The organism is Qipengyuania huizhouensis, assembly GCF_019711635.1.
Taxonomy (GTDB): Bacteria; Pseudomonadota; Alphaproteobacteria; order Sphingomonadales; family Sphingomonadaceae; genus Qipengyuania; species Qipengyuania huizhouensis.
On sequence record NZ_JAIGNT010000003.1, the window covers coordinates 1 to 54734 of the forward strand.

At 61.1% G+C, this 54734-nt stretch carries 62 protein-coding genes (1 of these 62 running past the window's edge); 33 read left to right on the forward strand and 29 right to left on the reverse strand.

Features of this window, described 5'->3' with window-relative positions; genetic code table 11:
* The first annotated feature begins 201 nt into the window (after positions 1-201).
* Positions 202-450 carry a hypothetical protein gene (locus K3180_RS04085; protein ID WP_221538408.1) on the forward strand — a complete coding sequence of 83 codons (249 nt, stop codon included), beginning with the start codon at positions 202-204 and terminating at the stop codon, positions 448-450.
* Positions 451-597: 147 nt separating this feature from the next.
* On the opposite strand, the gene K3180_RS04090 is transcribed toward K3180_RS04085, so the two are convergent.
* Positions 598-882 carry a GIY-YIG nuclease family protein gene (locus K3180_RS04090; protein ID WP_221538409.1) on the reverse strand — a complete coding sequence of 95 codons (285 nt, stop codon included), beginning with the start codon at positions 880-882 and terminating at the stop codon, positions 598-600.
* A 218-nt stretch (positions 883-1100) separates the two neighbouring features.
* Between K3180_RS04090 and K3180_RS04095 the strand changes: the two genes are divergently transcribed.
* From K3180_RS04095 to arsB, 4 genes are read left to right on the forward strand one after another with little or no spacing between them, the layout of a single operon-like run.
* Positions 1101-1439: an ArsR/SmtB family transcription factor gene (locus K3180_RS04095; RefSeq protein ID WP_221538410.1), complete on the forward strand. Its 339-nt coding sequence runs from the start codon at positions 1101-1103 to the stop codon at positions 1437-1439.
* Positions 1439-1909: an ArsI/CadI family heavy metal resistance metalloenzyme gene (locus K3180_RS04100; protein ID WP_221538411.1), complete on the forward strand. Its 471-nt coding sequence runs from the start codon at positions 1439-1441 to the stop codon at positions 1907-1909. The genes K3180_RS04095 and K3180_RS04100 overlap by 1 nt, the downstream gene beginning before the upstream one ends.
* A gap of 8 nt (positions 1910-1917) precedes the next feature.
* Entirely contained in the window at positions 1918-2415 is a 498-nt protein-coding gene (locus K3180_RS04105) for an arsenate reductase ArsC (RefSeq protein ID WP_221538412.1), read from the forward strand.
* Positions 2415-3485: an ACR3 family arsenite efflux transporter gene (gene arsB / locus K3180_RS04110; protein WP_221538413.1), complete on the forward strand. Its 1071-nt coding sequence runs from the start codon at positions 2415-2417 to the stop codon at positions 3483-3485. The genes K3180_RS04105 and arsB overlap by 1 nt, the downstream gene beginning before the upstream one ends.
* 34 nt (positions 3486-3519) lie before the next feature.
* Here the strand turns inward: arsB and yihA are convergent, their stop codons facing one another.
* The 5 genes from yihA to rpmH form a co-directional block, all read right to left on the reverse strand.
* Positions 3520-4173: a ribosome biogenesis GTP-binding protein YihA/YsxC gene (gene yihA / locus K3180_RS04115; protein ID WP_221538414.1), complete on the reverse strand. Its 654-nt coding sequence runs from the start codon at positions 4171-4173 to the stop codon at positions 3520-3522.
* Complete coding sequence (yidC, locus tag K3180_RS04120; RefSeq protein WP_221538415.1) at positions 4173-5915, reverse strand: membrane protein insertase YidC; 1743 nt, start codon at positions 5913-5915, stop codon at positions 4173-4175. Before yidC ends, yihA begins: the two co-directional genes overlap by 1 nt.
* A gap of 81 nt (positions 5916-5996) precedes the next feature.
* Entirely contained in the window at positions 5997-6206 is a 210-nt protein-coding gene (gene yidD, locus K3180_RS04125; RefSeq protein WP_221538416.1) for a membrane protein insertion efficiency factor YidD, read from the reverse strand.
* Positions 6203-6586 carry a ribonuclease P protein component gene (gene rnpA / locus K3180_RS04130; RefSeq protein WP_221538417.1) on the reverse strand — a complete coding sequence of 128 codons (384 nt, stop codon included), beginning with the start codon at positions 6584-6586 and terminating at the stop codon, positions 6203-6205. The genes yidD and rnpA overlap by 4 nt, the downstream gene beginning before the upstream one ends.
* Before the next feature lie 88 nt (positions 6587-6674).
* Complete coding sequence (gene rpmH, locus K3180_RS04135) at positions 6675-6809, reverse strand: 50S ribosomal protein L34 (RefSeq protein WP_090478272.1); 135 nt, start codon at positions 6807-6809, stop codon at positions 6675-6677.
* A 221-nt stretch (positions 6810-7030) separates the two neighbouring features.
* Between rpmH and K3180_RS04140 the strand changes: the two genes are divergently transcribed.
* Positions 7031-8539 (forward strand): YifB family Mg chelatase-like AAA ATPase, encoded by a 1509-nt coding sequence (locus K3180_RS04140; RefSeq protein ID WP_221538418.1) that lies wholly within the window; start codon positions 7031-7033, stop codon positions 8537-8539.
* 13 nt (positions 8540-8552) lie between these two features.
* Here K3180_RS04140 and K3180_RS04145 read toward each other — a convergent pair whose 3' ends face one another.
* The 3 genes from K3180_RS04145 to K3180_RS04155 form a co-directional block, all read right to left on the reverse strand.
* Complete coding sequence (locus K3180_RS04145; protein WP_221538419.1) at positions 8553-9848, reverse strand: alpha/beta hydrolase family protein; 1296 nt, start codon at positions 9846-9848, stop codon at positions 8553-8555.
* Between the two features lie 102 nt (positions 9849-9950).
* Positions 9951-10301 (reverse strand): hypothetical protein, encoded by a 351-nt coding sequence (locus tag K3180_RS12865; RefSeq protein WP_345719423.1) that lies wholly within the window; start codon positions 10299-10301, stop codon positions 9951-9953.
* Between the two features lie 192 nt (positions 10302-10493).
* Positions 10494-11048, reverse strand: coding sequence for a winged helix-turn-helix transcriptional regulator (locus K3180_RS04155; RefSeq protein WP_221538420.1), 555 nt, complete (start codon positions 11046-11048; stop codon positions 10494-10496).
* Between the two features lie 186 nt (positions 11049-11234).
* Between K3180_RS04155 and K3180_RS04160 the strand changes: the two genes are divergently transcribed.
* Complete coding sequence (locus tag K3180_RS04160) at positions 11235-11582, forward strand: DUF8200 family protein (protein ID WP_221538421.1); 348 nt, start codon at positions 11235-11237, stop codon at positions 11580-11582.
* A gap of 77 nt (positions 11583-11659) precedes the next feature.
* Here K3180_RS04160 and K3180_RS04165 read toward each other — a convergent pair whose 3' ends face one another.
* A complete protein-coding gene (locus tag K3180_RS04165; RefSeq protein ID WP_221538422.1) occupies positions 11660-12274 on the reverse strand; it encodes an HAD family hydrolase in 615 nt (204 codons plus the stop codon).
* 95 nt (positions 12275-12369) lie between these two features.
* A complete protein-coding gene (ykgO, locus tag K3180_RS04170) occupies positions 12370-12495 on the reverse strand; it encodes a type B 50S ribosomal protein L36 (RefSeq protein WP_006833921.1) in 126 nt (41 codons plus the stop codon).
* Positions 12496-12735: 240 nt separating this feature from the next.
* Here ykgO and K3180_RS04175 point away from each other — a divergent pair, with 240 nt between their 5' ends.
* Both K3180_RS04175 and K3180_RS04180 read left to right on the forward strand, forming a co-directional pair.
* A complete protein-coding gene (locus K3180_RS04175; protein WP_221538423.1) occupies positions 12736-13341 on the forward strand; it encodes a DUF4136 domain-containing protein in 606 nt (201 codons plus the stop codon).
* A complete protein-coding gene (locus K3180_RS04180; RefSeq protein ID WP_221538424.1) occupies positions 13338-14477 on the forward strand; it encodes a M14-type cytosolic carboxypeptidase in 1140 nt (379 codons plus the stop codon). Before K3180_RS04175 ends, K3180_RS04180 begins: the two co-directional genes overlap by 4 nt.
* Before the next feature lie 16 nt (positions 14478-14493).
* Here the strand turns inward: K3180_RS04180 and K3180_RS04185 are convergent, their stop codons facing one another.
* Genes K3180_RS04185 through K3180_RS04200 form a run of 4 tightly spaced genes read right to left on the reverse strand, consistent with a single transcriptional unit; the run spans position 14494 to position 17145 of the window.
* Positions 14494-15519, reverse strand: coding sequence for a S66 peptidase family protein (locus K3180_RS04185; RefSeq protein WP_221538425.1), 1026 nt, complete (start codon positions 15517-15519; stop codon positions 14494-14496).
* A complete protein-coding gene (locus tag K3180_RS04190; RefSeq protein WP_221538426.1) occupies positions 15516-15920 on the reverse strand; it encodes a cytidine deaminase in 405 nt (134 codons plus the stop codon). Before K3180_RS04190 ends, K3180_RS04185 begins: the two co-directional genes overlap by 4 nt.
* Before the next feature lie 10 nt (positions 15921-15930).
* Positions 15931-16635: a glycoside hydrolase family 25 protein gene (locus tag K3180_RS04195; protein WP_221538427.1), complete on the reverse strand. Its 705-nt coding sequence runs from the start codon at positions 16633-16635 to the stop codon at positions 15931-15933.
* Between the two features lie 6 nt (positions 16636-16641).
* Positions 16642-17145, reverse strand: a complete 504-nt coding sequence (locus tag K3180_RS04200) for a UPF0262 family protein (protein ID WP_221538428.1) — start codon at positions 17143-17145, stop codon at positions 16642-16644.
* 138 nt (positions 17146-17283) lie between these two features.
* On the opposite strand from K3180_RS04200, the gene K3180_RS04205 reads away from it, so the two are divergent.
* Positions 17284-18807 carry a replicative DNA helicase gene (locus K3180_RS04205; RefSeq protein ID WP_221538429.1) on the forward strand — a complete coding sequence of 508 codons (1524 nt, stop codon included), beginning with the start codon at positions 17284-17286 and terminating at the stop codon, positions 18805-18807.
* Between the two features lie 3 nt (positions 18808-18810).
* Here the strand turns inward: K3180_RS04205 and K3180_RS04210 are convergent, their stop codons facing one another.
* Entirely contained in the window at positions 18811-19992 is a 1182-nt protein-coding gene (locus K3180_RS04210; RefSeq protein ID WP_221538430.1) for a phospholipase D-like domain-containing protein, read from the reverse strand.
* 111 nt (positions 19993-20103) lie between these two features.
* Here K3180_RS04210 and rpoZ point away from each other — a divergent pair, with 111 nt between their 5' ends.
* Positions 20104-20448, forward strand: a complete 345-nt coding sequence (rpoZ, locus tag K3180_RS04215; protein ID WP_221538431.1) for a DNA-directed RNA polymerase subunit omega — start codon at positions 20104-20106, stop codon at positions 20446-20448.
* Positions 20449-20588: 140 nt separating this feature from the next.
* Positions 20589-21674: a DUF3667 domain-containing protein gene (locus K3180_RS04220; protein WP_221538432.1), complete on the forward strand. Its 1086-nt coding sequence runs from the start codon at positions 20589-20591 to the stop codon at positions 21672-21674.
* Between the two features lies 1 nt (position 21675).
* On the opposite strand, the gene K3180_RS04225 is transcribed toward K3180_RS04220, so the two are convergent.
* The 3 genes from K3180_RS04225 to K3180_RS04235 all read right to left on the reverse strand — a co-directional run bounded on the left by K3180_RS04225 (position 21676) and on the right by K3180_RS04235 (position 24778).
* Positions 21676-21975, reverse strand: a complete 300-nt coding sequence (locus K3180_RS04225) for a hypothetical protein (RefSeq protein ID WP_221538433.1) — start codon at positions 21973-21975, stop codon at positions 21676-21678.
* Positions 21976-22087: 112 nt separating this feature from the next.
* Positions 22088-24058: an ATP-dependent zinc metalloprotease FtsH gene (gene ftsH / locus K3180_RS04230; RefSeq protein WP_221538434.1), complete on the reverse strand. Its 1971-nt coding sequence runs from the start codon at positions 24056-24058 to the stop codon at positions 22088-22090.
* Positions 24059-24139: 81 nt separating this feature from the next.
* A complete protein-coding gene (locus K3180_RS04235) occupies positions 24140-24778 on the reverse strand; it encodes a TetR/AcrR family transcriptional regulator (RefSeq protein ID WP_221538435.1) in 639 nt (212 codons plus the stop codon).
* A gap of 93 nt (positions 24779-24871) precedes the next feature.
* On the opposite strand from K3180_RS04235, the gene K3180_RS04240 reads away from it, so the two are divergent.
* Genes K3180_RS04240 through K3180_RS04255 form a run of 4 tightly spaced genes read left to right on the forward strand, consistent with a single transcriptional unit; the run spans position 24872 to position 29107 of the window.
* Complete coding sequence (locus K3180_RS04240; protein ID WP_221538436.1) at positions 24872-26005, forward strand: ABC transporter permease; 1134 nt, start codon at positions 24872-24874, stop codon at positions 26003-26005.
* Positions 26002-26706 carry an ATP-binding cassette domain-containing protein gene (locus tag K3180_RS04245; RefSeq protein WP_221538437.1) on the forward strand — a complete coding sequence of 235 codons (705 nt, stop codon included), beginning with the start codon at positions 26002-26004 and terminating at the stop codon, positions 26704-26706. The genes K3180_RS04240 and K3180_RS04245 overlap by 4 nt, the downstream gene beginning before the upstream one ends.
* Positions 26706-27698 carry an efflux RND transporter periplasmic adaptor subunit gene (locus tag K3180_RS04250; protein ID WP_221538438.1) on the forward strand — a complete coding sequence of 331 codons (993 nt, stop codon included), beginning with the start codon at positions 26706-26708 and terminating at the stop codon, positions 27696-27698. The genes K3180_RS04245 and K3180_RS04250 overlap by 1 nt, the downstream gene beginning before the upstream one ends.
* On the forward strand, positions 27698-29107 hold the full coding sequence (locus K3180_RS04255; RefSeq protein WP_221538439.1) for an efflux transporter outer membrane subunit: 1410 nt from the start codon (positions 27698-27700) through the stop codon (positions 29105-29107). The genes K3180_RS04250 and K3180_RS04255 overlap by 1 nt, the downstream gene beginning before the upstream one ends.
* Before the next feature lie 61 nt (positions 29108-29168).
* Here K3180_RS04255 and K3180_RS04260 read toward each other — a convergent pair whose 3' ends face one another.
* From K3180_RS04260 to K3180_RS04275, 4 genes are read right to left on the reverse strand one after another with little or no spacing between them, the layout of a single operon-like run.
* Positions 29169-29843: an exopolysaccharide biosynthesis protein gene (locus tag K3180_RS04260; RefSeq protein ID WP_221538440.1), complete on the reverse strand. Its 675-nt coding sequence runs from the start codon at positions 29841-29843 to the stop codon at positions 29169-29171.
* A gap of 57 nt (positions 29844-29900) precedes the next feature.
* On the reverse strand, positions 29901-30350 hold the full coding sequence (locus K3180_RS04265; RefSeq protein ID WP_221538441.1) for a MaoC family dehydratase: 450 nt from the start codon (positions 30348-30350) through the stop codon (positions 29901-29903).
* On the reverse strand, positions 30350-31768 hold the full coding sequence (locus K3180_RS04270; protein ID WP_221538442.1) for an aldehyde dehydrogenase family protein: 1419 nt from the start codon (positions 31766-31768) through the stop codon (positions 30350-30352). The genes K3180_RS04265 and K3180_RS04270 overlap by 1 nt, the downstream gene beginning before the upstream one ends.
* Before the next feature lie 27 nt (positions 31769-31795).
* Positions 31796-32872 (reverse strand): CaiB/BaiF CoA transferase family protein, encoded by a 1077-nt coding sequence (locus K3180_RS04275; RefSeq protein ID WP_221538443.1) that lies wholly within the window; start codon positions 32870-32872, stop codon positions 31796-31798.
* A gap of 165 nt (positions 32873-33037) precedes the next feature.
* On the opposite strand from K3180_RS04275, the gene moaA reads away from it, so the two are divergent.
* The 5 genes from moaA (at position 33038) to K3180_RS04300 (ending at position 38004) form a co-directional block, all read left to right on the forward strand.
* A complete protein-coding gene (gene moaA, locus K3180_RS04280; RefSeq protein WP_221538444.1) occupies positions 33038-34039 on the forward strand; it encodes a GTP 3',8-cyclase MoaA in 1002 nt (333 codons plus the stop codon).
* An 11-nt stretch (positions 34040-34050) separates the two neighbouring features.
* A complete protein-coding gene (locus K3180_RS04285; protein ID WP_221538445.1) occupies positions 34051-35235 on the forward strand; it encodes a molybdopterin molybdotransferase MoeA in 1185 nt (394 codons plus the stop codon).
* 172 nt (positions 35236-35407) lie between these two features.
* The gene (locus K3180_RS04290; protein WP_247710308.1) at positions 35408-36961 is read left to right on the forward strand and encodes an MFS transporter; all 1554 of its coding nucleotides are present in this window, start codon (positions 35408-35410) and stop codon (positions 36959-36961) included.
* Between the two features lie 156 nt (positions 36962-37117).
* The gene (locus K3180_RS04295; RefSeq protein WP_221538446.1) at positions 37118-37654 is read left to right on the forward strand and encodes a hypothetical protein; all 537 of its coding nucleotides are present in this window, start codon (positions 37118-37120) and stop codon (positions 37652-37654) included.
* Positions 37655-37746: 92 nt separating this feature from the next.
* Positions 37747-38004 carry a hypothetical protein gene (locus K3180_RS04300; RefSeq protein ID WP_221538447.1) on the forward strand — a complete coding sequence of 86 codons (258 nt, stop codon included), beginning with the start codon at positions 37747-37749 and terminating at the stop codon, positions 38002-38004.
* A gap of 145 nt (positions 38005-38149) precedes the next feature.
* Here K3180_RS04300 and K3180_RS04305 read toward each other — a convergent pair whose 3' ends face one another.
* Together K3180_RS04305 and K3180_RS04310 are read right to left on the reverse strand one after the other, a co-directional pair.
* Positions 38150-38437 carry a hypothetical protein gene (locus K3180_RS04305; protein WP_221538448.1) on the reverse strand — a complete coding sequence of 96 codons (288 nt, stop codon included), beginning with the start codon at positions 38435-38437 and terminating at the stop codon, positions 38150-38152.
* 147 nt (positions 38438-38584) lie between these two features.
* Positions 38585-38749 (reverse strand): hypothetical protein, encoded by a 165-nt coding sequence (locus tag K3180_RS04310; protein WP_221538449.1) that lies wholly within the window; start codon positions 38747-38749, stop codon positions 38585-38587.
* A gap of 189 nt (positions 38750-38938) precedes the next feature.
* On the opposite strand from K3180_RS04310, the gene K3180_RS04315 reads away from it, so the two are divergent.
* Positions 38939-39559, forward strand: a complete 621-nt coding sequence (locus K3180_RS04315) for a DUF305 domain-containing protein (protein WP_221538450.1) — start codon at positions 38939-38941, stop codon at positions 39557-39559.
* On the opposite strand, the gene K3180_RS04320 is transcribed toward K3180_RS04315, so the two are convergent.
* The 3 genes from K3180_RS04320 to K3180_RS04330 all read right to left on the reverse strand — a co-directional run bounded on the left by K3180_RS04320 (position 39560) and on the right by K3180_RS04330 (position 41135).
* Positions 39560-40321 carry a glutaredoxin family protein gene (locus K3180_RS04320; RefSeq protein WP_221538451.1) on the reverse strand — a complete coding sequence of 254 codons (762 nt, stop codon included), beginning with the start codon at positions 40319-40321 and terminating at the stop codon, positions 39560-39562.
* Positions 40318-40797, reverse strand: a complete 480-nt coding sequence (locus tag K3180_RS04325) for a DUF411 domain-containing protein (protein WP_247710309.1) — start codon at positions 40795-40797, stop codon at positions 40318-40320. The genes K3180_RS04320 and K3180_RS04325 overlap by 4 nt, the downstream gene beginning before the upstream one ends.
* Positions 40798-40862: 65 nt before the next feature.
* Complete coding sequence (locus K3180_RS04330) at positions 40863-41135, reverse strand: metal-sensitive transcriptional regulator (RefSeq protein WP_221538452.1); 273 nt, start codon at positions 41133-41135, stop codon at positions 40863-40865.
* Between the two features lie 61 nt (positions 41136-41196).
* On the opposite strand from K3180_RS04330, the gene K3180_RS04335 reads away from it, so the two are divergent.
* The 4 genes from K3180_RS04335 to K3180_RS04350 all read left to right on the forward strand — a co-directional run bounded on the left by K3180_RS04335 (position 41197) and on the right by K3180_RS04350 (position 46148).
* The gene (locus tag K3180_RS04335; protein WP_221538453.1) at positions 41197-42888 is read left to right on the forward strand and encodes a copper resistance system multicopper oxidase; all 1692 of its coding nucleotides are present in this window, start codon (positions 41197-41199) and stop codon (positions 42886-42888) included.
* Positions 42885-43973 (forward strand): copper resistance protein B, encoded by a 1089-nt coding sequence (locus K3180_RS04340; protein ID WP_221538454.1) that lies wholly within the window; start codon positions 42885-42887, stop codon positions 43971-43973. The genes K3180_RS04335 and K3180_RS04340 overlap by 4 nt, the downstream gene beginning before the upstream one ends.
* 241 nt (positions 43974-44214) lie before the next feature.
* A complete protein-coding gene (locus tag K3180_RS04345) occupies positions 44215-45252 on the forward strand; it encodes a diacylglycerol/lipid kinase family protein (RefSeq protein WP_221538455.1) in 1038 nt (345 codons plus the stop codon).
* The gene (locus K3180_RS04350; RefSeq protein ID WP_221538456.1) at positions 45249-46148 is read left to right on the forward strand and encodes a hypothetical protein; all 900 of its coding nucleotides are present in this window, start codon (positions 45249-45251) and stop codon (positions 46146-46148) included. The genes K3180_RS04345 and K3180_RS04350 overlap by 4 nt, the downstream gene beginning before the upstream one ends.
* Before the next feature lie 3 nt (positions 46149-46151).
* On the opposite strand, the gene K3180_RS04355 is transcribed toward K3180_RS04350, so the two are convergent.
* The gene (locus tag K3180_RS04355; RefSeq protein WP_221538457.1) at positions 46152-46649 is read right to left on the reverse strand and encodes a DUF2141 domain-containing protein; all 498 of its coding nucleotides are present in this window, start codon (positions 46647-46649) and stop codon (positions 46152-46154) included.
* Positions 46650-46927: 278 nt separating this feature from the next.
* Here K3180_RS04355 and rpe point away from each other — a divergent pair, with 278 nt between their 5' ends.
* From rpe to K3180_RS04390, 7 genes are all read left to right on the forward strand, one after another.
* Positions 46928-47590 (forward strand): ribulose-phosphate 3-epimerase, encoded by a 663-nt coding sequence (gene rpe / locus K3180_RS04360; RefSeq protein WP_221538458.1) that lies wholly within the window; start codon positions 46928-46930, stop codon positions 47588-47590.
* Positions 47587-49524: a heparinase II/III family protein gene (locus K3180_RS04365; protein ID WP_221538459.1), complete on the forward strand. Its 1938-nt coding sequence runs from the start codon at positions 47587-47589 to the stop codon at positions 49522-49524. The genes rpe and K3180_RS04365 overlap by 4 nt, the downstream gene beginning before the upstream one ends.
* An 8-nt stretch (positions 49525-49532) precedes the next feature.
* On the forward strand, positions 49533-51119 hold the full coding sequence (gene purH, locus K3180_RS04370) for a bifunctional phosphoribosylaminoimidazolecarboxamide formyltransferase/IMP cyclohydrolase (RefSeq protein ID WP_221538460.1): 1587 nt from the start codon (positions 49533-49535) through the stop codon (positions 51117-51119).
* 229 nt (positions 51120-51348) lie between these two features.
* Positions 51349-52029 (forward strand): peptide-methionine (S)-S-oxide reductase MsrA, encoded by a 681-nt coding sequence (gene msrA, locus K3180_RS04375; protein ID WP_221538461.1) that lies wholly within the window; start codon positions 51349-51351, stop codon positions 52027-52029.
* A 36-nt stretch (positions 52030-52065) separates the two neighbouring features.
* The gene (locus K3180_RS04380; protein ID WP_221538462.1) at positions 52066-52533 is read left to right on the forward strand and encodes a Fur family transcriptional regulator; all 468 of its coding nucleotides are present in this window, start codon (positions 52066-52068) and stop codon (positions 52531-52533) included.
* Between the two features lie 75 nt (positions 52534-52608).
* Positions 52609-54531: a 1-deoxy-D-xylulose-5-phosphate synthase gene (dxs, locus tag K3180_RS04385; RefSeq protein WP_221538463.1), complete on the forward strand. Its 1923-nt coding sequence runs from the start codon at positions 52609-52611 to the stop codon at positions 54529-54531.
* A 23-nt stretch (positions 54532-54554) separates the two neighbouring features.
* Positions 54555-54734, forward strand: the beginning of a protein-coding gene (locus K3180_RS04390; protein WP_221538464.1) for an alpha/beta hydrolase. 618 nt of this gene lie beyond the right edge of the window; the window shows 180 of its 798 coding nt (coding positions 1-180); its start codon is at positions 54555-54557; its stop codon lies beyond the right edge, outside the window.

Below are 54734 nucleotides of genomic sequence, written 5' to 3' on the forward strand. Positions count from 1 at the left end.
GTCTCCATCTCTGCTCTCCTTTCCGACTCACTGGAGGGAAATTATCCCCCGAGGATGGAGAGCCGTCCACGTCATCAATTGCCGCCATTCGAGGAGGTCATTAGAGCGGGGTAGCTCTTGAGACGGTGGTTGACATTGCAATCTGGTTCGAACGATAATCACTCCGCATTCGACAATTTCATGGCAAACTACTGGCACCAGATGGCCGATGAGTTGTATGCGGATTTCGACGCGGGACTATCCGACTTCAAGGAAACAGAAGGTGAGCGAGCATTCCGTTCGTTGAAGTTGGATTTGCTTACAATGTATCGCGCCGGACGATTCCCCCGGCTGTCCGAGATACAAGCTCATTATTCAGACCCATTTTGGAAGCGCTTTGATCGCATAGTCTCGGAAGATCAGATCAAGAAGAGCGGTCTCTTGTGGGCTAGCGAAGGCACCGTCCGCTGACCACCCTAATTCGTGACGCCTCGATCAACAAGCTGGCGATGCGCCAAAAAGCGGCATGTGCGCCAACGACGCGATTGCGGTCATTCCCCGCATCCGCTCAGCCTGAGCCTGTCGAAGGCCACGGGCAGGGAGCCGGCAACGAGAGCCTCAACGCTGGCGGTTTCTGGCGAGGTTTGAAACTCTGTCCCAATCGCCAGCAATAAGAGCCTCCTTCTTCGCTCTACTCCAGCCCTTGAGTTGGCGCTCCGCGTTAAAGGCTTCTTCTCGCGTCGGAAAATCCTGAGACCATACCATCTCCACGGGCAGGCGTTTGGCTGAGTAACCTCCGAACGCTCCGTTCCGATGCTGGGCCAAGCGCAGATCCAGATCCTCCGTATGGCCTGCATAATAGCTCCCATCGTTGCACCGGAGCAGGTAAGTGAAGAAGGTCATTCCAAGGGATTAACCTCGGCGAGTGGCCTTCGACAAGCTCAGGCTGAGCGGGTGTGGTGACATGTCCGCTCTCCACTCCAAAGCAGACTCTGAACCAAGCGGCTGACCACCCGAAACCCGCGTGGGCGGCTGTCCGCAAACGCAAAAGCAGTCACAGGGGCTTGACCCGGCGCTCATTATTCCATATTTCGACATTTATCGAATCATTGGAGTAACTGATGCAGTCCGACCACGTGATCCGCGCCCTGTCAGCTCTTGCGCAGGAACACCGCCTCGCCGCGTTCCGCCTGCTGGTACAGGCGGGTGAGCAAGGCGTTGCCGCTGGATTGCTTGCCGAGAAGCTCGAGGTTCCGCCCTCTTCCATGAGCTTCCACTTGGCCCAGCTTGCCAATGCCGGGCTGGTCACTCAGCGCCGCGAAAGCCGCTCCATCATCTATTCGGCCGACTATGCCGCAATGAACAAGCTGATGGGCTACCTCACCGAAAACTGCTGCGGCGGCATGTCCTGTTCCGAGGATGCCGCCTGTCTTCCCACCGAGCAAAGAAAGATCGCCTGATGAAACGCTTCCATGTGCATGTCGGGGTGTCCGACGTCGACAAATCCATCGCCTTCTATTCGAGCCTGTTCGGCAGCGAGCCGAGCGTCGTGAAGGCCGATTACGCCAAATGGATGCTGGACGATCCGCGGATCAACTTCGCCATATCCGCGCGCGAGGATGCGGTTAAGGGCATCGAGCACGTCGGGCTGCAGGTAGAAGACAGGCAGGAACTGGAAGAAGTCTATGGCCGCCTGCGGGCCGCCGACCGACCCGTGCTGGAAGAAGGCGCGACCACCTGCTGCTATGCGCAGTCGGAAAAGAGCTGGATCGCCGATCCTGACGGGGTGGTATGGGAAGCTTTCCTGACCGACGGCGAGAGCACGGTCTATGGCGGCAATCCCGACCTCGACCAGCTGGCTTCGGCCAATGCCGCGAACAGCGCCTGCTGCGTACCGCAAATGGCTCCGGCCAAATCCACCTGCTGCTGAGGCGAACCATGTCCGACCGACCGCTGAACGTGCTGTTCCTGTGCACGGGCAATTCCGCCCGCTCCATCCTGGGGGAGGCAATCCTCAATCATGACGGCGCGGGCCGCTTCAAGGCCTACAGTGCCGGAAGCAATCCCACCGGCAAGGTCAACCCCTGGGCGATCCATACGCTCAAGACCCTGGGTTATCCGGCAGAGGGCTATTCCTCCAAGAGCTGGGGCGAGTTTGCCGATGGCCCGGAATTCGACCTCATCTTCACCGTCTGTGACAGCGCGGCGGCGGAAACCTGCCCGGTCTGGCCCGGCCGCCCGACCAGCGCGCACTGGGGCATCCCCGACCCCGCCGCCGTCGAGGGAAGCGATGCCGAAAAGGCCGCAGCCTTCCTCGAGGCCTTCCGCATGCTCAAGCGGCGCATCGACCTGATGCTGGCATTGCCGGTTGCCAGCCTCGAACAGGTCGCCTTGCGCGACAGCTTGCATGCCATCGGGCAGGAAGCGGACGCATAATGACTGCGGCCACTGCGGAAATCGACGCCCGCGCGGCGGGCCTGGGCCTGTTCGAGAAATGGCTATCCGTCTGGGTGGCCGCGGCGATCCTTGCCGGGATTATCCTGGGCAATCTGATGCCCGGCGCCTTCGCCCTGCTCGCGTCCATCGAGTACGCTTCGGTGAATCTGGCAGTCGCCCTGCTGATCTGGGCGATGATCTTTCCGATGATGGTCGCGGTGGATTTCGGGGCGGTGCGCCGCGTGGGGGACAAGCCGAAGGGCCTGATCATCACGCTGGTGGTCAACTGGCTGATCAAGCCGTTTACGATGGCCGCACTGGGCGTGTTGTTCTTCGAAGTGGTATTCGCCGACCTGATCGACCCGGCCGACGCACAGCAATATATTGCCGGGCTGATCCTGCTTGGCGCGGCGCCTTGTACCGCCATGGTTTTCGTATGGTCGCAACTGACGAAGGGCGATCCCGCCTATACGCTGGTGCAGGTGGCGGCGAACGATCTCATCATGATCATCGCCTTTGCGCCGCTCGTTGCGCTGTTGCTGGGCGTGACCGACATTTCCGTGCCGTGGGAAACGCTGCTCCTGTCCGTCGGGCTATATGTCGTCGTGCCGCTGGCCGCCGGGGCCTTCGTGCGCCACCGCTTGCTCGCCAGCCACGGGGGCGACGAAAGCGCGGTATCGGATTTTACCTCGCGCATGAAACCGCTGTCGATCGTCGGCCTGCTGCTGACGGTGCTGCTATTGTTCGGTTTCCAGGCCGAAACCATCGTTTCCGACCCCTTGCTCATCGCCCTGATCGCCGTTCCGATCATCGTCCAGAGCTATGGCATTTTCTTTATCGCCTACGCTGCGGCAAAGGCATGGAAGGTGCCGCATGCGGTGGCCGCGCCGTGCGCGCTGATTGGCACGTCCAATTTCTTCGAACTGGCCGTGGCAGTCGCAATCGGCCTGTTCGGATTGGGCAGTGGCGCCGCCCTTGCGACCGTCGTCGGCGTTCTTGTCGAAGTGCCGGTCATGCTGTCGCTGGTAGCCATCGCCAACAGGACGCGGGGCGGCTTTCCTTCAGAGTAAGCAGGGCGGCGGCCTGGCCGCAAACCGACGTTCGTCAGACTCCGGCGTCCCGCAGCACCGCAGCCCTCAGTTCCGCGATCCCCATGCCCTTCTCCGCACTGGTCACGTGGATCTGCGGATAGGCTGCGACGTGCTTCTTCGTCTCGGCTTCGACCGCGGCGACGGTCTTTTCGAGTTCGCTGGCCTTGATCTTGTCCGCCTTGGTCAGGACCACGCGGTAGCCGACCGCGGCCTCGTCGAGCATCTTCATCATCTCGCGGTCGACGTCCTTCAGCCCGTGGCGGCTATCCACCAGCACGAGATTGCGGACCAGCACCTGCCGCCCGCGCAAATAGGTCTTCACGAGGGCCTTCCACTTCTCGACCACCTTCACCGGCGCCTTGGCAAAGCCGTAACCGGGCATGTCGACGAGGCGGAACTGCGTGGGCTCGCCCACCTCGAAGAAGTTGAGTTCCTGCGTGCGTCCTGGCGTCACCGACGCACGGGCGATCTTCTTGCGCCCCGTCAGCGCGTTGAGCAGCGAGCTCTTGCCGACATTGGAACGCCCGGCAAAGGCGATTTCCGGCACCGTGGGTTCGGGCAGAAACTTGAGCTGCGGGGCCGAGAGGAGGAACTCCACCCGGCCCGAGAACAGCTTGGTCGCGCGCCGCTCCAGCAGGGCCTGTTCGGCGGCTTCTTCGTCGGTCATCAGCCGTCGGCCTTGGCGGCAGCAGCGGCCTTTTCGGCCTTTTCCTTCTCTGCAGCCGCCTTCAATTGCGGATGCTTGGAATAAAGGTACTTCTGCTGGGCCAGCGTCAGGATGTTCGAGGTTACCCAGTAGAGCAGCAGACCTGCGGCGAACGGCGCCATGATGAACATCAGCACCCAGGGCATGATCGAGAACACCTGCTGCTGGATCGGGTCCATCGCGCTGGGGTTCAGCTTGAACGTCAGCCACATGGTCACGCCGAGCAGAACGGCAAGCACGCCGATGGCAAGGAAGCTGGGCGGCGTGAACGGCAGCAGGCCGAACAGGTTGAGGATGGTCGCCGGATCGGGCGCGGACAGATCCTCGATCCAGAGGAAGTTCTGGTGGCGCATCTCGATCGCGAGGTAGAGCACCTTGTAGAGCGCGAAGAAGATCGGGATCTGCAGGATCAGCGGCAGGCAGCCGGCGAGCGGATTGACCTGTTCTTCCTTGAACAGCTTCTGCATTTCCTGCTGCTGCTTCAGCTTGTCGTCCTTGTGCTTTTCCTGCAGCGCCTTCATCTTCGGCTGGATCGCCTTCATCGCCGCCATGGAGCCGAACTGCTTCTGCGCGATGGGGAACATCAGCCCGCGCACGATGATCGTCAGGATAATGATGGCGACGCCGAAATTGCCGACGATTTCGAAAATGTTCTTGAGCAGCCAGAGGAATGGCTTCTCGAACCAGCGGAACCAGCCCCAGTCGATGGCGAGACCGAACTGCGGGATCCCGGCATCCTGATAGGAGTCGAGGATTTCACTGTCCTTGGCCCCGGCAAAGAGGCGCGAGGTAGTGGTATATTTGCGCCCCGCCGGAACGGTTACCGGATCGTAGATCATGTCGGCGCGATAGGTATCCGCCCCGAGCGAGCGGAATGTCGCGTCGGGCGCCGCGTCCTGCTGCGGCACCAGCGCGGCCAGCCAGTAGATGTCGGTGAAGCCGATCCAGTCGGGCGCGCCGGCCGGACTTACCTTGCCGGCTTCTTCGACGTCGTCGTAATCATAGTCGTAATCGACGCTCTGGCCGAAGGATCCGATCGGACCGGAATGGGCAATGAAGAAATCGTCGCTCGCCGTCGTGCTGGTGCGTCCGACCAGCCCGTAAGGCTGCGCCACAACGGGCACTCCGCTGCCGTTCGAGATCGCCTGCTCGACGCTGACCATGTAATTCTCGTCGATCGAATAGGTAAGTTCGACCGTCACGCCATTGCCGGCATCATGGCTGAGCGTGACCGGATTTCCCGGGCTGAGGGTTCCGCCATCGGCCTGCCACACGGCATCGTCGGAAATCTTCTGCCCGTTGAGCAGGAAGCCGAACTGCGAATACTGCTGGACCGCCGTGCCGCGGGGCGCAAAAATGCGGACCGGTTCGCTGTCGGCATCCGGAGTGGCGGCATAATCCTTGAGCACCACATCATCGAGGAAGGCACCCTGCAGGTTGATCGAGCCCGCGACCTTCGGCGAATCGATGGCCACGCGCTGCGCGGAGCCCAGCGAAGTGGCAAGATCGACCGTAGGAGTCGCCCCGCCGCCGATTTCACCGCTTGCCGCGACGGCGGCCTGTTCGGCTGGCGTATCGACCTGTTCGGCCGTAACGGGCACTTCGTCGGGCTGCGGATAGAAATAGTCCATGGCCCACTGCCAGCCGATCAGGACGGCCAGCGACAAGGTCAGGACGAGCACGAAATTGCGAGAGTTTTCCAAGGTCGATCCCGTTGGTGGTTGTATTCGGTCAGATGGGCCGGGTGTGTTGCTACGTCAAGACAGCACCCCCGCGCGATAAGCTCAGGGTACTGGATCGTGGCCGCAGCCCCCCCAGGGTTGGCAGCGCAATAGCCGCTTGAACGCCAACCATCCACCCTTGATTGCCCCGTATTTTTGCAGGGCCTCGATGGCGTATTGGCTGCACGATGGCGTGAAACGGCAAGTGGGCGGCAGGATGCGACTGGGGCCGAGCTGCCAGCCGCGGGCGATCCAGATGAGAAGGTATTTCATGCACGTCGCGATCGCTGGTGACGGGGCCGCCGGGCGCGGTCGCCCTCGCCGCGGGCAGCACGGGCGAGCGCAGCCTGGAGTTCGTCTTCCAGCTTTGCGAAATCGCGCTCCACCCCGGTTTCGCGGCCGATGAGGATGTGATCGTGATCGGGCAGGCCGGCTTCGGGCAATGCCGCCCAGAGCAGTTCGCGGAAGCGCCGCTTCATGCGGTTGCGCACGACGGCATTGCCGATCTTCTTGGTCACGGTGATCCCGTAACGCTTGCCCTTGCCCTCGTTCGGGCGCGTCAGCAGCACGAATCCCGGCTTCGCATTGCGCAGTCCGCTATTGGCAGCGAGAAAGTCGCTACGCTTGCGGATGACGGAGAGGCTCGGGTGCATCGAGTGCAGATACGCAAAACGGGCCCCCAATGGGAGCCCGTTTGACTGTCGCGATTGAAGCCGCACCGTGGCGCGGCCAATCAGTCGATCAAGCGCAGAGGTTCTTGCGGCCGCGGTTGCGACGTGCACGGAGCACCTTGCGGCCACCCGGAGTTGCCTTGCGGGCGAAGAAACCGTGGCGACGGGCGCGTACCAGGTTCGAAGGCTGGAAAGTCCGCTTCATCGGAAAGTCCTTTAAAATCCATAGTTGCTGCCGGGCGAATCGCTCCGACAAAAAAGGGCCGCCGCAACGGGCGACCGCTCACAGGTGGGCGCGCTTAAGAGAATGTGCCCTCAAGGTCAAGCCTCAAACCTCGGCGCAGCGTCCTCGATAAGCCAAGTCTCGACAATATCTGCGCTTCTTGCCAGAGCGTCAAATTCAGACAGGGGTTTGGGGGTATTTGCGTGGTCGCACTGGTCCGGACGGTGGCCTATCTCGGGTTGGAAGCGCGCGCGGTGGAAGTGCAGTGCTCGCTCGCGCCCGGCCTGCCAAATTTCAACATCGTCGGTCTGGCCGACAAGGCGGTGGGCGAAAGCAAGGAGCGGGTACGCGCCGCGCTTTCATCGATGGGTCTTGCCCTGCCGCCCAAGCGGATCACCATCAACCTGTCCCCCGCCGACCTGCCCAAGGAAGGCTCGCATTACGATCTCCCGGTCGCGCTTGCCGTGCTCGCCGCGATGGGCATCACCGATGCCGAGCAGCTGGCGGACTGGATCGTGGTGGGCGAACTGGCGCTCGATGCGCGGATCGCCCCCTCGCCCGGCGTATTGCTTGCGGCCATCCATGCGAGCGAGGAAGAAAAGGGACTCATCTGTCCTGCGGCACAGGGCTCGGAAGCCAAATGGGCAAGCGACGTCCCCATCCTCGCCGCGCCGGACCTTGCCAGCCTGCTCAACCATCTCAAGGGCACGAGCCTGCTGCCCGATCCCGAACGCGGTCTCGTGGAAGAGCCCGGCCGCGCGCCCGATCTCAAACAGGTGAAGGGACAGGAAACCGCCAAGCGCGCGCTCGAGATCGCGGCCGCCGGTGGTCACAATTTATTGATGATCGGTCCGCCCGGCGCAGGGAAGTCTCTGCTGGCCAGTTGCCTGCCGGGTATACTTCCTCCGCTTTCGCCGCAGGAAGCCCTGGAAGTGAGCATGGTTCAATCGGTCGCTGGCCTGCTCGAGGAAGGCCGGATCAGCCGCGCCCGCCCCTTCCGCGCGCCGCATCATTCGGCAAGCATGGCCGCGCTGACCGGCGGCGGGCTGAAGGTCAAGCCGGGCGAAGTCAGTCTCGCGCATCTCGGCGTGCTGTTCATGGACGAGCTCCCCGAATTCCAGCGCGCCGTGCTCGATTCGCTGCGCCAGCCGCTCGAAACGAACAAGGTCGATGTCGCGCGCGCCAATGCGCATGTAAGCTTTCCGGCGAACGTCCAGCTGGTTGCCGCCATGAACCCGTGCCGCTGCGGCCATCTGGGCGATCCCGCGCTGGCCTGCAGCCGCGCACCCAAATGTGCCGCCGATTATCAGTCGAAAGTGTCGGGCCCGCTGCTCGACCGTATCGACCTGCATGTCGAAGTGGATCCGGTCAGCGCTGCCGATCTGGCGTTACCACCACCATCGGAAGGGAGCGCGGAAGTTGCCGCGCGCGTGGCGAAGGCGCGTGCGATCCAGACGGAACGTGCAGAGAAAAGCGGCGCGCGCACCAATGCGGAACTGGAGGGCGACGCGCTCGAAGAGATCGCCGGTCCCGACGAAAAGGGCCGCGAACTGCTGATGCAGGCCGCAAGCGCGATGCGCCTTTCGGCCCGCAGCTATACCCGCATGCTGCGGGTCGCCCGGACGATCGCCGATCTCTCAGGCGCAGAGAAAGTAGGCCGTATTCATGTGGCCGAGGCGCTGAGCTACCGCAGGCAACCGCCGCGGGCATGAAATCTGCTGCACCCTAGTTTTCGATTTTATAAGAAGTGCCATATTGTCCCTCAACGGCGTCGTTCGCCCAATCGGCCAAGAGATCATAAAAGCCAAGCGTCACTCGCTGGTACGAACGTGTGCCGTCTTCCAGCTCTTCATACTCCCACATGCCATGGTCGGTGTCAGGAAAGACATAAAGCGCGATGTCTTTACCCTCGTCCTTTAGAGCACCTAGTCGATCCAGGCTCAATTCGATCGGTGCCTCGCGATCCTCGCCAGCCAAGACCCAGAGCTGCGGGGCATCCACGGCGCGCATGATTGCCACCGGATCAAGCGACCAATCGATATTGAGATCGTTGAACTGCTGCACGCCGTTCTTGCGCAGTTCTTCGACATCGCTGTTAAGAAAAACCCCAGTGTAACCGCCCTTTATCAGCGCATACCATGGCTCATTTGAATAAAGCTGCTGGAAGCGCGAAAGTTCTTCAAGACCCTCCTTGTAATCCGAGGAAGCGACCAAAGCGGTAATCTTCGTTATCTCGCTAGCGATTGTCAGCACGTCGGGTCCGTAACCCGCATCACGCAGCTCTTTCTGGACCTGCGCGGCATCTTCTTCGCGAATGTCGGCGACGATGCCGTAACCAATTCCGATGAACTCCGCCCCAGCGCGATTGGATGCGAGCGGTGCGATCCAGCCACTCTGACTTAGCCCAACCAAACCAAATCGACCGAAACGGCCCTTTGCCAATCGCCGGGCCTCACGGGACGCCGCGACCAGATCATCAGCAAGTTGCGGGAAATTCTGTGAATATCGCCCCTCCGAACGGCCGGTTCCCCGTTTGTCATAAACGAACACGGAAACGCCGCGGCCTAGCATCTGATACGGATCGCCCGCACGATCAATCCAGCCGACGCTTTCCGAACCATGGGCGAAGACCACCAAAGGAGTGTTAGACCCTGCGTTCGGCGGCTCCATCAGACGCCCTGCGAGTAGCGCATCGCCCGAACGGAACCGGGTGTTTGTTTCCTTGGCGACGACTTTGGCCCAGGCCTCCGTCTCGTCAACGGACACGACATCGCCTTCACATGCGACCCGGGCGTCCTCCGTTCCGATCGTTCCGGGGGTGCCGTCGCTGAACATATAAGAAAAGTCATCGCCCGACCGTGTCAGCGCAAGGAACTCCGCGGAGTTTGCGCGATAAACACCGGTCTGACAGAGTTCACCAGGGCCAACCAAAGCCGATGAAATCGTAGAATTCGGCGAAACGGCACTGCAGCCGCTGAGCAGAACGACTGGCGCAAGCGCCTTAACGAGATCGGGTGTCATAGCCATATAATACAGCCCGACTCCGGTTTTTCAAGTGGTCTTGAAATGGGAATGGCCGCCCAACCGGACAGCCATTCTATAAGTTCACAATGATTAGCGGCCTCAGCCTTCCTCGCTCATGTCGAGATTGAGGCGGACAGTCTCGTGCTCGTGGTCGCCTTCGAATTTCGCGAGGAAATCGGCGATCGGCATTGCCTGGTCGGGCATATGGGTCGCCCCCGCGCTCGGTGTCTCCAAAGCCCCGCCATCACCGGGCGTGGTGCGCACATGCAGATAGGGCACCCAGATTTCGCCGAAGTCGGCCTGCTGGTACCATACGTCGAGCACATCGTAGCTTGCCCAGGTTCCGTCGGGTTCCTTCAGGCGCAACCCTTCACCAATGCGCGGCACGGCCATCGCCTTGATGCGGAATTGCGTCTGGTGGGTCTCGTTCTGAACTTCGATTTCGATCACGTTTCTGTCCGGCTCAAACGGGCATGTGCCCCGATTCACCGCAAGGTATGCCAGAAAGGTGTTGCGATGGTTTTAACGATGACGTCACTCGGAAATTCGCCATTTGACGTCACGACGCCATAGGCCCGTTAAGGGTGGGCCTCGCCCTGGCGACAACCATTTTTCGGTGGAATTTACCCCGCCGCTCCGGATTCAGGCTGCGTCGCGCTTGCGACGGTCGGCAGCAAGATCCACCACGGATCCACGATCCAGGGGTTCACCCTGCGCAGCCTTGCTTCCGTCGGCGCGTATGCCGAGATTTGCACGCTCGACCAGATGGAGATCCTGGGGGCCGAGAATCCGCCCGTCATGGCTCAGGATGGAGGTCGGGCCGATAGGAAGCCGGTCACGTTCATCCACGAGAACGGGGTTTTCGATCACTTCGGCCCCGTATTTCTGACCCCACTGGCGCAGCGCAACCATGGCGGGCAGCAGATCGAAGCCCTTTTCAGTCAGGCGGTACTCGATCTTGCGGCGATCGTCGGGACAGGGATCGCGTTTGAGAATTCCATGCTCGACCAGTTTTGCCAGCCGGTTCGAGAGGATATTGCGAGCGATACCCAGTTCGCTGAGGAATTCCTCGAAATGATGCAGGCCGTTGAAGCTGGCGCGCAGGATCATGAAACTCCAGCGTTCGCCCATGACCTCAAGCGCCTGTGGCAGACCGCATTCGGTCAGTTCGCGCAGCGGTTCGCGGATATCGCCCATAGAAATCAGTCCTCTTCCTGCAACCTGTCTAGCGCAAAATCCGCTGAAGCCAAATATTTAGAAAAATGAGTTGCATTACGAAACCTATAAGCATAAGTAGTGATTCGCAACCAGTTGCAAATCGAAACTTAGTTGCTGTTTTCGCAATTGCTGTTGTTAAAAATGCATCCACCGAAAGGTTTCGACATGACCCTCTCCCTCTCCAACTCTCCCTCCGCCAAGCTAGGCGTCTTCGGCGCCGCTATCCTCTACACGGCCGCTGGCTTCGGCGCCCTTGTTGCGCCGAGCGCAGCCGAAGCACGCAGCAATGCGCCGTTCTATACCGCTGAACTCTCGCAGCCCGCAACCGAACGCACTGTGATCGCCGGTGGTGTCGCCTGGACCTGCCGGGGAACGACCTGCGTCGCACCGAAGGGCACTTCGCGTCCCTTGCGCGTTTGCCGCGAACTTCAGCGCGATACCGGTGAAGTGGTCGCTTTCACCGCCAAGGGCGAAGCGCTCGAAGCTGACAAGCTGGCGAAGTGCAACGGCTGAACCGTCCCGATCCCTCCCACCCCCTCTCCATCAGGGTGGGCCTTCAAGCCCCGGCGATAACCGCCGGGGCTTTTTCGTCAGATCAGGCCGCGCGCCGACAGATCCTCCTCGAGCAACTCCGCATCGGTGAAGTGATGCACCTGCCAGCCACAGTTCTGCGCTGATGCGATATTTTCGGGATTGTCGTCGATGAAGAGCATGGCCGGCGGCGCGTAGCCGAAGCGCTCCGCCGACAGCATAAAGATAGCCGGATCGGGCTTTGCGATCCGCTCGACCCCGGAAACCACAATTTCACGGAATCGGTCGAAGATCGGTTCGTGCGGGGCAAATCGCGCCCAGAACTCCGCCCCGAAATTGGTTATGGCGAATAGCGGCACGCCCCCTGCATGGAGCCGCTCGACCAAGGCGTGACTGCCGGGAACAGGTCCGGGAATCGTCTCGTTGAAGCGGCTGCGATAGACCCGAATGGCTGCTTCGAATTCCGGATAAAGAGCGATCCGTTCAGCAATCATCTCGTCCAGCAGACGTCCGCGATCATGCTCGAAATGCCATTCCTCGGTGACGACCTCGTTCAGAATCCGTTCCAGCCGCGCGGGATCGTCGATCACCTTTTCGAACAAATGGCGCAGGTCCCATTGGTAAAGCACGCGCCCGACGTCGAAAACGACGGCGTCGACCCGCTGACGGTTCATAATGCTGGTTCCCCAAATGCGAACGGCCCGCGCTCCCTTCGGAGCCGGGCCGATCGGTAGACAATCGCGCAGGACGGCCCGCGCGCAGCCGAAGCTTAGCCCTGGCGGGCCTTGAAGCGACGGTTGGTCTTGTTGATGACGTAAGTGCGGCCGCGACGACGGATCACGCGGCAATCGCGGTGACGGCTCTTGAGCGATTTGAGGCTGTTGCGGATCTTCATCGTTTCTCTCTGCAAATAAATACGCGCCGGAGATTGTGCCCCGACGCGCCAATTTCAAGCGCGCCCGTTAGAGGCAGTGCCGATTCTGGTCAAGCTTTTCCGCGAATTTTGGAGAGCTGGCGCTCCCATTGCAGCGCGTGAGTGATGATTATACCAAGATCATCGCGCGACGGAGCCTTGTCGCAGCCCGGGCGTTGGAGAAAGACTTCCCCAATGCAAGAAAGCAAGAAAGGTCGCATAATGACATTGAGATCCGCCGCCGCCGCCACTCTCGCTGCCATGACGCTTGCGGCCTGCGCAACCACTCCCGGCCCGGTCGAGGTAACGCGCTTCGTCGCATCCGAAGCCAGCGATCGGCTGGGCCAAGGCAGTATTTTCGTGGAAAGCGCCGAGGGCATGGAAGCCGACAGTCTTTCCGCGGCACCCTATAAATCCGCAGTCGCAGAGGAACTGCGGCGCCTCGGCTATAGCGAGAGCGAGCGTCGCTCCGCCTCCCAGATCGCGACCGTTTCCATCGAAAGATACGTGATGACTGCCGAGGGTCGGCGCTCTCCCGTGAGTGTCGGCGTAGGCGGCAGCACCGGAACATATGGTTCCGGCGTCGGGGTCGGACTCGGCATCAATCTTGGCGGGGGTCAGCGCGATCAGGTCGGCACCCAGCTGGCTGTGACAATTCGCGATGCAGCAACTTCGCAGAACCTGTGGGAAGGCCGCGCCGACTTCCGTGTGGCAGACAATTCGCCCCTTGCGCAATCGCAGGCGAACGCCCAGACGGTCGCCGCCGCGCTGTTCAGCGAATTCCCCGGCAACAATGGCGAAACAGTAGAAATTGAGGTTTCCGAGTGAGTGATATCCGGATCGATTCCGCTTTCGACAGCGGCAATATCGAAGTCCTGTCGGTAGAAGGCGCCAACGCCCGGCTGGCAATCCCCCGGGATACGAATAGCGAGTTCAAGCAGTGGTTCCACTTCCGCGTTTCGGGCGCTGCCGGCCGCGAACTCGTCCTCAAGATCACCCAGCTTTCGGATAGCGCCTATCCCGGCGGCTGGCCGGACTACGACGCCTGCGTATCGGAAGATCGCGACTATTGGGGCCGCGCCACTTCGACCTACGACGAAAGCGAAGAAGGCGGCACGCTGACGATCCGATATACGCCCGCGAGCGACATCGCCTGGTTCGCCTATTTTGCGCCCTATTCGATGGAGCGCCATCACGATCTCGTGGCCGAGGCCGCGGCCTCCGAAGGCGTGGCCCACATTCACCTCGGCAATACGCTGGACGGCCAGCCGATCGATTGCCTCGAGATGGGCGAAGGCAGTTTCAACGTGTGGCTTTACGCCCGTCAGCACCCGGGCGAAACGCAGGCCGAATGGTGGATGGAGGGCGCCTTGGAAGTGCTCACCGATCCATCCGACAGCGTCGGGCGCAAACTGCGCCAGCGTTGCCGCCTGCATATCGTACCCAATTGCAACCCGGACGGTTCGAAGCGGGGGAACTTGCGCGTGAACGCGGCGGGCGCAAACCTGAACCGCGAATGGGAAAACCCCAGCGCCGAACGCAGTCCGGAAGTGCTCGCCATTCGCAACTACATGGACAAGACCGGCGTCGATTTCGCCATGGACGTGCATGGTGACGAAGCGATCCCGGTCAGTTTTCTTGCCGGCTACGAAGGCATCCCCTCCTGGACCGAGGAGCATGGGGAGCGCTATTATAGCTACGAACGCATCCTCGACCGCCGTACTCCCGATTTCCAGACCGAATTCGGCTATACCAAGGCCGCCCCGGGCAAGGCCAACCTCTCCATGAGCACCAATCAGGTTGCAGAACGCTTCGGCGCGACCGCGATGACCTTGGAAATGCCCTACAAGGATAACAAGGCAGATCCGGAACCCGAACAGGGCTGGAGTCCGGAACGCTGCAAGATGCTGGCCCGCGACTGCCTTGCTTCACTGGTCGAATGGATGGACGAGCGCGGCATCTGAGCCGCGCCCGGCGAACTCAGCGCACGATCGGCTCCAAGAGGGCGATCGTGCGCGCATCGGCGTCCACTTCCACCATCCCGCCATGGGGCAGGCTCAATTGTCCGCGATGATGGCCGATGTTCGCGCCTGTGAACGCAGGAATGCCTAGCGGTTCCAGATAGGCAGTGAGCAAATCGTCGAGCGTCTGGCCCGCGTAATCCGGATCGGAGTTCGCGCAGCTGCGGCACCGGCCGAAAACCACGCCGGATAGCTGGCCCAACACGCCTGCCAGCGAGAGTTGCTGCAGCATCCGGTCGATCCGGTATTCTTCTTCGTTCACGTCTTCGAGAAACAGGATCGCTCCGCTAAAATCGGGAACGTAAGGAGAGCCCATCAGGGTAGAGAGAACGGTCAGATTACCACCCAGCAATCTGCCGCGCGCCATGCCCGTGCGGATCGTCCTTCCTTGCGGCCCCTGTGCGAGTTCGATTCCGGTGCGTAGAACCGGCGTCTCGCCCGTGAAAGCTAGCCGCCACAAGCTTTCCCAGCTTGCCTTGGGCCAGGGACTGCCAGCATTGGGCGCATGGAGGGTGGCGAAGCCTGTCTTCGCCGCAATCGCGAGGTGTAGCGAGGTCACATCGCTATAGCCGATGAGGAGCTTCGGATTCTCGCGGATCAGATCCCAGTCCAGCATCTGGAGCAGCCGCGCCCCGCCCCAGCCGCCGCGAATGGCGAAGATCGCACTTACGCTTTCGTCGGCGAACATTGCCTCGAGATCGCTGGCACGCTGGCGATCCGTCCCGGCGAGATAGCCATCTATTGCGGTGACGCTGGAACCGAGTTTCGGCACCAGTCCCATGCCACGGATATTATGCTGGGCGAAGGCTATCTCCTCGTCGCTCACCGCGCTGGCCGGGGCCACAAGGCCCACTGTATCGCCAAGCGTGATGCGCCGCGGCTTGCGACGCGACCTGGGGCGAGAGGGGACGTGAGCGAGCGAAGGTGCTGCAGTCGCCAGAGACAGTGCGGCCAGACCGCCGATGGCGGCGCGCCGGTCGATCATACGAGGCTGGCGGGCCCGAATGCTTGCGGAAGGAGCTCGCTGAGCTTCACCCGGTGTACCTCTTGGGACCCCACGCACAGGATCAGCGGATCGGTCCCGCCCAGTTGCGCGAGCTCGTTGAGAACCTGTCGGCAGCGGCCACAAGGGGTAATCGGTTCGTCGCCCGGCCCGGTCACTGCGACCGCTTCCAGTCCGCCGCGAATCCCGTCTGCCATGGCCTTCGATACCGCGACCGTTTCGGCGCAAAGCGCAAGGCCATAGCTGGCGTTCTCGATATTGGTGCCGGTCACCACGCTCCCGTCCGCAAAGCGCAATGCGCTGCCCACTGCGAAATTCGAATAGGGGGAATAGGAATTTTCGGTGGCCTTGCGGGCAGCAGCGATCAGGTCGTCGTCAGTCATGATTGCGGCTCTACGGTCGCACGACCAGCCAGCGCAAGGGCTTCTCGGCCGCTTCACTGAGATAGGACGAATTGGCGGTCCAGACCGTCCACGGACGTCCGCCATAATCGGGTTCCTTCATGTCACCATCCAGCCAGAGCGCACGTTCGAGGCGGCGTGCGGGCCGATAGCGATCCTCGAACTCCTCGCTCGGCGCGAGCACGACTGGAGCTTCGGTATGCGATTCGATCTGGTTGACGAGCGTCAGCAACTCGCTCTGCACCGCCGCTTCGGAAACACTCTCGGGACACTCGTCAGTCATACGCGACAGCCGGATCGCAGGAGGCAGCAGGTCGGCATCGCGCGGCACGATAGTGACGTAATTCGCCGATTGCCCGTCGGCGGTTTCACACGGATCGAACAGATGGACTGCACCGACCTGCAATCCGGCCTCGCGCGCCGCGGCGAGATTGCGCGAGAAATTGGCGTCCTTGCCGCGCGCGCCGCGACTGGCCTCGAGATAGACGAACTCGGCCCCCAGACCCTTCAGGACCTCAAAATCGACCGCGCCATCGCTCTCGCCGATCAGGGCGCCCTGGTCCGGATAGGCCTGATCGTCTGGTCGCCAGCCCTGCTGCTCGTATTGAAGATACAGCCAATAGCCTGCTCCGATCAGGCCTGCGAGCAGCAGCAGCTTGATCAGGAGGCCTCCACGGGTCTTCTTGCGTTTCGCCATCGCCGGTCAGCCCTTGATGTGCAGGACGCAGATGAGGGTAAACAGGCGGCGGGCGGTGGGGAAATCGGTTTCGACCTTGCCTTCCAGCCGCTCGAGCAACAATTCGGCCGCGCGGTTGTGTACGCCCCGGCGCGCCATGTCGATCGTCTCGATCTCGCCCGGTGTCGCCTTGCGGATCGCCTGGTAATAGCTGTCGCAGATGGCAAAATATTCACGGATCGGGCGGCGGAAGCGGGCGAGGCCGAGCAGCAGTTCCTCCAGCACGTTATCTTCGCTGTCCGCGATGGTCATGAGAAGCCGCCCGTCGCGTACGGCGAGACGCAGGTGATAGGGGCCGGCCGACCCGCGTTCGGCCGCGCGCACCGGCTTGAATGTATTTTCTTCGATCAGGTCGAAGATCGCGATGCGCCGTTCCTGTTCGATATCGGCATTGCGCCAGATTATCGTCTCTTCATCGAGATCGATCTTCGCAATGCGCTGGTCGCCTGAAGGGGTGGTTGAATCGCTCATCGTCCGAAGCTGCTTTCGCAACTGCGACGAGGCGGGGCAAGGCCTGTCGAAACAATCCACGCTATCCACAAGTCAGGATGACAAATCGGCACACTCGTTCGCTTGTGGAGAGAGTCGCCGACGGCCATGGTGCCGCGCATGGCCGAAACCGATCTTCTCTTTCCCGCAACCGATTCGACACCAACTGCCGAGAAGCAGGGCCAGACCCTGCCGAGCAATGTCGAAGCGGAAGCTGCCTTCCTCGGTGCGGTGCTGATCGACAACCAGGTGGTGCAGGAACTCAACACCCCGCTGCAGCCGCACCATTTCTACGAGCCGGTGCACCAGCGAATCTACGAGCGCATCCACAAGCTGATCGATCGCAATTCGGTGGCCACGCCAGTCACCCTCAAGCCCTATTTCGAGAGCGACGAGGCGATGAAGCAGCTGGGAGGGGTGACCTACCTCGCGCAGCTCACCATGGACGGGCAGGGACTGCTCGCCACCGGCAAGCTGGCCGAACAGATCTACGATCTCGCCCTGCTGCGCGAGCTGGTACATGTCGGACGCAATCTCGTCGAAGGCGCGCTGGACACTTCGGACGAAGTCGCACCGATGGACCGCATCAGCCAGGCCGAAGCCGATCTCTACAAGGTGGCCGAAGGTGCCACGACCGGGAGCGAGGCACAGGATTTCCGCACTGCCGCGCTCGGCGCGCTCAAGATGGTCGAGGCGGCGATCAATTCCGGCGGCAAGTTTTCGGGCAAGACCACCGGGCTCGAAACCCTCAACGACAAGACCAGCGGCCTGCATAATTCCGACCTCGTGATCCTCGCAGGCCGTCCGGGCATGGGCAAGACCTCGCTCGCCACCAATATCGCCTTCAATGCCGCGCGCCGGCTGATGGATGACGAGAAGATCGGCATCGAGCGCAGCGAAAGCCCCGGCGCGGCGACCGCCTTTTTCAGCCTCGAAATGAGCGCCGACCAGCTGGCGACGCGTATCCTGGCCGAAACGGCGGAAATTTCATCGGAAAAACTGCGGTCGGGCAAGCTGAGCAAGGAAGAGTTCCAGCGTCTCTCCTTCGCCAGCCAGGAACTGAACGAACTGCCGCTGTATATCGACGACACGCCGGGCCTCACCATCGGCGCACTGCGCACGCGCGCGCGGCGTCTTAAGCGCCGCCACGATATCGGTCTGATCATAGTCGACTATCTGCAACTGCTGCAGGGTTCGGGCCGCGCAAACGACAACCGCGTGAACGAAATTTCCGAGATCAGCCGCGGATTGAAGACGCTCGCCAAGGAATTGCATGTTCCCGTCATAGCGCTGTCGCAGCTAAGCCGCGCGGTGGAGCAACGCGAGGACAAGCGCCCGCAACTGTCGGACCTGCGCGAATCGGGTTCGATCGAGCAGGATGCCGACATGGTATGGTTCATCTATCGCGGCGAATATTATCACAACGCGCTCAAGCCCGACACGCCGGACGAAACCAGCAGCGAAGAGGCGCGCATGAAATATGCCGATTGGGAAGCGCGTCACCTCGAGCTGGTGAACCGCGCCACACTGATTGTCGCCAAGCAGCGCCACGGTTCCACCGGCAACGTACCGCTGCTGTTCCAGAGCGAATTCACCAAGTTCACCTCGCCCGAACTGCGCGGCGGTTACGAGGATTACGAATAGATTTCAGATACCGAGGTTGAGCCTGCGGGTGACCGTATAGTCGATCACCGAAACCAGCAGCCAGCTGAGGTTCCAGCGAATACGGTTCCACAAGGTCGCACGGCGTTTATGCAGCGGGATGGTTATGCGTTCCGATACGGCGATGTGCTGACCGACGAACTCGCGCATACGCTCCGCCAGCGCGGCATCTTCGATTTTCAGCACCAGCTCGAGATTGATATAGAGGCTCCGCATGTCGAAATTGGCGCTGCCCAGATAGACTGCATCATCGAGTACGATGAGCTTGGTATGGAGCTTGCACGGCTCGAATTCCCAGATCTCCGCGCGCTTTGCCAGCAGGTAATCGTATAGCGAACGACTCGCTCCGATCGTCGCTCCATTATCCGATTTTCCGGCCATCAGCAGGCGTGTGTCACCTTTCTGCGCGATCCGGCCTATCCGGCGAAGCAGCTTCTTGGGCGGGCTGAAATAGGCCATGAACATGTCGAGGCGGTCGCCTTCTATGAGGTCGTCCGACACGCAGCGCGCCCAGCTCGACAGCCCCCGTGTCGGCCCACCGACCAGCCAGGTAACTTCGGCTTCCTTCCATTTCCAGTCGCGTACCGTGCGGGCGATCTCGCGGGCATGTTGCTCCTCGCGCTCGGTCCACTGGCGCAATTTTGTATACCAGTCGTTCAATCCATCGACCGCCGGACCTTCGATCACGATGCCGAGATCGTTCCACCCGTTTTCTTCAGGCGGCGCGAAGTAATCGTCGGCAATGTTGAACCCACCGAACATTGCCCGTTTTCCGTCTGCAATGACCAGCTTCTGGTGATTGCGAATGAGATAGCGGCGCGTCCACTTGGCAGAAAAACACAGGAAAGCTCCCCCGGCATCGGTCAGCGGGCGCAGGAAGCTTTCGGTTGCGGCCGCACCGAAGCGGTCCACGATGAGCGTCACTTTTACGCCGCGCCGTGCGGCTGCCACCAGCGCATCGCGAAATTCGGTGCTGACCGTATCTTCGGCAAAAATGTAAAAGCAGACATCGATGCTGGTTTTTGCACCTTCGACCAGTTCGAAGAGAGCAATGCGGCGATCGATCCCGCCCGGATAGAAAGCCAGGTGCTGACCCGCCGCATCCATTTCGAACGGTTCCGGGTCCCGGAATTGCGTGGGTGGGCAGGTGCTTTCGGTATCTCCCATTTCCCGGCCTTAGCGACTTGTCGGCACTGCGCAAATCCTTGACTATCGGCCGATCCATCCCTATTTGGCGCGCTTTCCAAGATTCTCTTCAGATTTTGCATCGGAGTGCCCATGGCGCGCGTTACCGTCGAAGATTGCGTAGACAAAATTCCAAACCGTTTCGATCTCGTCCTGCTGGCTGCTCAGCGGGCTCGCGAGATTTCGGGCGGCGCGGAACTGACTATCGACCGTGACCGTGACAAGAATCCTGTCGTGGCGCTGCGCGAGATTGCCGAGCAGACCGTGAAGCCTAAGGATCTGAAGGAAGCTGCCGTCACCAACCTGCAGAAGATCCTGCCGGACGACGATGACGAAATGGATGAAGTAGGTTCGCTCAGCCAGTCGGCGGAGGCGCTGCGGATCACCGCCTCGGCCCCGACCCGTTCGACCTCGATCGGTTCCGACTACGAAGGCTGAACCTCCGCTCGTTCGATACGAAAAGGCCGCGCCCCATCGGGACGCGGCCTTTTTGCATTTGTGTGCATAGAAACAGGCCAATGTTCGACCTCGACGAGGTCTGGTGATGCGGTTTAATAGCAACGCCGGAGGGTGTGGGAATGAGCGATTTCGGCGAAGCAATCGGAACGGCAGCGGAGGGAGGTCTCTTCGCGAAGGTCGTCGGGCGCAAAGGTAACCAGGCCGTTACCGGTGAGCCGACACCGCTCGTCCAGGGGCATTTCGCCGAGGGCACCTGCCTCAATTGCGGGACCGGGCTGATCGGTTCGCATTGCCACGAATGCGGACAGCAGGCGCACCTCCACCGCACAATCGGCGCATTTCTACATGACCTGCTGCATGGGGCGCTCCATTTCGAAGGGCGGACGTGGAAAACGCTGCCCAAGCTGTTCTTCAAACCCGGCGAACTTACACGCCGCTATATCGATGGGGAGCGGACCCGTTTCGTTTCTCCGATGGCGCTGTTCCTGTTTTCCATCTTCCTCATGTTCGCGATCTTCCAGATGGCGGGAATCTCGACGCCCACCGACATGAGCAGCCCGAATGCGGAGGTGCGTGAACGGGCCGAAGGCGCACGCGAGGCATTGAAGGCAGAACTCGCGGCAACCGATCTCTCGGATAGCGAGCGACGGGCAGAACTGGAGACCGAGATAGCCGGCCTCGACGAAGCAATCGCGTTCATCGAGACCGGAAGAGACTATGATTTCATCGATCGGGACGGAAAACGGGCCTCTTCGACCACGAGCCTGACAGGTATCGAGACAATCGATCAGGGCATCGTCGCCAAGTGGCGCAAAAACCCGGGGCTCATGCTCTACAAATTGCAAACCAACTTTTACAAATTCAGCTGGCTGCTGATCCCCCTATCCATCCCCTTTGTGTGGTTACTGTTTGCCTGGCGACGCCGCTTCAAGGCGTATGATCACGCCATTTTCGTGACCTATTCGCTCAGCTTCATGAGCTTGCTGGTGCTAGCAGTGACTCTGGCAGGGCTTGCAGGGCTGCATACGGCTCTGATCGCACTTGCCCTCATGCTCGTCCCGCCTCTCCATATCTACAAGCAGCTTCGGGGGGCTTACGGGCTGTCACGCTTTTCAGCGTTCTGGAGGCTCGCGGTCCTTACTGTGTTCATCATGGTGATTCTGACGCTGTTTCTCCAGCTGCTGCTGGTGATGGGCGCTTTCTAGTTCACTCGTTCGGATCGGCCCGATCGGCATTCAACTCATCGCCGAGCACAGGCGCCGGCCCCGGAGTTTCCGTATCGTTTTCATCGATATGGCGTTCTAGGTTAGAAGCACCTTCCGCAACCGCACCGGCGGCTTCCTTCGCGCCTTGTTCGAGAACCTCGCCTGCGACTTCGGCATTTGCCTCGATGTCGTCGCCCGCAAGATCAGCCGTGCGTGCTGCATCTTCCTGCGTTTGATCCGAACATGCGGCAAGGCCGAGGAGGGTTGCGGCAGCGAGGCTGGTAGCGATCATGCGTTTCATCGGTTCGTCCCTGTATTCTGGCGACCGTTCAATCGGTCCGTGTCTATAATGAACGCAAAAAGGGCGCCGAGAGTTTCCCGCTCGGCGCCCTCATTGCTTCGAAATGTGAAGTTCAGGCTCCGGCGGGGGCGCCTTCACCCGATCCGCCGAACTTCTTGCCGGCTTTCGGAACCGTACTGCCGCCGGGCTGGCGGACTGCAACCGGTCCCTTCGATTCAGCGGGACGGTCGATCTTGCCATCTTTCATCAGCTGATCGATTTCCTCGCCGGTCAGGGTCTCGTATTCGAGCATGGCCTGGGCGAGGAGGTGCAGCTTGTCCTCCTGCGCGGTGAGAATCTCGCGCGCGCGGGCAAGGCCACCTTCGACCAGTGACTTGATCTCCGCATCGATGAGCTTGTTGGTTTCTGCCCCGCCCATGGTGCGAGCGGTCTGACCCATGCCGAGATAGCCTTCCTGGCTTTCCTCATACATCAGCGGGCCGAGCTTGTCGGACATGCCCCACTTGGTCACCATGTTCTTGGCCAGGTCGGTAGCGTACTGGATATCTCCGGAAGCGCCGCTCGATACCTTGTCGTGGCCGAAGATGATTTCCTCCGCCACGCGGCCACCCATGGCCACGGCAAGGTTCGCGTGCATCTTGTCGCGGTGATAGGAGTAGTTGTCCCGTTCGGGAAGGCGCATGACCATGCCCAGCGCGCGGCCGCGCGGGATAATCGTCGCCTTGTGGATCGGGTCCGATGCCGGCTCGTTGAGGCTGACCAGCGCGTGGCCTGCCTCGTGATAGGCGGTCATCTTCTTCTCGTCCTCGGTCATGACCATGCTGCGGCGCTCGGCGCCCATCATGACCTTGTCCTTCGCGTCCTCGAATTCCTGCATGGCAACGAGGCGCTTGTTGCGGCGCGCAGCCAGAAGGGCGGCCTCGTTACAGAGGTTTGCGAGATCCGCGCCCGAGAAGCCGGGGGTACCGCGCGCGATGGTGCGCGGGTTCACGTCGGGTGCGAGCGGTAGCTTGCGCATATGGACAGCGAGGATTTTCTCGCGCCCGTCGATGTCGGGCACTGGCACGACGACCTGACGATCGAAGCGGCCCGGGCGCAACAGCGCAGGGTCGAGCACGTCGGGGCGGTTGGTCGCCGCAATAATGATGATTCCTTCGTTGGCTTCGAAACCGTCCATCTCGACCAGCAACTGGTTCAGCGTCTGCTCGCGCTCGTCGTTCGAATTGCCGAGGCCGTGACCACGGCTGCGGCCGACCGCGTCGATTTCGTCGATGAAGACGATGCAGGGCGCGTTTTTCTTGGCCTGTTCGAACATGTCGCGCACGCGGCTCGCGCCGACGCCGACGAACATTTCGACAAAGTCCGAACCGGAAATGGTGAAGAAGGGAACACCCGCCTCGCCAGCAATTGCGCGGGCGAGCAGGGTCTTACCCGTACCCGGCGAGCCGACGAGCAGCGCGCCCTTGGGGATCTGACCGCCCAGCTTGGAGAAACGGCTCGGATCCTTGAGGAACTCGACGATTTCTTCCAGTTCCTCGCGCGCCTCGTCGATACCGGCCACGTCTTCGAACGTCACACGGCCCTGCTTTTCGGTGAGCATTTTGGCCTTCGACTTGCCGAAGCCCATGGCACCGCCTGCGCCGCCACCCTTTTGCACCTGGCGCAGCGCGAAGAACGCGATGCCCAGGATCAGCAGGAATGGCAGGATATTGATCAGCGCATAAACCAGCATGCTGCCGTTTTCGGCTTCCTTGCCGGAGAACTGGACGCCGTTTTCCTCAAGCAACGGGGTCAGCGTCGTGTCGCCCTTGACGGGAATGGTGCTGAACGGTTCGTTGTCGTTGGTTACCCCGGTTATCTGCTCGTCGGAAATCTCGACCGACTTGATCGTCCCTTCGGCCACCTTCTCCTTGAAGTCCGAATAGAGCAGCTGGGTGCCTGCGCTTTGTCCTCCGCCTCCGAACATCGAGACGACCAGCAACAGGCCAAGGAATACACCGCCCCAGACCAGGAGGCTCTTGATCCACGGGTTGGGACCGTTTCCTTCCGGATCGGGTGTGCGGTTGTCATTCTCATCGCGCATTGCGGGGGCAATCCTTTCCTAGCGTGTAGAATGTAGGATGGCCCGGGTGAATGGCAAGTTTAGAGGGCGGCGAATTCTCGCTTATTTCCGCTCACACTTATCGACGGCATAGGCGCGGCAGAACACCTCGACCGCCCCCTCGATCCGCTTGCTATTGTATTCAGGGTCGTTCGGCTGGCCGAAGCGCCGCTCCATATCGCCCATCCCCTTGCACATGCTGGCAAACTGTTCGGCAGCAAGTTCCGGATCGTCGAGGTCGAGCTCGCCTGCTTCGGCCATGGCCGCAAGTAGCATGCCGAAATTGTGCTTCATGCGGTGCGGGCCAGCCGCAAGAAAGGCGGCACCGATCTCCGGCTCGTGCTCGGTTTCCGCAGCAATTCGACGATCGAACCGAATCATTTCCTCGCGGGAAAGAAACGCCACCATCGCTTCTCCGATGATACGCAGCCGATCGCGCAGGGCTCCGCTCGGAATTTGCCGGAGCGTAAAATACTCGCGCATGCGCGCGCATTCTGCCCCCACCGCTTCCGCAAACAGCCCGCGTTTGTCTCCGAAATGATTGTAAACCGTGACCTTAGAAACCCCCGCATCTGCCGCGACCTGCTCGATAGAGGTCGCCGCAAATCCGCCTTCGAAAAAGGCTTGCGTGGCAGCGGCGAGAATGGCCTTGCGCTTGGCGGCATCCGCTGGCCTGCCTGCCTTCTTCGACTCGCTTGACAAAATGAACGCTCCCGTTCAATTAAACGTAATCGTTCAATAATGGACGAGTCGGGACAGTGTGGCAAGTTTGGCCAAGCAGGAAGCAGCGACGACATGATCTGGATCGCGATCCGCATGCTCACCGGCGATGCCCAGAAATTCTTCGGTCTCGTATTCGGGATCGCCTTTTCGACGCTCCTGATAACGCAGCAGCTGACCATTTTCGTGAACCTGCTCGAACGCGGTGCCAGCGGGGTCTACAACGTGTCGAGTGCAGATATCTGGGTCATGGACCCGGTCAGCCGCACCACCGATGTCGCCTATGCCATGCCCTCCACCGCGCTCGACAAGGTTCGCGGCGTGCCGGGAGTTGAATGGGCCGTGCCCCATATCCGCGCAAACGCCTCCGTGCGTACGAAAGATGGCGATCTCGAAGGTGTCGCGGTCATCGGGGTCGACGATGCTACCCTGATCGGCCTTCCGAAAAACATGGTCGAAGGGTCGGCAGACGTTCTTTCGCGCCCCGACAGCGTCATCATCGACGACGTTGGAACCACGCGCATGTTTCCCGATCAATCACCCATCGGCGAGCGGCTCGAGCTCAACGATCAGCGCGCCGTGATCCGGGGAATCGCGGATGCCATCCCGAGCTTCACCAGCACAGTCGTGCTCTATACCAAATATAGCAATGCGCTGAACTATGTCCCCGGCACGCGCAACCGGCTGTCGTTCGTTCTCGTGGGGGCCGAGGATCCTGCGGCGGCGAAAACGCTCTCCGAACGTATCGAACGCGAGACCGGCCTGAAGGCGCAAACGCGCGAGGAATTCGCGCGCGATGGCGTCCAGTTCATCATCGACAATACGGGCATACCGCTCAACTTCGGGATCACCGTGGCGCTCGGCTTTATCGTGGGAGTCGCCATCGTCGGCCTGACCTTCAGCCTTTTCATCCGCGACAACATCAAGCAGTTCGGCGCGCTCAAGGCCATCGGCGTGACCAATGGCAAGATACGCAGGATGGTCGCGGCGCAGGCAGGTCTGGTCGGATTGATCGGCTACGGGCTCGGCGTGCTCGGCACCGTGGGTTTCATCTCCGCCTTTTCCTCCGACCCGACTTTCAAGGGCTTTTACATTCCGTGGCAGATCCCGATCATCAGCCTGGTCGCGGTCGCGCTCATTCTCGGCCTGACCGGCTGGCTGGCCTTGCGGAGCGTGCTGAAGACCGAACCCGCGGCGGTGTTCCGGTGAGCGCGCCCGCGATCTGCACGCGCGCAGTCACGCGCGACTTCCAGGCGGGTCAGCAGACCATCACCGTGCTGCACGGGATCGACCTCGATGTGAAGGCGGGAGAGATGACCTTTCTCGTCGGCGAGAGCGGGTCGGGCAAGACCACGCTCATCTCGATCATGTGCGGTATACTCTGGCCCACGCAGGGAGAGGTGAAGGTCTTCGGCACCGACATTTACGATCTCAGCGACGACGAACTCGTCGAATTCCGGTTGAACAACATCGGCTTCATCTTTCAACAGTACAATCTGATCCCGTCTATCGATGCCGCGAGCAATGCTGCCGTGCCCTTGATGGCGCAGGGCATGGACCGTGAAGAAGCGCGCATGCGCGCGGTCGCCATGCTGGAAAAGCTGAATATCGGCGATCAGGCCGCCAAGCTGCCGAACCAGCTTTCGGGCGGACAGCAGCAGCGCGTCGCCATCGCGCGCGCTCTTGTGCACGAACCCCGTCTGGTAGTGTGCGACGAGCCTACCGCTGCGTTGGATGCTTCGTCGGGACGACGGGTGATGGACCTTTTACGAGAAGTGGCCGTCGCCGAAAATCGCGCCTGCATCATCGTAACACACGACAATCGTATCTTCGATCTCGCCGATCGCATCCTCGTGCTCGAGGACGGCGTGGTTACTCATGACGGCACTGAAATGCCGGAGGATCACTGATGGCCCTTGATATCAAATCGCTTAGCTTCACCCGCCAGATACTGCCCCTAATCGCGGTAATCGGGCTTGTGCTTGCTGCCTTCTACATCTTGTCCGGCCAGCCCGATCGGGAACTGTCGGATCCCGACCGCGAACCACCGCGCGCACCCGAAGCGCTGGCGAACGAAGCACGCGTTGCAGGATCGGGCGTGGTAGAGCCGTCGAGCGAACTGGTGCAGATCGGCTCCGCGCTTTCGGGACTGGTCACCGGAGTATTTGTCCAACCGGGGGAAAGGGTCAGCGAGGGGCAGACCCTGTTCACCGTCGATGACCGTCAGGTGCGCGCTCAATTACGCGAGGCCGAAGCCGCCATTGGCGAAGCACGCGCAGCAATAGCGGAAGCGCAGAGCGCCGAGGCGACTGCCAGCCGTCAGCTTGCGCTGTACCGCAGTGTCGACGATCCCGCCGCCGTAAGCCGTAGCGAAGTCATCCGCGCAGAGGGCGAAGCGAGCGCAGCGGCAGAGCGCTTGCGGCTTGCCCGCGCCCGGCTCGATGCGGCGCAGGCCCGGGCGGCTTCGGCACGCACCGAAATCGGCCGGTTGACCATACGCGCACCTATTGCCGGCGAAATCCTGGCGGTGAATATCCGCAAGGGCGAATATGTCTCGACCATGGGCGGAGGCGGATCACAACCCTTTATCGAGATGGGCCAGACACAGCCGATGCATGTGCGCATCGATATCGATGAGGAACAGGCTCCCCGTATCGCACTAGGACAGCCTGCCACCGTCTCACCCCGCGGTGCAGCCGAGCAGCAGGTGAAAGCCAGCTTCGTGCGTGCCGAACCGCTCGTCGTGCCGAAGCGGTCGCTGACCAATTCGGCTGCGGAACGCGTCGATGTGAGGGTGTTGCAGGTCATCTACGAACTGCCTGCCAGCGCAACCGGCGACACTGGCATATTTCGGGTCGGCCAGCAGGTCGATGCCTATATTCCGGCCAGGCAGAGCAAGTGATGCGGCAAATCCTCCTCCTCGCGGGCACGGTGGCACTGGCCTCATGCGCTGCCGGACCGTCGCCAGAAGTAGCGACCCCGACACCGGTGCTGTCTCCCCAATTCCTCTATGCGCCTGACGTCCAGACTGATGCGGAGCTGGCCGCTCTCCTTCCGCAAGACGACCCCGGCTTCGGCACACTCGCGGCCCAGGCTCTGGCCAGCTCGCCAACCCTGGCGGAAGCACTCGCCCGCATCGACCAAGCCCGCGCGGTTGCGGATCGAGATGGGGCGGAACGTCTGCCCTCGGTCGGGGCGAACGCTTCGGTCACAGGCCAGCGCACAAATCCCCGACAGTTCGGCGCCTCGCTTCCTCCTGGCGTGAGCATCGATACCGAACGGGTCAGCTACGCCGCCAACCTCACCGCTCGGTGGGACCCTGACCTGTTTGGTCGCTTGCGAGCACAGGAACGCGCAGCGTTGGCGCGGATAGATGCCGCCAACGCCTCTTCACGCGCAGTACGCAACGCTCTCCTCTCGGAGATTGCCGCCAGCGTTATCGACTGGCGGACACTCGAGGCGCGACAGAAAGCAATCGAAGAAGATATTGCAGCTGCCGAAGGTCTTGCTCGATTGGCGGGTGTGCGCGAACGGGCAGGCATCGCGCCTGGCTTCGACAGGGTCCGCGCCCAAAGCGCCGCCGATGCCTCCCGTAGCCGCCTAGCCGCTTTGGAGAGCGAGCGCGCCCGGCTGACCGGCAGGCTGGTGACGCTGACGGCACAGGGAGCAGCGCAGGTTCACGCAGCGCTGGCCCTTGATCCTCCTGTTGCCGAACTTCCTCCCCCTCCAGCCGCCCTGCCATCGACGCTGCTTGTGAACCGGCCCGACGTGCTGTCTGCGGCTGCAGAGCTTGCAGCAGCGGATGCCGAACTCGCTGCAACTGCACGTCGCAGGTTTCCCTCTTTTGACCTCTCTGCTGCGCTCGGATTGCTCGCTTTCAGTCCTGCCGACCTGTTCGACGAGGATAGTCTGGTAGGATCGCTCGCCGCTTCGGTTGCCGCACCCCTGTTCGACTTCGGTCGGATCGAAGCGGAAATAGACGGCGCAGCCGCCACAAAGCGAGCGGCGTTCCAAGCCTATCGCGGATCGGTCTATGCCGCACTTGGTGACGCGGAGGCCGGATATGGGCTTATCGCAGCTGCAGACCGCGAATTGGCGGCAGCACAGGCGGAGGCAACCAGCCTGCAGCGCGCCGCACGTCTGGCGGAAACGCGCCAGCGGGCGGGACTCGCCGATTTCCTAACGGTGCTGGAGGCTCGCAGGGCAGCCGACGCAAGCGGCGAGCGGGCGGCAGCAGCACTTGGCCGCGCAAGAAGAGCGCGGGTCCTGCTGTGGCAGGCCTTGGGCGGAGAGGTTCAGCCGGACGATTGAAAGATGTCGGCGGATTTACGCTGAAATAATAAGCGCGTTGCTCGTCATCAGGGTGAAGCGATCAACCCACCCGAAGTGCAGTGTCTGCCGAAGTCACGGTCACCAAGCCCCCGGCTCCACCTTCCTCGTCATCCGACGTGTAATAGTAATAGGTCCCACCACCTATCGCGGCGACTGCCAATAGCAATGCAAAGAGCATCACCAGTCCATCGTGCACGATCAAGGCGAGGCCGATGGCAGCAATCGCGAGCATAGGGCCGGAACTGGCGAAAGGGAGGAACTCGAGCGGTGGAACTGTGACGCACAGAATGATGACTGCCAGTGCCGCGACCTTAAGCCCGATCCCTCCAGTCAGTTTCCCGAGCCGGTCCTTGCTGTGCCCGTCCAGCCAGTGTGCGATGCCGCGCAGCTTCTTGACCGACTTGTGCAGCTTCTTAGCGCCGACCGCACGTCTCTGAATGAATTGCGGCATCCATACGTGGTCCTTTCCAAACAGCACTTGGACCGCGACAAGCGCGATGATCACAGCAAGAAAGGTCGGGACGCCAGGGATACCGCCCACGGGAGTGATCTCGATCAGGGCGGGCAGCATAATGAAGGGTCCGAAGCTGCGCCCGCCGAAATCGTCGAGCACATCGCCGATGCAGACCTTGTCGTTATGCGCCGCCAGCTCGTCGAGTTCGCCGATCACATCCTCAACGCTTTTCGGTTCGTGCCGGGTCTTATCGTCGCTCACTCGCTATCCCCTTCGCCCCTCAACGCACGATGGGACGAAAGGGGTGCCAACGGCCGTTCAGCCGCTTTTCCTGAGCAGCGCCGAACGTTCGCACCGGCATACGACCTCGCTGCGCTGGTTCACTGCTTCGTGCAGGAAAGTGACGATACCCGTGTCGGGCCGCGACTTGCTGTCGCGCAGTGCAATTACCTCGCTGGTGGCATGCAGCGTGTCGCCTATGAACACCGGTTTCGGCATAATCAGCTTGTCGTAACCCAGATTGGCAACCAGTGTGCCGAGCGTCGTATCCCCTACACTCAGCCCCACCATCAGCGAGAAGGTAAAAGTCCCATTGACCAGGATCTGCCCGAACTCGCTTTCCTTCGCCGCTTCCACGTCGAGGTGGAGCGGCTGCGGATTGTGGGTCATAACGGTGAAGAAGAGGTTGTCCGCTTCCGTCACCGTACGCCGGATTTCATGCGTCAGCCTGTCACCGACCTGCCATTCGTCGAAGAACTTACCCGCCATCAGCTGTGGCCCATCACGGCTTTCACCTCGAGGAAATCGTGGAAGCCCCACTCGCCCCATTCGCGGCCGTTGCCGGACTTCTTGTAGCCGCCGAAGGCCGCATTCATGTCATAACCGCCATTGATAGCGACACGACCAGCACGGATACGTTTGGCGAGGCTGCGGGCGGTTTCGATGTCTTCGCCGGTGATCGCACTGGCAAGCCCATATTCGGTGTCGTTGGCGATGCGGATGGCATCGTCATAATCGTCGTAACCAAGGATACAGAGTACCGGTCCGAAAATTTCCTCCCGCGCAATGGTCATATCGTTGTCGACATCGGCGAATACGGTCGGCTTCACATAATGGCCGGTCTCCAGACCTTCGGGCTTGCCGGGGCCGCCCGCCACCAGCGTGGCACCTTCCTCGATACCCTTTTCGATGAGCGCCTGAATCTTGTCCCACTGCGTGCGGCTGACGACTGGCCCGATTGCCGCGTTGCCCTTCGGATCGCCCGGGATCACACCTTCTGCAGCTTCTTTCGCCACGGCCTTGGCTTCTTCCATACGCTTGTGCGGCACGAGCATGCGGCTCGGCGCAGTACAGGTCTGGCCGGAATTGCCCATCATCGAGACTGTCCCCTTGGCCACCGACTTCGCGAATGCGCTGTCGTCGAGAACGATGTTCGGGCTTTTTCCGCCCAGTTCCTGCGCCACCCGCTTGACGGTGTCGGCAGCGTTCTTGGCGATTGCGATGCCTGCACGGGTCGAGCCTGTGAAACTGACCATGTCGATGTCGGGATGACCGCTGATGGCTTCGCCCACAGCCGGCCCATCGCCATTGACCAGGTTGAACACACCTGCAGGCACGCCCGCAGCATCCATGATCTCTGCAAATATATACGCGTTGAAAGGCGCGATTTCGGACGGCTTGAGGATCATGGTATTGCCAGTCGCCAGCGCGGGGAACACCTTGCAGGCGATCTGGTTCAGCGGCCAGTTCCACGGGGTGATCATGCCGACCACGCCGATCGGCTCCCACACGTGGAGCGTCGGGCCATCCTGACGTTCGAATTCGAAACCTTCCAGTATCTCGATTGCCTTCTGGCAGTGTCCGGCGAGCAGGCCCACGTGTGGCCCGTTGGCGAGGCTCAGCGGCGCGCCCATCTCGTCGCTGACAGCGGTCGCGAGTTCTTCCTTGCGGTTTTCGATTTCGGCCTGGATTGCACGCAGCAGCGTGAGCCGTTCTTCCCTGCTGGTTTGACTGAAGGTCTCGAAAGCTCGGCGCGCGGCGGCAACTGCCTTGTCGACATCGGCCTTCGTGCCGAAACTGATGTGACCGATGGTCTCTTCCGTCGCGGGGTTTTCGACCGCTACGGTGTTTTCCGTGACCGGATCGACCCATTGGCCGTCGATGTAGAACTTCGTGAATTCGCGCATGAGGTATCTCTCCTTTTGCCCGCTCCACTAGCCCCTTGTCGTCCAGCGCGCCACCACCTCTTCGCCATCTTCTGCACTGTCGCGAATCGTCCCTGGCGTGCGACCGAAACGCGGTGCCGGCGCCGTGTGCGAAAGACCGCCGTGCTCGACGAATGCCCCGCGCGCTTTCATATGCGGATGATCCTTAGCTTCATCCAAAGGCACGACCGGGGCGAAGCACGCGTCGGTTCCTTCGAGCAGCGCCACCCACTGCGCCTGAGTCTTGGTCCTGAACAGCGCGGCGAGCTTTTCGGCGTAGTCGTCCCAGTTCTTCGGATCGAGCTGTCGCTCGGCAAGCTCCTTCGGCGCGTCTGCACGAGCCAGCAGTTCTGCATAGAATTGCGGCTCGATAGCACCCACGCTGATCTCGCGGCCATCGGCACATTCATAGCAGCGGTAGAAATGCGCCGCGCCCCCTAACAGCCCTGCTCCGCGCTCGGTCGTTCGCAATGCGCTATGCGGCTGGCCGTAGAAAAAGCTCATCAGACTGGTCACGCCATCGACGATTGCCGCGTCGACGACCTGACCCTTCCCGCTCTTTTCGCGTTCGTAGACCGCCGCAAGGATCCCGAAGGCGCAGTACATCGAGCCGCCGCCGAAATCGCCGACGAGGTTTTGCGGCGGAATGGGCAACTGCCCCTTCGCCCCGATACTGTCGAGCGCCCCGGTGATGGCGATGTAATTGAGATCGTGGCCAGCTGCCTGCGCGAGCGGCCCCTCCTGCCCCCATCCGGTCATGCGAGCATAGACGAGCCGCGGGTTGAGCGAGAGCATTTCATCCGGACCGAGCCCCAGCCGTTCCATCACTCCTGGGCGGAAGCCTTCGACGAGAACATCGGCATGTGTCAGCGCCTTCTTGACGAAAGCCTGACCGTCTTCACTCTTGAGATCCACCGCCGCCCTGTTGCGCGCCCTTTCGACTACCGCATTCATTGGCTGGTGTCCGGGCCGTTCGATCCGCACCACTTCCGCACCCAGATCGGCAAGGAGCATCGCCACGTGAGGCCCCGGCCCAATCCCCTGAAACTCGACAACTTTGAGGCCTGCCAGAGGTCCGTTGCTCATTTTTCTCTCCCGATCTTGCGTTTAGTCCACACAAATCCAAACAGTCCGCAATTGCAACCGAAATGGCTGTACCCCCACGCCATCGCGAACGGTGGCCTTGTTGCAGGGGAGCGTATATGTCTCGGGTCAATGTCACTGTTAGCCCCTCAAGCCGGCGACACGCATATGGATCGAATCGCTGATCGCGTCCCTCTTCACGACGGATTCGGACGGCGCTTCACCTATCTTCGCCTCTCCCTGACCGAGCGCTGCAATTTCCGCTGCAGCTATTGCCTGCCGCAAGGCTTCGTGAAGAAGAAAGGCTTGCCAGCCGAACTTTCGCCTGACGAAATCCGCCGTGCAGTGAGCGCTTTTTCGCAACTTGGCCTTCGCAAGGTGCGGTTGACGGGCGGGGAGCCCACGGTTCGTCCGGATTTCACGGAAATCATACGCGAATTATCCTGCATCGAAACGGTCAGGCGCATCGCGATGACGACCAATGGCTACCGCCTCGCCGAACGGGCGGCCGAATGGCGCGAGGCGGGGATCGACGCGGTAAATGTCAGCATCGACACGCTCGATCGTGAAGGTTTCGCCAAACTGACCGGTCATGACCGGCTGTCCGAAGTCGTCGCCGGTGTCGATGCAGCGATCGATACCGGATATTCCTCGGTCAAGATAAACAGCGTGCTTCTCCGCGCATTGGAAGGTACCGGTTGGGAAAAGGTACTGGAATTCGTCGCGCAACGGGACGTCACCTGGCGCTTCATCGAATTGATGCGCACCAACGACAATGCGCAATATCATGCACAACAGTCGACGCCGGGAGAAGCCATCCGCGAACGGCTTTTGCACTCCGGCTGGACCCCTGTTGCACGGGAGCGAGATGCCGGACCGGCAATCGCATACAGCCATCCACACTACCGCGGTCGCATCGGCCTGATCGCGCCCTACTCGCCCGGCTTTTGCGACAGCTGCAATCGGCTGCGCCTTTCCAGCCGAGGCCGGCTGCATCTTTGCCTTTTCGGGAAGGAAGGTTTCGACCTACGGAATTACCTCCAGCACGAAGACCAGCAATCCGAGCTGATCGATCGCATAGTCTCGGCGATGCCATACAAGGCTATCGGTCACCGCCTCCATGAAGGCGACAGCGGGGCCACGCCGCACCTCGCCTCCATCGGCGGCTGAGAAGACGAGCGATGCTGAGCTTTGACGAAGCCATCGCGCTAATGGCTGAGAATGTCAGACCTCTAGGTACCGAATCAATACCACTAGAACAATCGGCTGGCCGCTTCCTCGCTGAAGACCTTCGTGCGCGAAGCGATGCTCCGCGAAGCGACGTCTCGGTCATGGATGGTTATGCCGTAAGACTTGATTCCCTCGGAGAAACGGACTCGCTGGAGGTTGTCGGCGAAGCGCGGCCAGGCGCTCCTTTCGAAGGCAGCTTGGGAAAGGGTGAAGCGATCCGTATCTTCACCGGCGCGGCCATTCCTTCGGGTGCCGACTGCGTAATCATGCAGGAATACACGCGCGCCGAGGGTAACGCCGTATCCTTTTCCCCAGGTCATAGACCGGAGCGACACATACGCACCGCAGGGAGTGATTTTCGCACTGACGACGTGATCCTCGAAAGCGGAACTTACCTTACACCGTCGATAATCGTGCCCGCCTCCGCCGCCGATCAAGCCATAGTAATGGTCGCAAGACGGCCGAAGATCGCCATCATAGCCACTGGCGACGAACTCGTATCCCCCGGCAAGGCATTCGCGATCGATTCAGCGGTGCCGGATTCGATCAGCTACGCAGTTGCCTCCCTGTGCAAAGTAGGGGGAGCGCAGGTGATATCTCGAGTCCGGAGTCCCGACGAGCTTGCCGAACTCACCAAGCATGCTTGTGAAGCAGTCGCGATGGCCGACTGTATCGTGGTGACCGGCGGCGCCTCTGTCGGCGAACGCGACCTTGCGCGGCCAATGTTCGCGGACACAGGAATGGACCTGATCTTTTCCATGCTCGCCATCAAACCGGGAAGGCCGGTATGGTTCGGTTTGGCCGGCGCGAAGCCCGTTCTGGGATTGCCCGGCAATCCTACCTCGGCCATGGTGACAGCACGCTTGTTCCTGCGCCCACTATTGGCAAGATTGCAGGGCGGACCGGTTGAAAAGGAACTGAACTTCGTCCCGGTAAGGCTGGCGTCGCCCCTGCAGAGCTCCGGAAAGCGGGAAACATTCGTACGAGCGTCATCGACGGCAGAGGGATTGGTACCAGTTGGCAATCAGCAGAGCGGCGCTCAATCGCCGCTCGCCGTTGCCGATTGGCTTATCCGAATTCCTCCGGGCTCTAACGCATACACTGCAGGTGCTTTCGTAAAGGCTTTGGCGCTGTGATCGAACAGGTTGGGGCAGATGCCGAGGGAGTAATCGTATGGTATTTAGGGTCGCCCCGACACTGCCTACGACAGAAGCTTTGGCAATGTCGGGTGCATCAGGATCTCGGTGGTTCCGGCGTGAACCGCCCGGGTCGATTGCCTGAACCGCTTTCAGCGAATAAGGCCCGCCGATGTCTGCGACCGTACAATCCGGCTTCAACTCGATACTAGGCGAAAGAGCCGCATTTTTCTGGCTCGGTTGCGGGGCCATCAGTGCAGGTATCCTGCTTCACCTCCCGATGCTGGTTCATGCTCATCACATGGGCGACAACCGTCTTGTCGGCATGCCGATGGATCCCTGGATGTATCTGGGAATGGCGCTGATCGCGCTCGGTGTTCCGCTCTCGTGCTGGGGGGCCTTGCCCAAGCATCGGACGCCGCATGGCGATGCAGCGGGCACAAGCTACGAAGCGCACGATTCCACCCCCCTTACGCGCTGGCATGCCGGCGTGCTGGTCGTTCTGACTTTGGGCCTGGTAATCGATGTCATGAAGCCTGCCACTCTCGGTTTCGTGCTCCCGGGCATGAGCCGCGAGTATGAAATCTCGCAATCCAAGGCGGCACTGCTGCCTTTGATCGCCCTGACGGGAACCACTATCGGCTCCTTCGTCTGGGGCTGGCTGGCAGATATATACGGACGCCGCGTGTCGATCCTGCTGTCGACGATCCTGTTCGCCTCGACCGCCATCTGCGGAGCGATGCCTTCGTTCTTCTGGAACCTTGTAATGTGTTTCCTGATGGGGCTGTCGGCGGGCGGAATGTTGCCGGTCGTCTATACGCTCCTTGCCGAGGTGATGCCGCCACGCCATCGTTCGTGGGTACTGGTCCTGGTCGGCGGCACCGGCCTGATCGGGGGATACCTTGCGGCCAGTGCTGCCGCCCATGCGTTCGAGCCCGATTACGGGTGGCGGGTCCTCTGGCTTCAGGGCTTTCCGAGTGCCTTGCTGCTTCTGGCACTTGCGCGCCTCATCCCCGAATCGCCCCGGTTCCTGGCCGAGCAGGGCCGGACGAGCGAACTCGCCAGAATGCGGGAAAGATTCGGAATAGTACCCCGCCCCAAGGTCGTCGCACCGCAGGATGCCGCCACCGCCCACCAGCGCCACAACGGGCTGACGGCCGCGTTGACGATAGCCGCTTTGTCGTGGAGCTTCGTCAATTTCGGCCTTCTCCTATGGCTTCCGAGCGACCTCCAGCAGAGGGGCTATTCCTCGGAGCTCGCCAGCGGGATTCTTGCCAGCTCCGCCCTTCTGGCCTTGCCCACGGTTGCACTGGCAGCCTGGCTCTACAGCCGCTGGAGCAGCAAGTGGACGCTTGTCGGAACGGTGCTGCTCACCCTGATCGGTCTCGTCGGCGCCCTGCTCCCCGCTTCTCTGCTATCGTGGCCTCCGCTGCTGGTGGCGGTGATCGCCATTCTCATCGTCGGAACCAACGGCATGATCGCCGTGCTGTTGCCTTATACTGCGGAGAATTACCCGCTTGGCGTGCGCGGGCGGGCGACAGGACTCGTTGCGGGCAGCAGTAAGTTCGGCGGTGTAGCGGTGCAGGGCTTTGCGCTTGTCGGCCTTATCCCGACACTGGGAGGAGCCGCGCTCGCCTTGTTGGTCCCCATGACAGTTTCTACAGGACTAATCGCCTGGGCTGGCCGTGAAACGCGCGGACGCAGCCTGCGTGAACTGGAGGCCTAGCCGCGGTCTCATCGTCACTAGGACCCGTAAAACGAAAACACCCGTGCTGGAGGTCGAGTCGAGCCGGTTGAGCAACGGCTCGTCCCGTTTAGGGTTGTGCCAAGGCATGTGGCCAATAGGTCGGCAGCACCTTTCACGCCAACCAGCGAGATTTTCATGAATTTCAAGTATCTTTCCGCCGCCGCGCTTGCCATCGGAATTGCCAGCCCCGCCATCGCGCAGGATGTTGCAGCACCCAGCAGTGCGGCCACGGTAGAAGCCGGCACCACGATCTACGGTTCCGATGGTGCCGCGATTGGCACCGTTGCGCGCGCCGAGGGCGAACTGCTCCTGCTCAATGTCAATGAGCGCGCAGTGCCGATTCCCCGCAACGCCGTTACCAGCGGCGAAAGCGGAGCGACGATCAATATCACGAAGACCGAACTGGTTGCGCAGTTCGACCAGCAGATGGCAGCTTTCGAAGCGAAACTCGATGCCGCTCTCACTGCCGGCGCAGCCGTAAAGACGGCCGACGGTCAGGCGCTGGGCACTATTCAAGAGGCTTCCAGTGCAGCAGTTGTTGTCGAGAGCACCGAGGGACCGGTCACGTTGCCGCGCGAACTGATGACCCTCGACAATGGGGGAGCACTGATCGTTCGGGCAACGCTGGATCAGATCAAACAGGCGATGAGCGCCGAACAGAGCCAGGGATAAGGAAAAGGCAAGGGGCGTGAATTTGACCTCACGCCCCCTTCCGGCCATAGTCGCTACACTGCCACTTCCGAGCAGATACAAGGGGATATGTAATGAAATTCAAGCCCGTAACACTGGTGGCTTCGGCCTTTGCCTTCGCCGCACTCGGTGCCTGCGCTGAAAGCGAGCAGGAAGCCCAGGAAGACCTGGTTGAACAGGAATACGAAGCTCAGGAAGACGTCCTTGAAGAACAGGCCGATCTTGCTGAAGCCCAGGGCGATGAAGCAACCGAAGAAGCGCTTGACGCCGAAGCGGATGCCATGGGCGAAGCTGGGGATCAGGCTGAAGACCAGGTCGAAGAACAGTACTGAGCTTAGCGTCAGCACATTCTTGCGTGCTGGCTTAAATCTGGCGGCATCTGTCTCATTCGACGGGCGCCGCCATTTTCATGCGTGAGCGCGAAGTGGCCGCGCTGCAGATCGGCAGGTCACAAAGCGCCTGAAAATCGGAACTCGATTAACCGGACTGGCTGGAATTAGTTTCGAGTTCCTGGCAATTCGCGTTGTCTGCAACCTCCCATACGCGATCCGACCGACCGTCCCGTTCCCTCGCGAAGTTGACGACGGGGACAAGATCCTGCTGCACGTTGCGCGTTTCGTTGTCGCACAAGATGGTGAGAACCCGATCCTTAATTCGGGCGTTTTCCGAAATCGATGGAGATTGCTCGCGGCCGCTGGTATCCTCGACAGTACATGATGCCAAGGTTGCTCCGGCGAGGGAAAGAAGCAGAAAACGCAGTTTCACGAAGAGTATTCTGACCGGAGCGAGCAGACTTGCAAGTGCCATTGCTTCAGCTCATCAGGCGGGAAACTCCACCTGCCGCAGTTTGATTGCAGAGGTTTTCATCCGAACAGGAATTGGGGTTTCCCTGATCACCCTTTGTGGCAGCCGCTACTCTTCGAAAAAGGTGTCTTCTTCGTCATCCATGTCGGCATTCTGGGGTGTATCGTCCAGACTGAGGATTCCCCACACAATTGCGCCCGCGATGAGCCCCGCAATCAACAGGGCCCGAAAACACCCTCGATTGTAGTCCTTAAGTCTGGGAATTTCAGTCATTTCTCTTGCGGTACGGATACTGTGCTTCGAGTTCCATTTCAGTACACTATCGCGAAACATACAGGGTGGCCATAAGCTTCTCTTCAGACCGGAAAAGCGGCGCGGGTCTTCGGGCCCGGCAGCCCCTAGACATCCGTTTGCCCGGAACCAGACGTCTCACGGGGGTGTAATCCCGGTGAGGAGGTTGAAATGGCAGAAGAGAATACAGAAGCAGGACAGGACCGACATCCCGGGAAATGGGCTACATTCGGGGCAATGATCGCGACGTCCATCGTCACGATGTTCGTCCTCAAATATTCGAACGTCTACGAGACCGGCCACATATGGTTCAGCCAGACCCGCATGTGGATGGCCCTGATGATGGGCATGGCAATGATAGCCATCATGCTCGGCTTCATGTGGGGAATGTATCGCACGCTTCTAACCAAGATTCTGGTCATGGTCGGGGCAGCAGTCGGCTTTGTGCTGTTCCTGTACCTCGCCCGGAGCCAGTCGATGGTCGATGATCGGGCCTACATGAAGGCGATGATTCCGCATCACTCGATCGCTGTGCTCACCAGCCGGCGTGCGGAAATCACGGATCCGCGTGTACGCGAGCTTGCCGATGCGATCATCGAGGCGCAGGTGAAAGAGATAGCGCAGATGGAATTGCTGCTCGAGGACATCGAGGCAAATGGCGAGATGGGCGGAGATACACCACTAAAGCCCCGCACGGCCGAACTGACACCGTCACTACGAGCCGAGGCGGAAGCGGCGGTCAATCGCGAGGTGACGCCGGAAATGCGCGAGAAACTCGATTCTCTGCCGTGATCACATCACAATCCAGCCGAGGGCTTTCGCGCCCATCCACAGGCCCATACCGATCATGAACAGATTCTCGGTGAGCGAGACGAAGCCGAGCGGTACATTGCTGTTGCCCCCCACGCAGGCACATTTGAGTTCGCGCTTGTCGATATAGACGGCCTTGAAGACGCTGACTGCCCCGACGGTGCCGATGAACAGCGAAACGGGAACTGAAATGATCGGCAGAGCATGCGCCACCATCAAAATACCCGCCAGAGCCTCACCGAACGGGTAAACGTATCCGTAGCGGACCCAGCGCCGTGCCAGCAGATCGTAGTTCAGGAACATGGTCGAAAAACTGCGAATGTCCTGGAGCTTCTGGATAGCAAGCAGTGCCATTGACAGGCTCACGAACCATTCGATGGCTTGCACGGTAAAGATCGTATCGAAGACATACCAGCTGATCGCGAGACCAAGCAGGAAGGCCACGCCAAATATGGCCATGACGGGCTGGTAACTCGTTTCGCCTTCCTTCGGCTGGCTACGCGATTTGCCGAGAAATGCGCGCAGGTCTTCGTACCCACCAATTCGCTTTCCATCGATGAAGGTCTGCGGCGTGGTTTCGACCCCGTGCTTCTCCTTGAAGGCGTCGGTTTCTTCGCGACTTATGAGATGATGGTCGTCGACTGAAAAGCCTTCCCGCTTCAGCAGGTCGACGGTCTTCAGCCCATAGGGGCAGAGATGGCCGGGCATGACCATCCGATACACGGTCGCGGTCTTAGCGCTCATGAGGCGTTACCCGGATAGCTGGCCCAGACGCTGCGACCTTCGGGGCCGAACGCGATCACCTGGAAAGGCTGGCGATGATTGCCATGCTCCATGCCGGGCGAACCCATGGGCATGCCGGCGACCGCAAGACCGGTTACACCTTCGGGACGCTCGGCCAGAAGGCGCTCGACATCGGCAGCGGGGACGTGGCCTTCGATTACGTATCCGTCGGCCAGTACCGTATGGCAGGACCTGAGATCGTCGGGTACGCCATTCTGCGACTTCACCGATGCCATGTCGGGATGGTTCACCGTCTCGACGACATGTTTTTCGCCCTGCTCCATGTGGTCAGCCCACGCGAGGCAGCAGCCGCAATTCGGATCGCGGTACATGGTGAAGGTTGCAGCCTGCGCGGCACAGGCGGTGAGTGCGGTCCCCAGGAGCATTGCCCCGGCGAAAGAGCGGCGGGCGATCGCGCTGCGAAGGAAATGAAGCATGGCAAACTCCTTTTGGATTGACGGAAAGAGGACAGAGACGAACGGCATAGTAGCGGGATCTGCGTTCACCTCCGCGCTTTTTCGAAAAGAACGACCAGTTCCTCGAATTTCTCCCGCTGCTCATCCTCGTCGCCGCTAGCGATTGCTTCAGCGACGCAGCAGGCTGCGTGATCCTTCAGCACCTGGCTTTCCACCTTGGCAAGAGCCGACTTCACCGCCTGCATCTGATGCAGAATGTCCATGCAGTAACGATCATCCTCGATCATCTGCGCGACCCCGCGCACCTGGCCTGCAATCCGGTTCAGCCGGTTGATTTTCGCAATCTTCGTTCCGCTCATGCTCGAATCCTGCTTGTAATACCCTAGGGGGGTATATAATAGACCGGTCGAAGGATCAATGATGCATAAAGTTTCCCGCCGTCGCCTGATCAAAAGCACCGCAGCGCTGGCCGCAGCAAGCGCACTGCCCTTGCCAGCCTGGGCGCGGGGCGCGTCACTCACCCATGCGGGAAAGGGCTTCGGTGAAGTGTCGGGCGAAGACATCGAACTCGCCATCGGAAACCATCACTTCACAACGGGCGGGCGTTCGGGGCATGCAGTGGCAGTCAACGGCACGGTGCCGGGGCCGCTGGTTCGCCTGCGCGAAGGGCAGACCGTCCGGCTCCACGTAACCAACAATCTGGACGAGGACAGCTCGATCCACTGGCACGGATTGTTGTTGCCGTTCCAGTTCGATGGCGTACCCGGGGTAAGCTTTCCGGGTATCCGTCCTGGCGAAAGGTTCACTTACGAGTTCCCGATTCGTCAAAGCGGCACCTATTGGTGGCATTCGCATTCGGGCTTGCAGGAGCAGGCTGGCCACTACGGCCCGATTATCGTCGAGAGCGCAAATCCCGATCCGCGCTACGATCGCGACTACATCGTTCTGCTTTCCGAATTCACCCCGATGCACCCGCACGAAATCATGCGGAAGCTAAAGGTCGGTGAACATTACTTCCAGCGTGACATGCTCACCGCGACCGAAGGCGAGATGTCGGGCGAGATGCGGCGTATGTGGGGCAAGATGCGGATGAACCCGCGCGACATCTCCGATGTCACGGGCAGCACCTACACCTTCCTTATCAACGGACACGGGCCGCAGGATAACCTGCAGCTGGCGTTTCAACCAGGTGAGCGTGTGCGACTGCGGGTCATCAACGGGTCTGCCATGACCTTCTTCAACCTGCGTATCCCCGGCGTGCCGATGACCGTGATCCAGGCCGATGGTCAGGATGTGGACGAGGTCGAGGTTGACGAGTTCCAGATCGGCGTGGCGGAAACCTATGACGTGATCGTTACCCCGCCGTCCGGCAGCCACGCCATCGTTGCCGAAGCGATGGATTGTAGCGGCATGGGTGTTGCCAGCCTGACGAGCCACAAGGGCCATATCGCAACCCCTCCGCCGCTGCGTGAAATCCCCACACTGACAATGGTTGATATGGGAATGATGGACCATTCAGGCATGGAAGGCATGGGCGGCATGGACCACTCGATGCGGGACAAGTCCCTCGTGCCCGACGATGTCGTGGTTGGGCCGGGCGTGGACATGATCGCGCCGATGCCAGTGGACCGTATGGATTTCCCCGGCCTTGGCCTCGATGGGGCAGGCCACCGCGTGCTGCGCTACACCGATCTCAAGGCCAGGCGCATGAATCCGCATCGCGAGATCGAACGCGAGATGGAAATCCATCTTACCGGCAACATGGAACGCTACATGTGGTCGTTCGACGGCAAGAAGTTCACCGCGTTCACCGACGATCCGATCCGTTTCGGATATGACGAGCGGGTTAGGGTCAAGCTGGTCAACCAGACAATGATGGCGCATCCGATCCACCTGCACGGCCATTTCTTCGAACTGGTCAACGGCGCGGACCACATGCACCAGCCGTTGAAGCACACGGTGATCGTGCAACCGGGCGGCACCGCCACCTTCGATCTGACCGCCAACGAGCCTGGCGACTGGGCTTTCCACTGTCACCTGCTCTACCACATGCACGCCGGCATGATGCAGGTCGTCACGGTGCGCCCGTTCCCCGAAGGAGACGGTGCATGATCCGCGTCGCGCTGCTCGCCGGGTCGATGCTCGCGGTTACGCCGCTCGCCGCTCAGGACCATTCCGCGCACGGTGCGGCTGCCCGACCGCAGCCCGAGATGGATCACTGCGCGATGGGGCATCTTCTACCCGAGCAGTGCCCCCCCAAGGGCGAGCCCGCACCCGAACAGTCTCCCGAACCGGAGATGGACCATTGTGCGATGGGTCACCTTCCGCCCGAACAATGCCCGCCGAAGGACGAGCCGGAGCCTGACACGGGAACGGATGGCGAAATGGCGGGCATGGACCATTCCTCGCACGGTGGGATGAGCGACAAGTCCGCCCCTGGCGCGGCACCCGAAAGCGCCTTGCCGCCACGCGCGCTGGAAGGGCCGCGTCACGCCGCCGATGCCGTCTGGGGTGAAGCAGCCATGGTTCCTGCCCGCAATCAGCTGGCACGCGAGAACGGCGGCATGACCACGGGTATGGTCCTGGTCGAACGGCTCGAGGCGCGCATCGCCATCGATGGCGGCGAGGACGGTTATCTATGGGATGCGCAGGGCTGGTATGGCGGAGATATCAATCGTTTTGTCCTCAAAACCGAGGGCGAAGGCGAATTCGGCGGCGCGCTGGAGGATGCTGAGATCCAGGCCCTCTACAGTCGTGCCATCGGCCCGTTCTTCGATCTGCAGGCGGGTGTGCGGTTCGATCCGGAGCCGGATAGCCGCACACACCTCGTCATCGGCACTCAGGGTCTCGCGCCCTACATGTTCCATGTCGATGGCGCGCTGTTCCTGTCCGACCGGGGTGACCTGACTGCGCGGCTGGAAGCGGAATACGATCAGAAAATAACGCAGCGGCTAATCCTCCAGCCGCGGATCGAAATCGAATTGGCCGCCAATGACATACCGGAGCGTGAAATAGGGTCTGGTCTCACGAAGATCGAACCCGGGCTTCGTCTTCGCTACGAAGTCATGCCGGAGTTCGCACCCTATATAGGGTTCGAATACGAGGCCAAGGTCGGCGAGACGGCAGATTTGGCGCGTTTGGCCGGCGAAGATCCCGATGGCCTCAAGGCGGTGTTAGGGCTGCGCGCCTGGTTCTAGCGAGGCGCGCGATGAGCCTTGCAATGCTCACTTGGGTTGAACGCACTTCCATCCGACTCGGCTCATTCAGCGAAGGTTAGTCGGCGGCCCTCCAGCGCGCAGATGTTGTTGCAGTGCAACACATTGTAGCAGCCCCGCGCTGGTAATCGCTGCAGGAAACGTTACATAGACATGACAAAGTGTGACTCTTTGAAGAAACATTTAGGTTTGCCCTCTGCGCTCAGGCAAAGGCGACGGGATCATGGAACGCACCATATATCAGTTTGATCATCTTTCCCGCATTGCGGAGGGTATCAGGAGTGCGCCCATCTCGTTGCAGCCCGGTCATCGGGTTGGCAATGCGGTGCAGGTCGGAGTCATCCTCAATCGTCGCAGTCACCAAAATACTGCCGAACGGCGAGAATGCGAAGACCGCAGCAACGTCTCCGTCGCATGTCCGGAAACCCGCCTCGACATCGCGCATGAACTGGCGCGGTTCGCCGAAAACGGGATAGATCTGCTCGTCATCAGCGGCGGCGATGGCACGGTGCGCGACGTCCTGACCATGGGCCAACCGGTCTTTGGTTCGCGTTGGCCGAAGATTGCTGTACTGCCCAAAGGCAAGACCAATGCACTGAATGTCGATCTGGGATCGCCTTCGGACTGGACGCTGGCGCAAGCAATCGATGCCTATAATGGCGGCCGTACCGTCAGGCGCCGTCCTTTGGCCATCCGTAAGATCGGTAGCGATGATCCGGCCATGCTGGGTTTCATCTTTGGAGCGGGTGCATTCTCGCTCGGTGTCGAAGCGGGACAGGACGCGCACCGGATCGGGTTTTTCAATTCGCTTGCGGTCGGCATGACCAGTGCCTGGGGCGTGTTACAGGCGCTGTTCGGCAGCGACGCCAACCGCTGGCGTCGTGGCACACAGATGGAACTGGCCTATCTTCCTTCGGGCGAAGCGATGTCACATTCACGCCACGGCGATCCGCGACGTCGGCATCTCATGCTGGCATCGACGCTGGAGACCATGCCGCTCCATATCAAGCTGTTCGGCAAGGGACAGGCCGGTATCAGGATGGTCGTGCTCGACCGTCCGCTCCGCCGCATTCTCTTCTCCGTTCCAGCCATCCTCGCCGGCTGGCATCCTCGCTGGTTGAGCGATGCAGGGCTGCACCATTTGTCCGCCACTGGCTTTGCGATTGAACTCGATGCGCCCTTCATCCTCGACGGGGAGCATTTCGCGCCGGGTAGCTACACTATCGAGCAGGGCCCCGAACTGACCTTCGTCGCGGGGTGAGCGAAAGCCTGCAGGATCGGGTTCGCCGGACGCTCGCGCAGGAGGTGCGTAGCGAAGTGGCCGGTTACGCGCGCATGCTGGGCGAAGAAGCCGGGGCCAGCGCAGTGCTGTTCTATGGTTCGAACCTTCGGACAGGTTCTCTCGAGGGCGTGCTGGACTTCTACGTCCTCTTACCCGGGCCGCAGCGCGAGCGGATCTGGCCGCGAGTCAGTTATTGCGAACGGCCTTTCGAGGGTGACATTCTTCGCGCCAAGATCGCCACGATGAGCCTTGATAAGTTCGCGCAAGCGGCCACTGGTCGAAGCCGCGACACCACAATCTGGACCAGGTTCGTCCAGCCAAGTGCTCTTGTCTGGGCGAAGGACGAACCCTCGAGATCGGCCGTGGAGGATGCCATCGGACATGCGGCACGAACTGCAGCCCGGTTCGCAGCGGTGCTTGGCCCGGAAAGAGCGCGCGCGCAGGATTACTGGCAAGCGCTTTTTCAAGCCACCTATCGTGCCGAATTCCGCGTCGAAAAGCCCGGCCGCGAAGATTCGATACTGTCAGTCAATGCTGAACACTTCGACGGCCTTTTGCCGCTTGCCTGGGATGCCGAGGGCGTGCCGATCAAACGCGGTCCTGACGACACGCTCAAGCCGGGCATGGGGGACAGACGCCGTGCCAAGATCATGAAAGCATGGCGGGCGCGCCAACGGCTGGGTAAGCCACTTAACATCCTTCGCCTGGCCAAAGCGACGACGACCTTCGAAGGTGCTGCGCGCTACGGTGCCTGGAAGCTGGAGCGACACACCGGGATTGCGCTGGAAGTTACGCCTTTCCGTGAAAAGCATCCCCTGCTCGCCATGCCGGGGGCGGCATGGGAACTATGGCGCAAACGCAGGCGCTCCGGCTAGAAATCAGCGGTAGCGCATGCGGATCGAGATGTTCTCCACTCCACTGCCGACATCGAAGCCTACCTTCTTGTAGCTCGGCTTGCCGAGGTTGAAGAGATTGATGCTGGGATCGTTCGACATGGCGCCACCGTCTCCGAAAATATCTGTTTCGCCATCCCCGTCGACATCGTGGCGAACGGCAATACCGTAGTGACCAGCCTTGGGAAGCGGCATGCAGAAGCGCATGGTGCCGGCCTTCGCAGGAGCTTCCATTCGATAAATCCAGCGGCCCTTCTCCAGCCAATCTTGCTTGGTGGCACGGTAAGACTGGATACGGATCGTACCCTTGCTTTCCTTTATCCCCGTAATGGCGACCGACACAGCAGGGCCCTTACCTGCCGCGCACAGGCCCGGATCATTAGTGATTTTTTCGCGGTATTGCGCTTCGGCAGGTGATGACAGCGTCAGAGCTGCAAGCGCAAACGTGCCGGTACCTGCAATGGCAGCAATCAGTTTCTTCATACGGAAAGCCCCGTCAATTCAAAGTGAGTGCAGAGAAATCTCTGCATCTTGTTGGCGGGATTCCCGCCTCGATACACCGAGCTGTTTGCCAAATTTCCGCTGAATTGCGGCTGAATTTCCCGTTCAGCGACGAAAGAGGGCGAGTAAAGGAGGCAAGCTGCGACCAACGGCAGCGGTGGTTCGTGGATAAGCCGGGGGACAAGCTTGTGGAGACTTACGGGAGAAGGGTATTTCGAATGTTGCAAGGCTAACTCAATCCGAAGCCGGACAACGCGATCATGACTGCCCCACTGATTTCGCCCTCCATCCTCTCAGCCGATTTTGCCCGGTTGGGTGAGGAAGTGCGTGCGATTGACGAGGCCGGAGCCGACTGGATCCATATCGATGTAATGGACGGACACTACGTGCCAAATATCACCATCGGGCCTGCGGTGGTGAAAGCATTGCGTCCACATACCGACAAGCCCTTCGACGTCCATCTGATGATTCAGCCGGTCGATCCTTACCTGGAGGCTTTCGCCGAAGCCGGCGCGGATATCATCACCGTCCATCCCGAAGCGGGGCCGCACATCCACCGCACGCTGCAGGCTATCAAAGGGCTCGGCAAACAGGCGGGCGTAGTGCTCAACCCGGGTACTCCGGCAAAGATGCTCGATTATCTTATCGAGGAAGTCGACCTCGTTCTGGTGATGAGCGTCAATCCCGGCTTCGGCGGACAAAGCTTCATCCACTCGCAGCTGCGCAAGATCGAGGCGATCCGCAAAATGATCGACAAGACGGGCAAAGACATTCGGCTCGAAGTCGATGGCGGGGTCGATCCGAAGACTGCTCCGCTCTGCATCGATGCCGGGGCCGATGTGCTCGTGGCTGGCTCCGCCACATTCCGCGGCGGACCCGAAAAATATGCCTCGAACATCGCCGCGCTGAAGGGCCGGAAATGAGCGAAGGGCACGTCGATCTTCTGAATGCCGCGCGTGAAGATGCACCGGGCAGAATGCAGGCGGCCTTGCCGTTGTTCGACGAGCCCGAACCCCATGTAGAAGCGAAAGATCGCGAACCGGAGGTCGAGGTCTGCCACGTTGCCGAACCGCAGCCCGTTGCGAAGACCCCAGCTCCTCCATCAGAACCAATAGTCGATCCCGAACCCCTCGAGCCTGCTCGGGCTCTCGTGCCCGCCGATTTTGCGCTGCCTGATACCGGACCGGTCGAAATGGCGATGCGCTGGGCCTATAGACTGGGCGTACCCGGCTCGATCCTTTGTGCCCCGTTGCGCAAGCCTGCACGCCCTCGGTTCCTCGCGATGGTCGAAACTCCGCTTGCCGGCGATCGTGCCTCGGGAATGGCTCTGCGTGCCGGGTATCTCCAGGTTGCGGGGCACAAGACGCTCATAACCAGGCTTGATTTCGCCTCGCCCTCCAAGCTGGCCCCACCCGTCGCCCGCGCTGTGCATGGCTTCACCTGGATGCGCGACCTGTCTTCCTGTGCGCCGCGCGGACAATGCGCCGATACCTCGGGACGTCTCTTTCGCGAGTGGCTGAAGGCGAATCCCGAGCCCGGAAAGGGGCCCGCATGGGATGTAGAACTTGCCGGTTTGCGCCTGCTGAACTGGCTGGTCCATACACCGGTCCTGCTTTCGGGTGAGGGCGAGAAACTCAAGACTCCTCTTCTGGGTGCTATCGAGGTGACGGCGCGCTGGCTCGACCGGCACGTACCGAACGGGAATGATGGCCTCGCGCAGGTGACGGGCTGGACGGGTCTGGTGGCGGCCGGACTGCTGCTGCCCGATGGCAAGCCGCGCCGTTTGCATGCAGAAGCGGGCCTCCTGCGGACGCTCGGCGAACTCGTTAGCGACGATGGCGGTGTACTCTCCCGCAGCCCTTCGGCGCAGGCGCAGGTCATCGCACTGCTTGTCGACCTGCGGGCCTGCTACGAGGCGGTTAAGCAGGATCCGCCCGCTGCGTTTGCTGCGCTTCTCAGCCTGCTCGTCCCCGCGCTCCTGTCCCTGCGCATGGGCGACAAGGGCCTCGGCAGTTGGCAGGGTAGCTCCGCCATGAGTGAATCTGCGCTCGATGCCCTCGTCACCGCGAGTGGAGTACGTGCACGCCCCATGATGGATGCTCGCCACTGGGGGTATCAGCGGGTGCGATCGCGCGACGGACTGTTGGTCATGGATGCTGCACCACCGCCGAAGCCGCGCCACGCACGCCACGGCTGCGCTTCTACGCTGGCATTCGAATTTTCTCACCGGACGCAGCGGATCGTCGTCAATTGCGGCGGCGCGGAACTTGCGGGCGCGCTGGTCCCGGCGCGAATCGAGCAGGGGCTGCGCGGAACCTCGGCCCATTCGACGCTGGTACTCGACGAAGCCAATTCCACTGCCGTCCTCCTCCACGGACAGATCGGCAAGGGGGTTGAAGAAGTCGACTTCACTCGCGAGACCATCGAACAGAGCGGGCGTAAGGCGGTCAAGCTGGAGGCTTCGCACAACGGATATGTCGCGCGGCACGGCCTGCTCCATCGCCGCATCCTTATCCTCTCCGACGACGGCAGTGAACTGCGCGGCGAGGATGTGCTCGAGCCTTCGGGTCGCAAGGGCAAGCGCGGCAAGATCGCCTTCGCCATCCGGTTCCATCTCGGTCGCGGGATCGAGGCGAAACTGACCGACGACGCTATGGGCGTGCATCTGGCGCTTCCCGACGCAAGCTACTGGCAATTTCGGCTCGGGGGCATTAGCGGCGAAGCGCACTGCACGCTGGAGGACAGCCTGTGGGTCGATGGCCATGGCCGTCCGCACGGCGTGCAGCAGATCGTGGTCGAAGGCATGGCCGCGCGCGGCGGGGAACGCTTCCCCTGGCTGCTCAAACGAATGGGGTGAATTTTTCGGTGACTGACGTGGCGATCAAGCGGGCACTGCTTTCGGTGTCCGACAAGAGCGGTTTGGTAGATCTGGGCAAGGCGCTTGCAGCCAAGGGTATCGAGCTGGTCTCGACCGGCGGTACTGCCAGGGCGCTGCGCGACGCGGGCCTGGAGGTGAAGGACGTCTCCGACCTCACCGGTTTTCCCGAGATGATGGACGGACGCGTCAAGACGCTGCACCCCATGGTACATGGCGGTCTTCTGGCAGTGCGCGACAATCCCGGCCACGTAGCCGCGATGGCGGAGCACGCGATCGGTGCTATCGACCTAGTGGTGGTCAATCTCTATCCTTTCGAAGCCACTGTCGCAAAAGGCGCCGGGCGCGACGAGATCATCGAGAATATCGATATCGGCGGGCCGAGCATGGTGCGCAGCGCGGCGAAGAACCATCAGTTCGTCACCATCGTCACTGACCCTGCGGACTACGGCACGCTGGTCGGCGAGTTGGAAGCGGCGGGCGCTACCTCGTTCGAATTTCGCCGCAAATGCGCAGCCAAGGCCTTTGCTGCCACTGCGGCTTACGATTCGATGATCAGCCAGTGGTTCGCTTTCGCCGACCAGGGCGAAACCTTCCCCGGAATGCTCGCCGTGAACGGCAAGGAGCCGACCGAGCTGCGCTATGGGGAAAACCCGCACCAGAAGGCGGCGCTCTACACGCCGGTGGGACCGCATGCGAAAGGCATCGCGCAAGCCGAACAGCTGCAAGGCAAGGAACTCAGCTACAACAACTATAACGACGCCGACGCCGCGCTGGAACTCTGTGCGGAATTCGCAGGCGGCGATCCCGCAGTAGTGATCGTGAAGCATGCCAACCCTTGCGGTGTGGCGCAGGCATCTTCTTTGATCGAAGCCTGGAACGAGGCTCTGGCATGCGACAGCGTTTCGGCCTTTGGCGGCATTGTGGCCGTGAATGCCGAACTCGACGGCGAGACGGCAGCGGCGATCTGCGAGATCTTTACCGAAGTGGTCATCGCGCCCTCGGTCAGCGAAGAGGCGCGCGAAGCTTTCGCGAAAAAGAAGAACCTCCGCCTCCTGGTTACCGGCGAGCTGCCCGACCCTCGTCGCGGCGGCTTGATGGTCAAGCCGATCACGGGTGGTCTGCTGGTCCAGACGCGTGACAATGGCGCAATCTCGCAGGACGACCTCAAGGTGGTTACCCAGCGCGAACCCACCGAGCAGGAACTCAAGGACTGCATTTTCGCCTGGACCGTGGCGCGGCATGTGAAATCGAACGCCATCGTCTATGCCAAGGACGGGGCAACCGCAGGCATCGGCGCAGGCCAGATGAACCGCCGCGATTCGAGCCGGATCGCCGCTATGAAGGCTGCGGAAGCTGCGGCGAAATACGGCTGGGACAAAAGCCGCACCGTCGGTAGTGCCGTCGCATCGGACGCCTTCTTTCCCTTTGCCGATGGTCTGCTTGCCGCGGCCGAAGCGGGCGCTACGGCGATCATCCAGCCCGGCGGTTCGATCCGCGACGAGGAAGTTATTGCCGCAGCGGATGAGCACGGCCTCGCCATGGTGTTTACCGGAATGAGACATTTTCGGCACTAATACGGCGGCTCGTTCCGCCAATTGGCTGAACGCTGCACAACCCGACCATTCAGCACGTTGCAATCGGCGCGTGCGTACCCACGTGGGACAAGACCACGAAAGACCGTAAGATGAACCTGTTCAGCCCTGACCTTTATCGCAACTTCGGCATCGGTTTTCTTGCCGGTGCTATCATTGTCGCCTTTTCCAATGGCGGGGAGATAGTTTCCGCCGTCGCCGCTATAATCTGATGCGCCCGGCCGCCCTTCTCGTGGCGGCTGCTACCCTCGTAGTGACCAGCGCCTGCCAGCAGCCGGCCCTTGCCGCCGAAGAGGTGGTCGAGGCTCCCGCTGCCGTTCGCACTGCCAAGGAAGGAGCCGGTCTGAAGACTGCCATCTTCGCCGGCGGCTGTTTCTGGGGTGTGGAAGCGGTGTTCAGCCACACGAAGGGTGTCCGCAGCGCGGTGTCCGGCTATCACGGCGGAACCGAACGACAGGCGGATTACAAGCTCGTTTCATCCGGCGTGACCGATCATGCAGAGGCGGTAAAGGTCACCTATGATCCGCGTGTTATCCGCTACGATCAGCTGCTACGGATTTTCTTCTCCGTCGTCGCGGATCCGACGCAGCTCAACCGCCAGGGGCCGGATCGCGGCGCGCATTATCGCAGTGCACTGATTCCGCTGTCTGCGGAGCAGAGTGCAGTCGCCAGGACCTATCTCGCCCAGCTGAAGAAGGCGGGCCTGTGGGACAGACCGATCGTCACGCGTATCGAACGTGCGCAGGCATTCTACCCGGCCGAGGCCTACCATCAGGACTTCGCCGCCAAAAACCCGCGCCATAGCTATATTCAGCGCTGGGATGCTCCCAAGGTGGCTGCGCTGAAGCGACTCTATCCCGGCGTCTACCGCTCCGAGTTCCAGCGCGACTGACTTGCGCGGGGACGCAGGCGGGCCTACCTCTCGTCCATGGCAGGACACGCGCACGCACATAAGGAACATTCGGGCGACGATCTGATCGACGCAGCCCGGCTCACGCTCACCGATGCAGGCGAACAATGGACGGGTATGCGCCAATCCGTGTTCGAAGAGCTGGCTCGGCACGACAAGCCGGCCAGCGCCTATGACATTGCCGACAATCTGTCCGCCGCGCGCGGTAAGCGGGTTGCCCCCAACAGCGTCTATCGCATTCTAGACCTTTTCGTGCGGACCAATCTCGCCAACCGGATCGAAAGCGCGAATGCCTATCTCGTCAATACGCATCCCGGATGCCGCCACGATTGCATCTTCCTGATCTGCGACGATTGCGGGAAGGCGACGCATATCGACGATGACCGCGTGACCGGCGCCCTGCGGGTTGCAGGCAAGGAAGCGGGTTTCACCGATGTGAAGCCGGTGGTCGAACTGCGCGGACTGTGTGACGATTGTGCCGCCTGAGGCAGCGACAGAGCGTTCTTTTTCAGCGACCAAGCGTTCATCGACAGTTCGGAAAACCGCGTGTAAGGCATTCGTATGACTAGCCGACCCGATACGCCATTGCTCGACACCGTCGTTACGCCTGACGATCTCCGCAAGCTCGATAAAAGCCAGCTACGCCAGCTTTCCGACGAATTGCGGGCCGAGATGATCGACGCCGTGGGGACGACGGGCGGGCACCTCGGCTCCGGCCTCGGCGTGGTCGAGTTGACCACAGCCATCCACTATGTGTTCAACACCCCGGAAGACAGGCTGGTCTGGGACGTGGGCCACCAGTGTTATCCGCACAAGATCCTGACCGGACGGCGCGACCGTATCCGCACCCTGCGACAGGGCGGGGGCCTGAGCGGCTTCACCAAGCGCGCCGAAAGCGAATATGATCCCTTCGGTGCTGCACATAGCTCGACCTCGATTTCAGCCGCTCTCGGCTTTGCCATGGCCAACAAGATGCAGGGACGTCCGGGCCGCGGGATCGCGGTGATCGGCGATGGAGCGATGAGCGCCGGCATGGCCTATGAGGCGATGAACAATGCCGAACAGGCGGGCAACCGGCTGGTGGTGATCCTCAACGACAATGACATGTCGATCGCCCCGCCCGTGGGCGGTCTTTCCGCCTATCTCGCGCGGATGGTGTCCTCCAGCGAATACCTCGGCCTCAGAAGTATGGCCTCGAAGATCGCCAGAAAGCTCAGCCGCCGCGTGTGGTCGGGGCTGGAAAAAGCCGAGGAATATACTCGCGGCATGGTCACTGGCGGCACGCTGTTCGAGGAATTGGGCTTTTACTACGTCGGACCGATCGACGGGCACAATCTCGACCACCTGATCCCGGTGCTCGAAAATGTGCGCGATAGCGAACAGGGTCCAGTGCTGATCCATGTCGTGACGAAGAAGGGCAAGGGGTACGCCCCGGCCGAAAACAGTGCCGACAAATATCACGGCGTCGCCAAGTTCGATGTCGTCACCGGCGAGCAGAAGAAGTCCTCAGGCGGCCCGCCCGCCTACCAGAACGTTTTCGGAGAGACGCTGGCGAAGCTGGCGAACGACGATCCGCGGATCTGCGCAATCACCGCCGCCATGCCGAGCGGTACGGGTGTCGACAAGTTTGCCAAGGCACACCCGGACAAGGCTTTCGATGTCGGCATCGCCGAACAGCACGGCGTGACTTTCGCCGCAGGACTTGCTGCCGAGGGCATGCGCCCCTTTGCGGCCATCTATTCGACCTTCCTCCAGCGCGCCTACGACCAGGTGGTGCACGATGTGGCGATCCAGAACCTGCCCGTGCGTTTTGCCATCGACCGCGCCGGACTGGTCGGCGCGGACGGCTGCACCCACGCAGGCAGCTTCGACATAACCTATCTCGCCACACTGCCCAATTTCGTGGTTATGGCCGCCGCCGACGAGGCGGAACTGGCGCACATGACCTACACGGCGGCCGAGCATGACGACGGGCCCATCGCCTTCCGCTATCCGCGCGGCAGCGGCACCGGCGTGGAAATACCGGAGAAGCTGGAAAAGCTCGAGATCGGCAAGGGTCGCATCGTACGCGAAGGCACCAAGGTCGCGATCCTGTCGCTCGGCGCACGTCTGGAAGAAGCCAAGAAGGCTGCCGACCAGCTCGAAGCCAAAGGGCTTTCGACTACCGTCGCCGACATGCGCTTCGCCAAGCCGCTCGATACCGATCTGATCGAGAAGCTTATGCGCAGCCACGAAGTCGTGGTGACGATCGAAGAAGGCGCCATCGGCGGTCTCGGCGCACACGTGCTGACCTTCGCTTCGGACGAGGGACTGACCGACACCGGACTCAAGATCCGCACCATGCGCCTGCCCGATATCTTCCAGGACCAAGACGATCCGGCAAAGCAGTATGACGAGGCTGGGCTAAACGCGCCGCATATTGTTGATACCGTGCTCGGCGCATTGCGACACAATTCGGCAGGCGTCGAAGAGGCGCGCGCCTGAATCAGGAACGGCTCGCACGTGCCATGGCGATTGTGCTAGCGAGCATTCTGGCAATCTACCTCGCGCTGGTCGGTTTCCTGTATGCCGCACAGGGTCCGATCATCTATCCTGCACCGCGAACCATCGGTCCCGCGGCCGGCGGTTTCGAGGAAATCGTCTATCGAACCAGCGATGGGCTCGACCTGCGCGCCGGATATCGTGCC

Coding starts and splice junctions, on each gene's coding strand:
- K3180_RS04085 (WP_221538408.1), top strand. CDS start 202: ATGGCCGATGAGTTGTATGCGGATTTCGACGCGGGACTATCCGACTTC.
- K3180_RS04090 (WP_221538409.1), bottom strand. CDS start 882: ATGACCTTCTTCACTTACCTGCTCCGGTGCAACGATGGGAGCTATTAT.
- K3180_RS04095 (WP_221538410.1), top strand. CDS start 1,101: ATGCAGTCCGACCACGTGATCCGCGCCCTGTCAGCTCTTGCGCAGGAA.
- K3180_RS04100 (WP_221538411.1), top strand. CDS start 1,439: ATGAAACGCTTCCATGTGCATGTCGGGGTGTCCGACGTCGACAAATCC.
- K3180_RS04105 (WP_221538412.1), top strand. CDS start 1,918: ATGTCCGACCGACCGCTGAACGTGCTGTTCCTGTGCACGGGCAATTCC.
- arsB (WP_221538413.1), top strand. CDS start 2,415: ATGACTGCGGCCACTGCGGAAATCGACGCCCGCGCGGCGGGCCTGGGC.
- yihA (WP_221538414.1), bottom strand. CDS start 4,173: ATGACCGACGAAGAAGCCGCCGAACAGGCCCTGCTGGAGCGGCGCGCG.
- yidD (WP_221538416.1), bottom strand. CDS start 6,206: ATGAAATACCTTCTCATCTGGATCGCCCGCGGCTGGCAGCTCGGCCCC.
- rnpA (WP_221538417.1), bottom strand. CDS start 6,586: ATGCACCCGAGCCTCTCCGTCATCCGCAAGCGTAGCGACTTTCTCGCT.
- rpmH (WP_090478272.1), bottom strand. CDS start 6,809: ATGAAGCGGACTTTCCAGCCTTCGAACCTGGTACGCGCCCGTCGCCAC.
- K3180_RS04145 (WP_221538419.1), bottom strand. CDS start 9,848: ATGACACCCGATCTCGTTAAGGCGCTTGCGCCAGTCGTTCTGCTCAGC.
- K3180_RS04155 (WP_221538420.1), bottom strand. CDS start 11,048: ATGGGCGATATCCGCGAACCGCTGCGCGAACTGACCGAATGCGGTCTG.
- K3180_RS04160 (WP_221538421.1), top strand. CDS start 11,235: ATGACCCTCTCCCTCTCCAACTCTCCCTCCGCCAAGCTAGGCGTCTTC.
- K3180_RS04165 (WP_221538422.1), bottom strand. CDS start 12,274: ATGAACCGTCAGCGGGTCGACGCCGTCGTTTTCGACGTCGGGCGCGTG.
- ykgO (WP_006833921.1), bottom strand. CDS start 12,495: ATGAAGATCCGCAACAGCCTCAAATCGCTCAAGAGCCGTCACCGCGAT.
- K3180_RS04175 (WP_221538423.1), top strand. CDS start 12,736: ATGACATTGAGATCCGCCGCCGCCGCCACTCTCGCTGCCATGACGCTT.
- K3180_RS04185 (WP_221538425.1), bottom strand. CDS start 15,519: ATGATCGACCGGCGCGCCGCCATCGGCGGTCTGGCCGCACTGTCTCTG.
- K3180_RS04190 (WP_221538426.1), bottom strand. CDS start 15,920: ATGACTGACGACGACCTGATCGCTGCTGCCCGCAAGGCCACCGAAAAT.
- K3180_RS04195 (WP_221538427.1), bottom strand. CDS start 16,635: ATGGCGAAACGCAAGAAGACCCGTGGAGGCCTCCTGATCAAGCTGCTG.
- K3180_RS04200 (WP_221538428.1), bottom strand. CDS start 17,145: ATGAGCGATTCAACCACCCCTTCAGGCGACCAGCGCATTGCGAAGATC.
- K3180_RS04205 (WP_221538429.1), top strand. CDS start 17,284: ATGGCCGAAACCGATCTTCTCTTTCCCGCAACCGATTCGACACCAACT.
- K3180_RS04210 (WP_221538430.1), bottom strand. CDS start 19,992: ATGGGAGATACCGAAAGCACCTGCCCACCCACGCAATTCCGGGACCCG.
- rpoZ (WP_221538431.1), top strand. CDS start 20,104: ATGGCGCGCGTTACCGTCGAAGATTGCGTAGACAAAATTCCAAACCGT.
- K3180_RS04220 (WP_221538432.1), top strand. CDS start 20,589: ATGAGCGATTTCGGCGAAGCAATCGGAACGGCAGCGGAGGGAGGTCTC.
- K3180_RS04225 (WP_221538433.1), bottom strand. CDS start 21,975: ATGAAACGCATGATCGCTACCAGCCTCGCTGCCGCAACCCTCCTCGGC.
- ftsH (WP_221538434.1), bottom strand. CDS start 24,058: ATGCGCGATGAGAATGACAACCGCACACCCGATCCGGAAGGAAACGGT.
- K3180_RS04240 (WP_221538436.1), top strand. CDS start 24,872: ATGATCTGGATCGCGATCCGCATGCTCACCGGCGATGCCCAGAAATTC.
- K3180_RS04250 (WP_221538438.1), top strand. CDS start 26,706: ATGGCCCTTGATATCAAATCGCTTAGCTTCACCCGCCAGATACTGCCC.
- K3180_RS04255 (WP_221538439.1), top strand. CDS start 27,698: ATGCGGCAAATCCTCCTCCTCGCGGGCACGGTGGCACTGGCCTCATGC.
- K3180_RS04265 (WP_221538441.1), bottom strand. CDS start 30,350: ATGGCGGGTAAGTTCTTCGACGAATGGCAGGTCGGTGACAGGCTGACG.
- K3180_RS04270 (WP_221538442.1), bottom strand. CDS start 31,768: ATGCGCGAATTCACGAAGTTCTACATCGACGGCCAATGGGTCGATCCG.
- K3180_RS04275 (WP_221538443.1), bottom strand. CDS start 32,872: ATGAGCAACGGACCTCTGGCAGGCCTCAAAGTTGTCGAGTTTCAGGGG.
- moaA (WP_221538444.1), top strand. CDS start 33,038: ATGGATCGAATCGCTGATCGCGTCCCTCTTCACGACGGATTCGGACGG.
- K3180_RS04285 (WP_221538445.1), top strand. CDS start 34,051: ATGCTGAGCTTTGACGAAGCCATCGCGCTAATGGCTGAGAATGTCAGA.
- K3180_RS04290 (WP_247710308.1), top strand. CDS start 35,408: ATGTCTGCGACCGTACAATCCGGCTTCAACTCGATACTAGGCGAAAGA.
- K3180_RS04295 (WP_221538446.1), top strand. CDS start 37,118: ATGAATTTCAAGTATCTTTCCGCCGCCGCGCTTGCCATCGGAATTGCC.
- K3180_RS04300 (WP_221538447.1), top strand. CDS start 37,747: ATGAAATTCAAGCCCGTAACACTGGTGGCTTCGGCCTTTGCCTTCGCC.
- K3180_RS04310 (WP_221538449.1), bottom strand. CDS start 38,749: ATGACTGAAATTCCCAGACTTAAGGACTACAATCGAGGGTGTTTTCGG.
- K3180_RS04315 (WP_221538450.1), top strand. CDS start 38,939: ATGGCAGAAGAGAATACAGAAGCAGGACAGGACCGACATCCCGGGAAA.
- K3180_RS04320 (WP_221538451.1), bottom strand. CDS start 40,321: ATGAGCGCTAAGACCGCGACCGTGTATCGGATGGTCATGCCCGGCCAT.
- K3180_RS04325 (WP_247710309.1), bottom strand. CDS start 40,797: ATGCTTCATTTCCTTCGCAGCGCGATCGCCCGCCGCTCTTTCGCCGGG.
- K3180_RS04330 (WP_221538452.1), bottom strand. CDS start 41,135: ATGAGCGGAACGAAGATTGCGAAAATCAACCGGCTGAACCGGATTGCA.
- K3180_RS04335 (WP_221538453.1), top strand. CDS start 41,197: ATGCATAAAGTTTCCCGCCGTCGCCTGATCAAAAGCACCGCAGCGCTG.
- K3180_RS04340 (WP_221538454.1), top strand. CDS start 42,885: ATGATCCGCGTCGCGCTGCTCGCCGGGTCGATGCTCGCGGTTACGCCG.
- K3180_RS04345 (WP_221538455.1), top strand. CDS start 44,215: ATGGAACGCACCATATATCAGTTTGATCATCTTTCCCGCATTGCGGAG.
- K3180_RS04355 (WP_221538457.1), bottom strand. CDS start 46,649: ATGAAGAAACTGATTGCTGCCATTGCAGGTACCGGCACGTTTGCGCTT.
- rpe (WP_221538458.1), top strand. CDS start 46,928: ATGACTGCCCCACTGATTTCGCCCTCCATCCTCTCAGCCGATTTTGCC.
- K3180_RS04365 (WP_221538459.1), top strand. CDS start 47,587: ATGAGCGAAGGGCACGTCGATCTTCTGAATGCCGCGCGTGAAGATGCA.
- msrA (WP_221538461.1), top strand. CDS start 51,349: ATGCGCCCGGCCGCCCTTCTCGTGGCGGCTGCTACCCTCGTAGTGACC.
- K3180_RS04380 (WP_221538462.1), top strand. CDS start 52,066: ATGGCAGGACACGCGCACGCACATAAGGAACATTCGGGCGACGATCTG.
- dxs (WP_221538463.1), top strand. CDS start 52,609: ATGACTAGCCGACCCGATACGCCATTGCTCGACACCGTCGTTACGCCT.